This is a genomic window from Halioxenophilus sp. WMMB6 (assembly GCF_033283405.1).
Taxonomy (GTDB): domain Bacteria; phylum Pseudomonadota; class Gammaproteobacteria; order Pseudomonadales; family Cellvibrionaceae; genus Halioxenophilus.
In genome coordinates, this window is the sequence record NZ_JAWMQR010000005.1 from 115,220 (window position 1) to 172,444 (window position 57,225).

The following is a 57,225-nucleotide window of genomic DNA, read 5'->3' on the forward strand; positions in this document are numbered from 1 at the left end:
GTTACGGGAGCAGGAAATTGTAACGTCAAAACAGATTGTCCTTGCAGCGGATATTCCGTCTCCCTGCCGGTTGAGCTAGCTGGCTGATACCGGGAACAGGGCGCTTTAGTGTGTGATTGGGCACTCGGCCACTGGCCGCCGATAACCCGGCATAATCACAGCCGGGATAATAGTATAATCACGCCAGCATAATGTGAAATTACTGTTTTAGGAAACATCTCTTTGGAAGATTTGCCAATCGATTTTGCCAAGACACTGGGCAAAGATCGTCCACAATTAGCGCGCCTGCGTCAGGATATCGAACACCGCCAGCGTACCAATAAGCCGTTTGATCGACTGCTGGCTAAGATGAGTGAGCTGGTGGCGCAATCAACGCTGGCGGTTGAACAAAAGCGTGAGCGGCTGCCGGAAATCCAATTTCCGCCGGAGCTGCCCATCAGCGAAAAGCGGGAGTTGATTGCCGAGGCCATTGCTGAACACCAGGTAGTGGTATTGGCTGGAGAGACCGGTTCCGGCAAAACCACACAGCTGCCGAAAATATGTCTCTCCCTGGGACGCGGCATAACGGGAATGATCGGCCATACCCAGCCGCGCCGTTTGGCGGCCAGTACTGTGGCCGCGCGCATTGCCGAAGAACTGCAGGTGGAGCTTGGCCAGGGGGTGGGTTATCAGGTGCGCTTTGCTGATCTGAGCACGCAGTTGAGTTACATAAAATTGATGACCGATGGCATTCTGCTGGCTGAAATTCAACAGGATCCGTTACTCAATAAATACGACACGCTGATAATCGATGAGGCCCACGAGCGCAGTCTCAATATTGATTTCCTGTTGGGTTATTTAAAAACCCTATTGCCCAAGCGCCCTGATCTGAAACTGATTATCACCTCGGCCACCATCGACCTGGAACGATTTTCCCAACACTTCAATGGGGCGCCGATCATTGAGGTCTCGGGGCGAACCTACCCCGTCGAGGTGCGCTACCGCCCGCCTGTCAGTGATTTGGATGAGAGTAATCAGGCCATTCTCAATGCTATTGATGAGTTACTGCTGGAGGAGAGAAGCAGCGGTAACCGGGGTGGGGATTTTCTGGTTTTTTTAAGTGGCGAACGGGAAATTCGCGAGTGCGCGCAATTTCTTCGGCGGGCGGAGCTGGCCCATGTTGAGGTGTTGCCGCTCTATGCCCGGCTCAGCCTAAAGGAGCAGACGCGGGTATTCGGCAGCCATAAGGGGCGGCGTATTGTACTGGCGACCAATGTGGCGGAGACCTCGGTGACGGTACCCGGCATTCGCTACGTGATCGACCCGGGCCAGGCGCGCATCAGCCGCTACAGTTATCGCACTAAAATTCAACGTCTGCCCATCGAGGCTATCTCGCAAGCGAGTGCCAACCAACGCAAGGGTCGCTGTGGTCGGGTGAGTGCCGGTGTCTGTATTCGTCTTTACGACGAAGCCGATTTTTTAGCGCGCCCGGAGTTTACCGATGCCGAAATCCTGCGCACCAATTTAGCCTCGGTTATTTTGCAGATGTTGCAGCTGCGCCTGGGGGATATTCGCCGCTTTCCATTTATTGATGCGCCCGACAACCGTTTGATTAACGACGGCTTTAATCTGTTGAAGCAGTTGCGGGCGGTGGATGAACGGGGCCACCTCTCAGCCTTGGGGCGCAAGCTGGCGACCTTGCCACTGGATCCGCGTCTGGGCGCTATTTTGCTGGCGGCCGCTGAGCAGCGATCACTGGCGGAGGTATTGTTGATTGTCAGTGCGCTGTCGGTACAGGATCCGCGCGAGCGGCCGGCCGACAAACAACAGGCTGCCGATGAAAAACATCGCCGTTTTTGGCATGAGCAATCCGACCTATTGGCTTATCTTTCGCTTTGGCAACATTTTGAATCTCTGCGCCAGGAGTTATCGCAAAACCAGTTGCGCAAACAGTGCCAGAAGGAGTTTATCTCCTATCAGCGCATGCGCGAGTGGCGGGATGTGCATCATCAATTGCTGCTGGCCTGCCAACAGTTGGCTATAAAACCCAACCGGGAGGCGGCCGAGTACGAGGCCATTCATAAACCCATGTTGGTCGGCCTGCTCGATAACGTTGGCCAAAAAACCAATGATGGCGATTACCTGGGTACCCGCAATCGCAAGTTCAATATTTTTCCTGGCTCCTCGCAATTTAAAAAACGACCGGCTTGGCTGGTAGCGGCCGAGTTGCTGGAGACCAGTAAACTCTACGCCCACAGTGTGGCCAAGGTTGAACCGGAGTGGGTGCTGGCGGCAGCGGGCCATTTAGTAAAGCGCAACTATTTTGAACCCCATTATGACAGCCGGCGCGGGCAGGTCTTTGCCTATGAAAGAGTCACTCTGTTTGGCCTAACCCTGGTGGAAAAACAGCGTATTAACTACTCCACCATCAATGCCAAAGAGAGTCGTGAAGTATTTATTCGCCGGGCACTGGTTGAAGGAGCTTACTCAACCATCGATAAAAGCCGGCGGCAAAAAGGCAGTGGTAACCGTAAACCCGTGGGTGAGTTTTTTCTCCACAACCAAAAGTTAATTCACGATATTCTGGAGTGCGAAGCGAAATTTCGTCGGCGCGATTTGCTGGTGGAGGATGAGGTGTTATTCACCTTTTACAATGAGCGTGTCGGTGATGAGGTGGTTAATCTGGCCAGTTTTGAAGCCTGGCGGGAAGAGGCGGAAAAGAGCCAGCCCAGGCTTCTGTTTATTGAGCGTGAGCTACTGTTAGCCAACAGTGATGTGATGGGGGGGCAGGCGCAGTTTCCCGATAGCCTGGAGTGGGCGGGTATGGAGTTTCCGCTCAGTTATCACTTTGAGCCTGGCAGTGCTGAAGACGGCGTTAGTGTGCATGTTCCGGTCGGCCTGTTGCATCAGGTTCCCGAAAATCTACTGCAGTGGCTGGTGCCTGGCTTATTAAAAGAGAAGTGTGCGGCCCTGATAAAAAGTCTGCCTAAACAGTGGCGCAAGCAGTTTGTACCGGTGCCCACTTTTGTGGATAAAGCCGTGGTGGCCATGAGTGTCGGCAACACCCCACTTATCGAAGCGTTAAGCCAGCAGCTGTTCCGGCAAACCAGCGTAAAAGTTCCCGAGGATGTTTGGCAGCCGGAAAACCTGGATGCCTACTATCGAATGAATATTAAGGTCGATGACGAGCGTGGTCGCTTGATTGAACAGAGTCGCGACCTGGTCGAGTTGAGAGAAAAATATCGCGATAATATTCAGCAGACAATTCAGGCGGCAGGCGAAGAGCTGGAGCAGCAACAACTGGTGGCGTGGTCTTTTGGTGATCTGCCCGAATCTAGGCAGTTACAGCGTCGCGGCGTAAAGATAAAAGCCTTTCCCGCACTGGTCGACCAGGGTGATAGTGTTGCACTGAAGATGCACGACAACCCCTTGGAGGCCGAAGCCTTCAGCCTACGGGCCCAGGTGCGTTTGGCCATGTTGGCGGAGAAGAGCCGGGTCAAATATCTACAAAAGGAACTGCTCAAGGGTAAGGATATTGGTTTATCCGTTACTAATATGGGCGGTCGGGCAGAGGTGACTGAGGATATCATCGCGGCTGCGTTTAAACAGATGGTTTTTTCCGGCCAGATAGTCAGGCAACAGGCGGATTTTGAGCAGTTGCTCAACCAGCACGGCAGCGAGGTGGTTGCCCGGGCGCAGGCACTTGAAGAGTTGTTGGCAAAGGTGTTGGTGCAGGTGGTGGCTATCAGGAAGAGTATCAAAAGCAACAAAAACCCACTGGCGTTAACCTGGGCGGCACAGGATATTCAACAGCAATTGGACAACCTCCTGTACACCGGGTTTTTATTCGATACTGACTATGATCAGTTCCAACAGTACCCCCGCTATCTGCAGGCAATTGTTCTGCGATTAGACAAAGTGGCACAAAATGTTCAACGGGATCGACAGAACCTGTCGCTGGTGCAGGAGCATTGGCAGCGCTATCAGGATCTGCTTGAACAGCGCGGGCGTTTTTGGGGTTACGCTAATGAGGCGCTGCAAAGTTATCGTTGGTTGATTGAGGAGCTGCGTGTATCCCTTTTTGCGCAAACCTTGAAAACTCGACAGCCGGTCTCGGCCAAGCGACTGGATAAACTGTGGGAAGAGATTAAACAGTCGTTGTGATCGACTATTTTGAGCTATAACTACTAGGCTGGACGATAATGAACCAGTGCCTATTTTTTAGGGTGGAGTTGGCGGGTGGACAATGACGGCGTCCACAATCTTTATTCAGCCAAGTTCACGAAGGTTAGTCCGGGTAGTAGAATGCCGGCGGCAGTTGGGGTGGAGTATTACCACTTGGCTATTACAACTGTGATAGAAATTTGACATTTGACCTATGTGGTTGCCGAAACTATTCAAGTACCCTTCAGTCTTAACGTCGGTAAATAGATTACAACTCAACAATAATTGGTTCTTTAAGGAGAAATTCCATGGCGAAATCGAAATCACTTCCTTTGGCGGCGGCAGTTGGTGCAGCAGTATTGGCCACAGCAGCACTTGCCCCTGTGGCCAGTGCTTCAGAAAATCCTTTTGCAGCGACTGAACTGAGCCAAGGTTACAACCTCGCCGCCATCAATTTGGAAGGTAAGTGTGGTGAAGGTAAGTGTGGTGAAGAAAAAGCCGACGACGAAGGCAAATGTGGTGAAGAGAAGGCCGACGATGAAGGCAAATGCGGTGAAGAGAAAGCTGACGACGAAGGTAAGTGCGGTGAAGAGAAAGCCGACGAAGAAGGCAAATGTGGCGAAGGTAAGTGCGGTAACTAATTACCTTGCTGCGTAGTACAAAGCCCAGTTAGCTGGGCTTTGTTTTTTCAATCAACCGATTGGAAGCAAAATGACCAAACCATCAATCGCTGGCGCCGGATTAGGCTTACGACGCAGTTTGTTGAACTCATTACAGCAACAGACGGTGGACGATATTCAGTTTATGGAGGTCGCCCCAGAGAACTGGATAGGCCTTGGCGGTCGGCTTGGTAAAAAATTGAGAGCCTACACTGAGCGCTTCCCATTTGTTGCCCATGGATTGTCGCTTTCCATCGGTTCGCCGGCGCCTCTGGACATGGAGCTGCTGGCCAACATCAAACAGTTTCTGAAATGTCACAACATGGCGCTCTACAGCGAGCATCTCACCTACTGCAGTGATGAAGGCCATATCTACGACTTAATGCCCATCCCCTTTACCGAAGAGGCGGTTATTTACACGGCTGATCGTATTGCCCAGGTTCAGGATTTTTTAGGGGAGCGCATTGCCATTGAGAACGCCTCCTACTACTGCGCTCCGCAACAGGAGATGCCAGAGATTGAATTTATCAACGCGGTGATCGAAAGGGCGGATTGCGACCTGCTGCTCGACGTGAATAATATCTACGTGAACAGCATTAATCATCGCTACGACGCCAGTGAGTTTCTCAGCCGCTTACCCGGCCACCGGGCCCGGTATATCCACGTGGCTGGTCACTATGATGAGGCGCCTGATCTAAAAGTCGACACCCATGGGTCCAAGGTGATTGATCCCGTCTGGCAGTTGTTGGACCAAGCCTATGAGTTGTTTGGTGTGATACCCACTTTGTTGGAGCGGGATTTCAACATTCCTCCCGTTGCTGATCTACTGGCCGAACTTGAGGTTATCAAAAGCCTGCAAGCCAAGCACGCGCAGGCCCGTTCCAAGGTGCCTGGTACCAGTGCCCCAGAACCTGCTCTGGTCAGAAGCTAACCACCCCGAATCCGTCCTGTGGACAGTACAGTCGCCTGGAAAATCGTATAGACAACAGTACAGGGCCTGGCCCTGTGAGAGCCACCAGCTATGAGTTCGTTTCAACAGACCCAACGACAGCTAATCCAACATCTGCGAGCCCCGGGTGTGAATAGTGCGCCGGGGGGCATTGAAGATCGGCGCCTGCAGATCTATCGCGATCTCATCTACAACAATATTCAGAACTTTATCGCGGGCGGTTTTCCCATTCTCAGGAAGATCACCGACGAACAACGTTGGCATGAGCTGGTACGCAGCTTCATTGTTAACCACCAGGCAACCAGTCCCTACTTTCTGGATATTGGCCGGGAGTTCCTAACCTACCTGCAAGAGGGGCAAGCCGTAGAGAGCCGCGATCCTCCCTTTCTGTTGGAGCTGGTTCACTATGAATGGGTGGAGTTGGCGTTGGATATTGCTGAGGAGGAGTTGCCGGATGCCATCCCCGGGCTGGATTTGTTGGCGGGCAAGCCCCAGGTTAGCCCATTGGTATGGTGCCTCTCTTATCAGTACCCTGTGCATCAAATAGGCCCCGGCTTTCAACCGGAATCCCCGCCAGAGCAGCCCACCTTCCTGATTGTCTATCGCAATCGCGACGACAAGGTGAAGTTTATGGAGTCCAACGCCGTTACTCACCGTCTGTTGCAGCTGCTGCAAACCCCCGAGATCACCAGTGGCCGGCAGGCATTGTTAGAGATAGCGGAAGAGCTGCAGGCCCCGGAACCGGAGGCGATTGTCACAATGGGTGCCGACCTACTTGAGCAACTGCGTCGACAAGAGATTCTCTGTTAGCCTCCCGCTTTTGGGTAGCGGCTACGTTCACCGTATCGGCATAAAGGTTTCGACAGATACCCCTTCGGACACTAGAATGTGCGCCCAATTGATTTCCGCTTAGCCTTAAACAGGCAATGATGTCTGGTTTTGGTGACACTCATCGCGAGAGCCCTTACACAGATCCGCGAGAGCCATTAAACAGATCCAAGAATATTTATGAGACTCATCCTTCTCCTAACACTCTCTATTCTGGTAACCGCCTGTGCTACGTCGCCGACGGCCGTCGACCAGAGCGCGCCTGAAAACAACACTGAGGCCCCTGTCAAAGTGGTAAACAGCGACCCTTGGGAGGGTTTTAACCGGCAGGTGTACCGCTTTAATGATGCTCTTGACCGCGCTTTCCTCAAACCGGTGGCCAAGGGCTATAAGTGGATTACTCCAGATCCGGTTGAGAAGGGGGTTAGCAACGTGTTCGATAACCTCGGTGAGATAAGAACCGTGGTTAACAGCATCCTGCAGTGGAAGTGGGCGTCTGCGGGTAACAGTACTGGTCGTTTTGTGGTCAACTCCACGGTTGGTTTGGTCGGTATCTTCGATGTCGCCAAGGTGTGGGGCATGGATAAGCCAGACGGCGAGGACTTTGGCCAGACCTTGGCTACTTGGGGCGTGGGTAGTGGCCCCTTCCTGGTGTTGCCACTGTTTGGCCCATCCACTCTGCGCGATGGCGTGGCCAGGCCGGTGGATTGGTACACAGATCCTATCAATTACATTAAAGACTCTGATGCCCAACTGGGTTTGAACGCTGTCAGCGTTATCGATACCCGGGCGCAATTGCTGGAAGCCGAAGAGCTGGTCTCTGGAGATCGCTACTCCTTTATCCGCGATGCCTACCTGCAACGGCGCAATTATCTGATCAAAGATGGCCAGATCGAGGATGATTTTGGCGCCGACGACGACGCCTATGAAGATTTCGACGATATCGATTTCTAACGGCTGTCAGCGCTGCTGAGGGCACCCTGAAAAGGGTATGACTCTTTGGCCAGGTAAGTGGCTGGCACAGGCGGCCGTGCCGGCTATAGGATCCGGTTAATGGTAACGCCAATCAGGTGTCTGTTTGGGGTGTCATCGACCGGTTCGCTGCGCATTACCGTACACTCCGCCTCGATAGAGGGGCTATGGCCGTGATCGGAAGAGACGAAAACGACCAAGATAGAGCCGATGGCGTGGGGTTGTTCCACTTCCAGTAGCATGCCGTTACCACTCAGATTGAGACAGGTGCCGCGGGCTTGCTGGCCATCGGCGCTGATGATGATCTCGGCCGGAGTATTGACCTGCATTCGAATAAAGCCGCGTTTTTCGGCATGGGCGTTGCTGGGCTCTGTCATCGCTTGCACCTGTGCAGTAATAGAGTCGAGTTTTTGTCGTTATGTAAGATTGGTGCCCATTCTTAGCCATATATGCACCAAAAGCTCCCTTTTAAAGGTAATCCATAAATTCAAAATTGCACAGGAGCGTCTGTTCCCCGTCAAGCTTACCGGTTTGTTATGGGGAGCGTGGCCTGCTGCGGCCTCTGAGTAGTATGATTGTCGAACCGAGCGACTGATTTGGTAAATGCATGGCTATCGGAAAACGGAAACTGCTGCTGATTGATGACGACCGCTTGGTTCGTGAAAGCATCAGTGCCTATCTGGAAGACAGTGGTTTTGAAGTCATTGAGTGTGATGAGGGGCCACGGGGTTTGCAGCTGTTTCGGGAGCACACCCCGGATTTGGTGCTTTCGGACCTGCGCATGCCGGGTATGGATGGCCTCAATGTCCTCAAAGAGATCCACAAGATCGATGTTGATGCCCCAGTTATTGTGATCTCCGGCGCCGGGGTGATGGGCGACGTGGTAGAGGCGTTGCGGCTGGGTGCCAGCGACTTTCTGATCAAGCCAGTGGCCGATATGGAGGTTTTGGTGCATTCCATCACCAAAACCTTGGAGCGTCAGGATCTGTTGCTGGAAAACCGCCGTTACCGCGACAAGCTGGAGGCCGCCAACCGCGAGTTGCGTGAAAATCTACTGGTATTGGAACGGGATCAGCGGGCCGGGCGCTTGGTTCAGGAGCGTTTGTTGCCAATCTCGCCATTTTCCCGCAATGGCTACACGGTTGCCCATAAAATTATCCCCTCCTTGTATTTGAGTGGTGATTTTATCGACTACGCTTATTTAGGTGACCGTTATTTAGCCTTTTATCTAACCGATGTCTCCGGCCACGGGGCTTCATCGGCATTTGTAACCGTTTGGCTGAAACACCAGGTCACACGTATGGTAAGGGATAACAATTTCTTTACCGATGTCAGCACCTTTGAAGAGGGCCCCAATTGGTTGTTGAAGGAGATCAATGGCGGCCTGAAAGGGGGGCGATTTGAGAATCACCTCACCTGCCTGATTGGTGTAATCGATACGCATGAACATGAGCTTAGGTATGCGGTGGCCGGACACCTGCCGCTGCCAATTCTGAAAGTTGGCAACCAGGCTCATTATCTGGAAGGGAAGGGAAAACCCGTGGGTATATTCAGTGAAGTGGAATGGCAGGTATTCCGGCACTCATTTGCCGCTGGTACCAGCCTCATAGCCTTATCCGATGGTGTATTTGAGGTGATGGGCGAAGTATCCGTTATTGAGAAAGAAGCGCGATTACTAGAGTTGGTAGCGAGTTCTGATGGTAGTTTGGAGAGCATCACCGCGAACTTGGGTGTACAAGAGAGCCGTGAGCTTCCAGACGACATTTCTGTATTGACCATTACTCGAGGTCAGTGATCATGCAGCCTGGGCATATTTATGTCGCGGAGCAAGAGGGCGTCAACGTCATTAAGATGGTTGGTGATGTGCGACTCACTTTGTGTATCTCATTCGATAAATTCATCAAACACATGTTTGCAGAGGATGATTTTGCCTCGGTGGTATTTGACCTGCGCCAGGCGGAAGCAATCGACAGCACCACCCTCGGCCTAATGGCCAAAATCTCCATCATCTGTCAGGATCAATTTCATATCATCCCCGTGGTCATCTCCCCCGATGAAGGCATCAACCGGTTGCTGGAGAGTATGGGTTTTGACGATATATTCGAGATTGTGCGCTCGGCCAACCCCAACCTGGACTGTTCCGATGAGCTACCCCTCGAGACGTTGGAGGAGCATGCCACCAAGGCCAAGGTGCTGGAGGCCCATAAAATCCTTATGAGCCTGAACGAGAACAATCGTCGGGAATTTCGCGATTTGGTGGAGTGCTTAGAGCAAAACTAAACGGTTTTACCTCTTATTGCCCTTCCCGCGCCCAGTGTTTGGCCCGAATAAAATCGCTGTGTGCAACGTACAGCAACTCACTTACCCGCCGAATTATATACTCCTCATACTTATCCAACTCGCCATCGGCATAGGCGACCTGCCACATATTGGCCACCAGCTCGATCTTCTCCTGGTCGGAAAAGTGCTCGTTCAGTACACGGGTGTATTCGTGCAGTGAGCTGGCTGTGGCCTGGGCCTGGCGCGCCTGGCTCTCGAGATCGCTGACCTCGGTTTCGCTGAGTTGGAATTTCCCGGCCAATATCTGCATCAATGCGGTGGTTTCGGCGGGCTGAAAGTTCTGGTCTATGGCGGCAACCTCCACCAGCAACACCGCCGCCGCCAGTTGGCAGCGGTGGTGGGTGTCGGTCTGAGTGCCGGTTGGGGTTTCAAACAGTTTTTTGAATAACTCAATCATGGCGTTTTCGGGATGGTTCTCGGCCAGCGCGGTTACTGGCCTGAATTGTTTCTGGCCTGAATTGTTACTGACAGAGCGGCTTGAGTTGTTCCTCCAACTTGACCTGGTCGGCGATGAAGTTGCGAATCCCCTCAGCCAGCTTCTCGGTAGCCATGGCGTCATCGTTCAGCATCAATCGGAACTCTGCTTCAGAGAGGCTCAGTTTCTCGAGCTTTGAGCTTGCGGTTTCCGGGCTCAGCATCTGGCTTAAGGTGCTGGTGTCGGATTCCAGTTCCTCCAGCAGCTGCGGGCTGATGGTCAAACGATCACAACCGGCCAGGGCTTCAATTTCGCCGGTGTTACGGAAGCTGGCGCCCATGACGATGGTCTCGTAGCCGTGACTCTTGTAATAGTTGTAGATGGCGGTAACCGAAACCACGCCTGGATCTTTGCTGCCGGTAAAATCGGCGTCTGGCTGTTTGGCTTTGTGCCAATCCAGAATTCGCCCAACAAACGGTGAAATCAGGAATACACCGGCTTCGGCACAGGCCACTGCCTGGCAGAAGCTGAACAGCAGTGTCAGGTTACAGCGAATGCCCTCGGCTTCGAGAATCTCGGCGGCGCGAATCCCCTCCCAGGTGGCGGCAATTTTAATCAGTACCCGCTCGCGGGTGATATCTTCAGCCTCGTAAAGGGCGATAATCTGGCGCGCCTTGATCAGGGTTTTGGCGGTATCGAACGAGAAGCGGGCATCAACCTCGGTGGAGACCTTGCCCGGCACAAACTTTAAGATCTCGCAGCCAATGGCCACAGCCAGCTTGGTGGTGGCCAGGGCGACAATCTTATCGCTGCTGCTGGCGTTGGCTTTGGCCCAGGCCACCGACTCTTCGATCAATGGCTGGTACTGGGGTAGTTGCGCCGCTTTCAGCAGCAGCGATGGATTGGTGGTGGCGTCCAGCGGGCGGTACTTGGCGATTGCCTGAATATCGCCAGTGTCGGCCACAACGTCGGTGATCTCCTTTAATTGGGCTAACTTCGTGCTCATAGGTATTGGATCCTTGGGGTGCGTCGGGTCAATGCGGCTTGGCCGCTTCTAATTTATGGTTATCGGCCGCCGAGGCTTGCGATAGGGGTGGCACTGGGTGTTACCAGCGCCAGCGCTGCCCACAATGCCTCCACGCCAGCATCGGCTTGGTGAATGTGTTCTGAAAGATAGCGTCGATACTGCCGGGCTCCGGGTTGGCCGTGAAACAGCCCCAGCAGGTGTTTGGCCATATGGCCCAGTTTTTCGCCCTGCTCGAGCTGCTGCTGGCAGTAACGGGCATACTGCTCGTATACCTCCGATAGAGGGTTAGCGGCGCTAGTGGTTCCGTAGAGCGCTTGGTCTACCTCGGCGACAATACCGATGTTGTGGTAGGCCTCCCGCCCAAGCATGACGCCATCGACCTGCTGCAGGTGGTGCTGACACTCCGCCAAGGTAGTGATACCACCGTTGATGATCACCTCCAGGTCGGGCCGGTCGCGCTTTAATTGGTAGACCAACTCGTAGCGTAGTGGTGGCACCTCCCGGTTCTGCTTGGGGCTTAGCCCCTGCAGCCAGGCTTTGCGGGCATGGACGATAAACGTTTGGCAGCCTGCCTGGGTGACGGTATCAACAAAGTTGAGCAGGCCGGCGTAGTCCTCCATGTCGTCAATGCCGATGCGGTGTTTGACGGTAACGGGAATAGCCACCTCCGCCTGCATGGCGGCCACACAGTCTGCCACCCGCTCGGGGTGCTGCATTAAAACAGCACCGATCATGCCATTTTGCACCCGATCACTGGGGCAGCCGCAGTTGAGATTGACCTCATCGTAACCCCACTGCTCGGCAATGCGGGTGCATTCGGCCAGCGCCTGTGGATCGCTGCCTCCCAGCTGTAGGGCGACAGGGTGCTCTTCGCTATTAAATTTCAGAAACCGCTCCCTGTCGCCGTGCAATATGGCGCCGGTGGTCACCATCTCGGTGTAGAGCCAGCTGTGGCGGGTTAGCAGCCGCCACAGGTAACGGCAGTGGCGATCGGAATAGTCCATCATGGGCGCCACACAAAAGGTTCGGGGAGGGAGGTTGCCTGTCATGCCTATTAAATTGAGGGGGTTGATCGGTTTCGGTTGCAGAGCATCGGCGGATTTTAGCCTGTTTTAGCCGATATTACTTCACCATTTGCTGCTCTTTACCTGCAGCTGGCGCTTAATTTCCAGCCCGATTCGCAGCGGGTGTTTTGCCCTGGGTGGTTATAAAACGCTACCATGCGGGCCGCGGGGCAGCACCCCAGGCGGTAGGGCAGGAGCGGTGCTGGCGCAGTGAGGAATAGATGTTGGAGGTGGCCATTGGCCGAATATCAGGTGCCCGAGGCTGAACAGATCAGCGAAATAGAGATCAAGCGCAGCCGTTTTATCTGTTACCTGGCCCGGGCCGAGAACCGGGAGCAGGCGCAGACCTATATCAGTCAGGTGCGCGCGCAGCATCCCCAGGCACGGCACGTCTGCTGGGCCTATATTGCTGGGCCGCCGGGTACCACAGTGCTCTCCATGAGCGATGACGGTGAACCGAGCGGCACCGCCGGCCGGCCAATGCTGGCGGCGTTGCAGTATAGTGGTGTGGTTGAGGTGGTGGCGGCGGTGGTGCGCTATTTTGGCGGCATCAAGCTGGGTACCGGGGGCTTGCAGCGGGCCTACAGTGACTCTGTGGTAGCCGCCCTACAGGCTTGCCCGATGGTGGCCTGTCAACCGATGGAGCTGTGCCGCATTGAGTTCCCCTTTGCCGATGAGGCCGCCGTACGGCGCCTGCTGGAGGAGCTGGCGGTAAGCCTGGTGGCGGTGGAATATGGCCAGAGTGTGGCCATGAAAGTGGCGGTGCCGGCGGTTGATAGCACGCTGTTTGGTGAGCGGTTAACCACCATTACCGCCGGACGCGCACAGCTAAAGGCCCTGGAATAGGCTGCAGTTAGTGTTAGTCAGTGCCGTATCCGGCCCAGCTTTGCATTGCATTCAACTTAAAGAAGTAGCCGCGAAAACTAAGAATGGCGTAGTCCGGGGCCACCTTTTCCAGATAGAGCTCTGGCGCCAGCCGGTCGCCAGGTGACAACTTCATATCATTCATCACTACAAACCCCTGCAGTTGGCTGTCGGCATAGACGTGGGCGATGTAGCGAATGGGGATAATTTCACTTTTGATGGTATCGGGCAGCGCCTGAACCTCGATAAAACCCTCTTCATCACTATTACGGCGGCGGATTGGCGCGGCCTCAGGTTCCATGGCAACGGGCGCGGCAGTTACTGCTGCCGGCGGGGTCAGGGTAACAGGCGCGGCCGGCTCACCGGTGGGCGCAGGCGGGGTTTCCGCCGCGGGCGATGCCTGCCAAACCGTTTCGTTGGCTTGGCTGTTCTGGTAGAGCTGCTCGATACGTGGATCACTGGTACGCGGCGCGGCTTTAGTGGCCGGAGGGTTGCTGGAGTCGGCAACCGGCGCGATGGTTGGCGCAGCCTCCACTGGAGGCGCTGTGGCGGGTGGTTGGCTGGGGGCGGGTTTAGCTGCCGGCTCTACGCTTGTCGGCCCTGGTTCCGGTTGGGTGATGGTTGCGGGCGAAGCCTGTGGTGGGGGTGCTGCTGAAGAGCTGGATTGCCAAAGCCAGACTAACAGCACCAGCAAGACCACACCCAGCAGCGCCACTAACCACCAGCCCTGGTGGTTGCGTTTGGGCAGGGCCAGTGGTTGCGCGTCGTATTGATTGCCCAGGGTGGGGGTGTCCTGTTGCTGACGATCCTGCTCCGACTTCTGCAGTGCTTCCAAAATGTAGGACATGTTACTGACCTCCGTCGGCGGGCGCGACCAGTGAAAAGTCCGCCGCCAGGGCATCATTCATTTTTAAAACGGTGCGTATCCCGACTATGCCATCGGCGGTCAGTTGGTTTTCCGCCTGGAACAGTGTGACACGCTGCTCCAGTTCCCGGTTGTAGTGGAACTCCGCCAGCGGCTTGGGCTGGTTATCGAGAGTGGCAAAACTGCCTGCTACCCAGCGCACAAAGGGGGAGCGCTCGCCCGGTTTTAACGCGGGTTGGTAGCTGCTGGGTGGTTGCCAGAGTATTTGGCTGTCGCCTGTCCAATACTGGCCCAAGACAAACTTGGGCCAGCTTTGCGGTTCGCCACTGTGTGCCAGCAGGCGCAGCTGCCGTTTCTCATCCAGGGCGATGACCGCAGCGTAGCGTCGCTCACCAGCTACTTCCAGTGTCAGCACTGCCGGCCGGTTGTAGTCGATCAGCTGCTCCCAACTGCGCAATGTCTCGGCCAAACACTGAATGCCAAAGCTCTCCAACTGTTTACAGGGGCTGTCGAGGGCGCCGGGAAAGACATCCAGCGCCTGCTGCAGGGCGTTGGTGGCCTCCTCTTGGCTGGCGTAGGAGGCAAACAGGATCTGCTCCTCGGAGTACTCCGTGTTCGCCTTGCTAATCGGTGCACTGGGCAGCAATACCGGTTTGGGGGTGGGGGCGGCGGAACGATCGATCACGCCCGATTCCACCACCGCCGGAGGCTCGCTAGTGGCAGTAGGGGCCAGCCAGCCAAGTTGTCGGCTAACTATCCAGGCAATGACCGCGACTATCGCCAGGGATAGCAGCGTGGTCAGGATCATGGGCAGGCGGTTGGCATGGTTTTGGCCCGCTTTGGCGGCCTCGTTGACCGCCGCCTTGGCGATTTCCGGGTCGACCTGGGGGCTGTTGTGGGTGTAGGCGCCGAGCAGCGCCCGGTCGCAGGCGACATTGATCAGCCGGGGAATGCCACCGCAGGCGGTAAAGATGATCTTAATGGCGGCTTTGGTAAAGAGCATCTGGCTGGGCGGCATACCGGCCACCATCAGCCGGTGGCGGATATAGGCTTGGGTTTCGGTCAGCGTCAATGGGTCGATATGAAAGCGGGCGGTGATGCGCTGGGCCAGCTGCCGCAGCTCAGGCTTGGCCAGCAGCTCGTTCAGCTCTGGCTGGCCGATAAAGACAATCTGCAGCAGTTTTTTCTCGTCGGTCTCCAGGTTGGTGAGCAGGCGAATCTGCTCCATCACCTTGTAACCCAGGTGCTGTGCCTCATCGATAATCAGTACTGTGTTGCGGCCGCGGGCGTGGTTTTCCAGCAGAAACTTGTGCAGACCGTCGGAGAGATCCTTAAGGCTGGTGTGGTCGCGGATCTCGCTCACCTTCAGCTCATCGCAGATGCTGGCGAGCAGCTCGACACTGCTTAGGGTGGGGTTGAGGATGTAGGCGATGTCGGTGTTTTGCGGCAGTTGCTTGAGCAGGGCCCGGCTGACCGTTGTTTTGCCGGTGCCCACTTCGCCGGTCAGCAGCACAAAGCCGCCGCCGTGGTTGACCCCATAAAGCAGATGCGCCAACGCCTCTTTATGGCGGCGGCTCATGAAGAGGTAGCGGGGATTGGGCGCGATGGAGAAGGGAGCTTCCTTAAGGCCGAAGTACTTGTGGTACATAAATTGGGTTAACGTCCTAAATTATTTTAGCCCGGCGCGCTGTTGGCGCGTTTGGGCCACCATCCAACACTAACATCCTTTGCCCCAGCCGCTACCGGTCTGGTTGCACTCCCGCCGACCAACCATTCCGGATTGTGCTGGCCACCGGATGGTTTGCCACATAGGAAAAATCTGGTGTCGCTGCGGGCCGTGAACTTGGCGACGAATTGTAGCGGTATCCTGCTGGCACGTCACACCTTGCGCGATGGCGTTGGTCTCGAGCCAAGACCCAGGCTACACTGATTGGTTCCACCGGCATTGTGAGGTGAACGTGGCCGATATTCTCCCCTTTAAGCGACCTAAGCCCGCCGAGAAGCACAAAGGCAAAACGCTCTGTCGCAGCGGTTTTCACAAATGGAAAATCGTTACCGAAAAACAGTTCGATGTAAAACAGGGGCGCCTGGTAACGGTATCACGCTGTGAACGTTGTGGCGCTGAAAAGGTGGAACGCCTGTAACCACTGCCGCCGATTACACCTGGCCCCGGTGTTGACCAGCTGTGCCGCGCTTAGAGCTGCGGCATTCTGCCACCGGCAGAGTGGTGGCAGCTTGCCACAATTCTGGTTGTCAGCTGGCACCTGTGGTCGACAGTGGCGCCCCGTCCAGTTCGGCCCGGTCGCCGTTAAGCCGCAAGCGCCCCTCGGCAAACCACTGCACCACCTGAGCGTAGATGATGTGCTCCTGGGTCAATACCCTGGCCGCTAAAGAGTCTTCCGTATCACCACTTTCCACCGGCACCCGGGCCTGCAAAATCACTGGGCCGCCGTCCAGTTCGGCTGTGACAAAGTGGACGCTGGCGCCGTGTTCACTGTCGCCCGCCTCGAGTGCCCTCTGGTGGGTGTGCAGGCCGGGATATTTGGGCAGCAGGGAGGGGTGAATGTTGAGGGTGCGGCCCAGGTAGTGCTGGGTAAAGGTGGGGGTAAGAATGCGCATAAAACCCGCCAACACCAGCAGTTGTGGCTCGAACTCGTCGATGCAGGTGATCAGCGCCTGATCGTAGCTGTCGCGATCGGCAAAATCGCGGTGGTTGAGCACCCGCGTGGCAATGCCGGCCGTTTCCGCCCGGATCAGGCCGTAGGCATCGGCCTTATTGCTGAGCACGGCAACGATGTCGATATCGAGCAGCCCTTGCTGCTGGCCATCAATAAGCGCCTGCAGATTGCTGCCGCTGCCGGAGATAAGCACCACTACCCGCAGTGGCGCACGGTTGACGTGACTATTCTGTGAAGGTGACATCGGCGCTTAAATCAGCTCTACCGCTTCTTCGTTGTTGGCGCGTTGGGCAATTTCACCCAGGAGCCAGGCACTTTCGCCGTTGTGGCGTAGGCTGGCCAGAGCTTGGTCGGCCTGGTCGGCGGCTACCGCAATGACCATCCCCACACCACAGTTAAAGGTGCGCACCATCTCCCGCTCGGCTACGCCTCCCTGGGTTTGTAGCCATTGGAATATGGGAGGGAACTGCCAGCTGCTGCGGTTGATGACCGCTTTGCAGGCGTCGGGCAGAACACGGGGGATATTCTCCAACAAGCCGCCACCAGTGATGTGTGACAGGGCGTGGACATCGACCTCTTCCAGCAGTTGCAGCAGAGGTTTGACATAGATACGGGTCGGTTCTAACAGCAGGCTGGATAGGGGTTTGCCCTCTAGCTCGCTGTTGAGGTCGGCATTGCTGACTTCAATAATTTTGCGGATCAGCGAATAGCCGTTGGAGTGGGGGCCGCTGGAGGCGAGGGCAATCAGGGCGTCGCCGGGGCTGACCTTACTGCCATCGAGAATTTTGCTCTTCTCCACCACACCGACACAAAAGCCGGCCAGGTCGTAATCTTCACCTTCGTACATGCCGGGCATTTCGGCGGTTTCTCCGCCCACCAGCGCGCAGCCGGCCAGCAGACAGCCGGCACCAATACCGGAGACCACATCGGCAGCGACATCGACGTTGAGGTGGCCGGTGGCGTAGTAGTCCAGGAAGAAAAGCGGTTCGGCACCGGCCACTACCAGGTCGTTAACGCACATGGCCACCAGATCGATACCGATGGTTTCATGCTGGCGCAGATCCATCGCCAGGCGCAATTTGGTGCCTACACCATCGGTCCCGGAAACCAACACTGGTTGTTGGTACTTGCTTGGAATTTCGCACAGGGCGCCAAATCCGCCCAGGCCGCCCATCACTTCTGGTCGGGTAGTCTTTTTGGCGACGGACTTAATACGGTCGACCAGGGCGTTACCGGCGTCAATGTCGACACCGGCGTCTTTGTAGCTCAGCGATGGCGGAGTTTTTTCTGTCATGGTGGTGGTTGCTAATCCAGTGAAATTCGGTGAAGAACCCGCCGGGGGGCAGGCGAGGGTCGCATAGTCTACCAGTAGTGGGGGTGGCTCGGTAGGTGGCGGGCCAATGGCGAATAAAATTGTGGCCCAGAACCGGATTCCTGGGGCGTGGTCTTCTATTTGCCGGGAGGCTAGTGTAGTGTTGCCGGCGTTCGCCGTTGGTACCGGCATTATTGATTCCAGGTGCCATAATAAGAACTTAATTTGATTGAATTTTTGGACAATTGCATGCAGCAGATGCGTTTGCGTAGTTGGCTTTGCTTGGCGCTACTGGCCGCAGCCCTGGTGGCACCGCTGGCTAAAGCCGTACCGGTGGACAACCTCTATCAGGCCGATGTGCCGGTAGAAGATCGCAGTTCCGCCACTCGTAACAAAATGATGGACGCGGCACTGGCCCAGGTGTTGGTGAAGATCACCGGCAACCCCACTTACCTGAACGATGCCACCCTCAGCCGGGCAATTCGGCAATCCAGCAAGTATGTGCAGGCCTACAGCTACTCCTCCGACGCCAGCAATAACACCTTTCTGAATGCCCGTTTCTCCAGTACGTCGATCAATAATCTGCTGAAGCAGGCCGGTGTACCCCTGTGGCCGGAGAACCGCCCCCGGGTGCTGGTTTGGCTGGCGCGCCGCGACTACCAAACCGGCACTGAAATCCTGACACCCAATACCATACTGGGCGGTGACCCCAGCCAGACTATCTATCAGCGGGTGGCCGTTGACGCCAACATGAAAGGCCTGCCCGTTGTTCAGCCGCTGATGGACCTGGAAGATCAGATGCAGATCGCCGCCGATCAGCTGTGGGCGCTCGATAGCGCCGTCATTACCGCCGCCAGCCAGCGCTACAAGCCCGACAGTATCCTGGTGGGGCGGATTACGGCTACCTCCGGAGGCCAGTGGCGCATCAGCTGGTGGTATCTGCAGGACACACAGTTTGAGGTGTTCGACAGCACCGCCGAAGCCATTGATCCGGCTCTGGAGCAAGGGCTGGGTGCCTTGACGGCCTATCTGGCCTCCATCTACGCCGTGCCGATTACCGGCAGCTACGGAGTGGCGCTAAATGTTGAAATTGGCGGTATCGATGGCTTTGCCGACTACGCCGGCGTGGTGCGCTACCTGAGTGGGCTGGCTGCGGTGCAGGGCTATCAGTTGCGGCAGGTGACACCCCATAGGCTGGCACTCACCCTATATCTGAGTGGCGACAGCAATCAGCTGCGCGACGCTCTGGCGCTGGATAAAAAGTTGGAGCCGGTTACCGGGCTCGGCGTCGATACCACCGCCGCAATGCAGCTGCGCTGGCGCTCGGATGCGGCTCTGTAAATGGCGTGCTGCCTAACACTCCATGGCCAATAACAGTCAACAACTTCCGCTGGCGGTAAGCCTGGATGTCGAAGCGAGCTTCGACAACTACTATCTGCCAGAACACTCCCCCAATCTGACCGCATTGCAAACCCTGTTCTTGATGGTTCAGGGGCAGGGGGAGCTGGTCAGTTACCTGTGGGGGGAGCGGGATGTTGGCCTGTCGCACCTGCTGCAGGCCTGCAGCCAGTTGGCGCCGAGCTTTAACCTGCAAGCTTGTTATCTCTCCCTCGCCCCCGGCAACCCGCCGCTAACCGGTGATCTGCTCGACGAGCTGGCAGCGGCCGACCTGGTCTGCCTGGATGATGTCGATCAGGTGGCGGGTGATGATGCGCTGGAGCAGGAAATCTTCGCCTTGTTTAATTGTCTGCGCGACCGCGCTGCCCGGGTGATCTTCGCCGGTCATCGCTCACCGGCACAACTCGCGTTTAAACTGGCTGATCTGCAGAGTCGTATTCTGTGGGGGCCGGTGTTCCAAGTTCACGCCTTGAGCGACGAGGACAAGGCCAAAGCTCTGCAACTGCAAGCTCATCGCTTGGGGTTGAAACTGCCGGAGGAGGCGGCCGGTTACATTGTTAACCACTCGGCCCGTAATCTGGGAAGCTTGTTTGAATTTCTAAAGTTGCTGGATCGGGAATCGTTAGCCCAACAGCGGCGACTAACCATTCCCTTTATCAAGCAGTGTTTGCAGGCTTAGCTCTGCGCCTGGCCTAGGGCGCCAGGCAGACCAGGCACATGGCGTAGCTGGCCCGTGGGTCATTCATGGCGTCCAGCATCTGCCAGGGTGCCAGCAGTGACTGCAGGTGTGTTACCAGGCTTGGTGGCAGGCCACTGCTGGCCTGATGTTTGCCCATCACGGTGCGCACCTCCTGCACCACTTCAGCACGATTCAACTCCGATAAAAACTGCTCCATGGGGCTCAGCGGCTTGATGATGTGCTGCACCTCGTAGTGGTCGAGTTCGGCCAGTTCCGCCGCCCGGGCAATAACGTCTTCCAGGTTGCCCAGGCGATCGACCAGCCCCAACTCCAGTGCCGTGTTACCACTCCAGACCCGCCCCTGGGCAATCTTGTCGATCTCCTCCGGGCTGCTGTTGCGGGCATCGGCCACCAGCCCTAAAAAGACGCTGTACATGTGGTTGATGCCCTGTTGCAGCAGGTCTTCCGCCATGGGCGAGAGCTCCCGGTCGGCGCGCACGGCACCGGCCAGGGCGGTGGTGCTGAGGCCATCGGTGCTGACTCCGATCTTATCGAGGCTCTTCTCGAAGGTGGCGAAGGCGCCAAATACCCCAATAGAGCCGGTAATGGTGGTGGGTGTCGCCCAGATCTCGTCACCGGCGGTAGCGATCCAGTAGGCGCCGGAGGCGGCGATACTGCCCATGGAGATAACGATGGGGATTGGACGCTCGTTGGCCAGTTGCACCAGCCCCAGACGGATATTTTCCGAGGCCTGTACGCCGCCACCACCGCTGTCTAAACGAATCACCAGCGCTTTGATGGAGGTGTCTTCCTGCACCTGCTGCAGCAGCGCCAGAAAGCTCTCATCACCGGTTTCACCACTGGGTTGCTCTCCCTGGGAGATGAGACCGCGGGCGGTGATCACCGCCACCCTGTCGCGGTGCAGGGGCACATAGGTGGAGTGGTGCATGGCCAGGTACTGCTGGAAGGTGAGACCGTCGTCGGGCTTGGTGCCGAGCTTCACTGCCAGCTGCTGCTGGAACTGGCTGCGGGTACTCAGCTGGTCGACCAGGCCAGCGTCAAGGGCCAGTTTGGCGGAGTCACCCTGATGCTCGGCCAGGGATTTGTCCATGGTGTTGATAAAGTCGTTCAGTGCGCCCTTGGGCAGGTTGCGCTGCTCCTCCACCCGTGAGCTGTAGACCCCCCACAGCTCATCCAACCAGAGCTGGTTGTTCTCTTTGGAGGCCTGAGACATGTCATTGCGCATGAAGGGCTCCATGGCATCTTTGTACTCCCCGGCCCGGAAGATGTGCATGCTGACCGCCAGTTTATCGAGGGTCTCTTTGAAGTAGTTACGATAGGTGGCGAAACCGGTCACCAACACCGCTCCCAGGGGGTTGAGGTGGATCTCGTCGGCGTAGCTGGCCAGGTAATACTGCTGCTGGGTGAGGTTGGAGCCGTAGGCGTAGATCGGCTTGCCGGCGGCTTTAAAACGCTCCAGCGCAACGCCTACCTCCTCCATTTTGCTGATACCTGCGCCGAGCAGACTGTCGAGATCCATGGCCATGGCGGTGATGCGTTTATCCTCGGTGGCCAAATCGATGGCGGTGACCAGGTCAGAGACCAGGGTCTCTACCTGATCAGGGGTGGTCTCTTCCAGCAGTTGGGTAAGTGGGTCGATATAGGTGTACTCGTCCACCAGCAGACCAGAGGGGGCGAGCACCAGCAGGTTGTCTTCGCCCAGTTGCGGGGCTTTCGCCGGCCACAGGGAGGCGATGAAAATTATCAACAGCAGCAGAAAGATCAGGTTCAGCAGTGCGACCCGCAGCCAGGTGATGAGATTCCAAAACCCACCGAAGAGTCGGCGCAGGATGCCGGGTGATCGTTGGCTCATAATGTTTTCCTTAAACGCATGCTATTGAGCGGAATTGCAGGCTAAGACGGTTTATCAATCCTGGACGTTTACAACTGGCTGGCAAAAAGTGCCGTTTAACCGGCGGGCCTGTCTACACCCATTGCACTCCAATGAGTGTAGAGGCCCTGGCACTATTTTTCATTGTTGGCTTCGGTGGGACTCTCTTCGATGTGACCGGCAGCCACGGCGGCGTAATATTGCCAGCGCTGGGTGTAGCGGCTGCTGAGCAGTGCGCTGCAAAACAGAATAGACACCAGCACCAAATTGACGGCGTCGGTCCACACCCGCAATGGCGAACCCAGTTCAACGACAAACGCGGTGAAATAGGCCAGTAGCACAAAGCACATCCAGCTGTAGGTGCGGTAGGCGATGCGCACTTTCAAGCCCGGGATAAAAATCAGCAGCGGCAGCCACTCCACCAACAACAATTTAAATGAGAAACCATTGATCAGCCGGGCTACCAGTAGCATGGCTATCAGTGCCAGGTAGGTGCTGAGGGTAATGCGATAGGCGCTGTTGGCTTTGCGTTGCCAATAGCTGGCATCCGAGGGAGAGGTCATAGGTAGTTACAACAGTTTAAGGGCGGTTTGAGCCAGTCGCTTGCCCTGGGCTCGGCTGAGTTGGAGTTCGTCTTCACTCAAATGCTCATGGGCACCGTGGTGGCTGACACCATAGGGAGTGCCACCGGTGCTGGTGCGGTTCAGGGCGGTTTCACTGTAGGGTAGGCCTTGGATCAGCATACCGTGGTGCAAGAGCGGGTTCATCATACTGAGCAGGGTGCTTTCATGGCCGCCGTGCAGGCTGGCGGCCGAAGTGAACAGCGAGGCCGGCTTGCCAATCAGAGCACCCGACAACCACAGGTCGCTGGTGCCGTCGAGAAAATATTTCATGGCCGCGGCCATATTGCCAAACCGGGTGGGGCTGCCAAGCGCCAGGCCGGCGCAACCGGTCAGATCCGCTTTCTCGCAGTAGATGGCGCCTTCAGCCGGGATATCCGGCTCACTGGCCTCGCAGTTGGGGGAGACAGCCGGCACTGTGCGTATCCGGCTGCTGATGCCAGGCACCTGGTCGACTCCTTCGGCGATGGCGGTGGCCAGATCGCGGGTGGCCCCATTACGGCTGTAATAGAGGACAAGAATGTAGGGTTCTTCAACGGAACTCATTGCAACAACTCGGGCGGGTTCAATTAGAGCAGGGCTTTGACGTTTTCGGGGGGGCGGCCCAGTACGGCGCTATCCCCTTTAACCACAATGGGGCGCTCGATCAGTTTGGGGTGCTGCACCATAAAGTCGATCAGCTGGGCGTCGGTTAATTCCGGGTTTTTCAGGTTGTTCTCTTTATAGGCATCTTCGCCTTTTCGCAGCAGGTCGCGGGCCCCGATACCCAGCTTGCTGAGCAGTGTTTGCAGGGTTTTGGCGTCGGGCGGGGTCTCCAGGTAGAGGACCACTTCCGGCTCAATGCCGGCGGCTTCAATCAGGGCGAGCGTATCGCGCGATTTGGAACAGCGCGGGTTGTGATAAATGGTCAGCATGCAAAATCCTTAGTGTTATTGAACGCTCAATGTCGCCAGGGGGTAGCCGCCAAGCGGCGGCAAGCCCAGCCCCACTGAGTTGGCCTCAGTTGACATTGGCGGTTTTATTGATACCTTTCAGCCTACTTTCAATCTCGCAGACCAGCAGGAAGCGACCGTTTTGGGCCATTTCCAACGGTGAATCTCTGTCAATTCGGGCAAGGCCGCATGGTAACAAATAAATTTTATTTGTGGATAACACAAGTTGCCCGCTACAGCTTCAAATTGCTGCTGGAGATCTACCGCCATTTCACCTCCAGCAATTGTCAGCAGAGCGCCGCCGCGCTCACCTACGTCTCCCTCTTTGCCTTGGTGCCGGTGCTGACCCTGGTCTATTCCATGCTCTCTCTGCTGCCGGCCTCGTCCACTTCTCAGGGGCTGGAGGCACAGCTGCAAGGCCTGATCTTTGATAACCTGGTGCCCGCCACGGGTCAGGCGGTACAGAGCTACCTGGCTGAATTTACCGCGCGCGCCCGCAAGCTGACCCTGCCCGGTGTGGCCATGCTGGTGGTGACGGCCTATCTGATGTTGAAAACCATCGAGCGCACCTTCAACAACATTTGGGAGGTAGAGAACAATCGCAGTGGTGTCTCCAACTTTCTCATCTATTGGGCCATCCTGACCCTGGGCCCCCTGTTATTGGGGGCCGGCTTGGTGATCAGCACCTATGTGCTGTCGCTGGAGCTGATGGTGGGCGAGGACGGTGCCGTTAACCTGGCACCGGCTCTGTTCAATTATCTGCCGATGTTGCTGTCGGCGCTGGCCTTTACCCTCTTTTTTCTATTGGTACCCAACTGCCCGGTGCTGCTGCGCGATGCCGTGGTGGGCGGCGTGCTTACCGCCATGCTGTTTGAACTGGCCAAAGGCACCTTTGCCGACCTGGTGGCCAAAAGCAGTTACCAACTGATCTACGGCGCCTTTGCCATCGTGCCCCTGTTCCTGCTCTGGATCTATGTGCTGTGGGTGCTGGTGCTGGGCGGCGCGGTACTGGTGCGCACCCTGGCGCACCTGCGCATTGAAGCGCGCAGTCTCAACTATTCCGACCTAATAGCCGCGTTGGTGTTTATTGCTGCGGTAGTGAAGGGGATGGATGCCGGTCGCAGCGTGCGTGGTGTAGATGTCTTCAAACTGGGCGTGCACTCTCAGCAGTTCAATCGCATCAGCGCCAAGCTCTTAAAAGCGGGTGTGGTGATGGAGACCCGCTCCGGGCGTTTTGTGCTTGGCCGTACCCTGGAGAGCCTGACACTGATTCAGTTGGCCAAACTGCTCCACAGCAGTGCCTACCAACTCTCCCATTTTCAGGCCGAGGCCGGCCAGCCGTGGCAGCAAAAGCTGAAGGAGCGGCTGGCCCAATGCGATCACCTCCAGCAGGAGGCGTTGGATATCGACCTACATGTGCTGTTAAAAGAGTAGCCGGCGCGTAAACGCCTTCGGGGCACCGGTCGCCGGGCCATCTTCGACGCCTGTCTGGCGCATCCTTCAACGAAAAAGATCCCTTCTATACTTAGTCAGGTGGTGCCGAATTACCTGGCTACCCCAGTTTGGCGCCTTACCGCGGCTGATCTGAGATGACTCCAATCGGGCGTGGGTGGACAGGCCATTAACGCGGGCAGGGTGGGTGCCCTTTCTCGATCTGTTTACAGGGGGGGCTGGTTAACAGGTGTTGGAGGTGATCACGGTAGAGCAGCGCAACCATGTGGTGATGCCTGCCGCCGGTGATATTTGGCCGGCTGCCCGCGCGGGTGGGTAAGCGTTCATTAAACGCCCATTAATCAGCTAAAGAGTGGTAGCGGCGCTACGGATAGCTCTGATTCCCAGAACTCAGTGCGGTACCCAGAGCAGCAGCAATGTAAGGAGACGGATGTGACTGTTGGTTTAGACGAAGAGCAGAAAAATGCACTACAGGAAGTGTGCAACGTCGCCATGGGGGCGGCGGGTGAATCCTTGGCGGCCTTTACCGGTGCTTTGGTCGAGTTATCAATCCCGCAAATCCAGACAATCGAGCCGCGTGAGCTGACTGTATCGTTAACGGAGCTGGGTGTCGGCGAAAATGTCTCGGCCATGGCGCAATCCTTTCACTTTGCCGAGGTAGAGTGTTTTGCCCTGGTGGTGGCCACGGAACACAGTATCGCCGAGCTGTGCAACCAGAAAATTGTCGAGACCGACGCCCAGTGCAGCCAGCTTTTAATTGATTTTTGCCGCGCCATTACCGATGTCTGTCTGACCCGACTGGGCGAGCTGATGTCGACTGAAATAGATAAAGCCGCCGCATACACCGTGGTGAAAGATATTCCGGTGGCGGATTTGGTCTTCAATGAGATCCTCTCCTGGCATCGTCTGTGGGCCATCGAAATTAACTATCACCTGGAGAATCACCCGTTCAGCTGTGACCTGGTGATTTTGATTCCCGATATCCTGCATGACCACTTTATCGCCGTATTGGAACGGCTGTTGATCGAGTAATCCATCTCCAGCCGCTGACAGCCATTCCGGAGGGTTTGGCGTGGCGGATAGTGTGGGTATGGCTTCGGGTCGCGTGTTACAGTAACAACCTGTTGTGACGCCATTGACTGTTAGCCATGAACTATAAACTCTCCAAATTTGGCGAGCGCTTCTGCGCCCCCTCCGGCACCTTCACTCTGATGGATGATCTGGGCAAGGCCCTGACCACCAACCCGGATATGCTCTTTCTGGGGGGCGGTAATCCAGCGCAAATCCCGGCCGTTGAGGCGGAGATCGTGGCCGCTATCGAGGCGCTCCTGGCGAGCCCCGGCGGTGTGCAGCGGCTGTGCGGAAACTACCAGTCGCCACAGGGCGACCCGGCCTTTTTGGAGGCGATGGCCGCCTACCTGCAACGCAATTGTGGCTGGCCGGTAACGGCGGAAAATATTGCCCTGGCCAATGGCAGCCAAGCCGCCTTTTTTGTGCTGTTTAATATGTTGGCCGGGGAGTTCGACGACGACAACCTGAGCCAGATTTTGCTGCCCATGGCACCGGAGTACATTGGTTACGCCAGCTCTGGATTGTCCGATAACTTTTTTGTCTCCCAGAAACCTCTGATTGAGCCGTTGGCCGATGGGCAGTTCAAATACCACATCGATTTTGACAATCTGCCGTTGAATGACGCAGCCTCGGCGCAGGGTATCGGCGCCATCTGCCTCTCCCGGCCCACCAACCCGACCGGCAATGTGATCGGCGATGATGAGCTGGAGCATCTGCGGCAGTTGGCCAAAGCACGCAATATTCCGATTATTATCGACGCCGCCTACGGCTTGCCGTTCCCGGGTATTCTCTTCACCCAGGCCGACTGCCCCTGGGATGACGGCATTATCTACCTGATGAGCCTGTCGAAGCTGGGGCTGCCTGGGGTGCGCACCGGTATCGTGGTGGCCAGCCGTGAGATCATAGCCGCCTATACGCGCGCCAATACGGCGCTCAATCTGGCCTGCTCCAGCGCCGGCCCAGCTCTGACCCGGCCCTGGTTTGAGGATGATCGGGTCAATCTGATCGGTCGCACCATGGTGCAGCCCTTCTATGAACAGGCCTGCCAAACCGCACTTAGGCTGGTGCGGGATAAGTGTGCCGACCTGCCGGTGCGGGTACACGCACCGCAGGGGGCGATCTTCCTCTGGCTCTGGTGTGAAAATCTGCCGATTAGCAGTGAAGAGCTCTATCAGCGTCTGAAGGCCCGCGGCGTACTGGTGTTATCTGGCCACCACTTCTTTATTGGTATCGACACCGACTGGCCCCATGCCCACGAGTGCCTGCGCATCACCTATTGCCAATCCGAGACGGTGTTGGAGCAGGCGATCACCCTGCTGGCCGAAGAGCTGCGCTCACTCTACCAGGCCGATTGAGGGATTCGCTTAGGCAAACCTTCGATTGGCCGGAGCCTGTGGCATAATGGCCGCCTTTTAACCTGCCCCCACACGACTGTTGTTTGCTATGAGTCTGCCAATTTACCTAGATTACGCCGCCACCACCCCGGTCGACCCCACTGTGGCCGAAGCCATGACCGGCTGTTTGACCATGGCCGGCAACTTCGCTAATCCGGCCTCGCGCTCCCATCGCTACGGCTGGTTGGCGGAAGAGGCGGTGGAGACGGCCCGCCGCCAGGTGGCGGACCTGCTCCATGCCGATCCGCGTGCCATCGTTTGGACCAGTGGCGCCACTGAGGCCAATAATCTGGCAATCAAGGGTGTGGCCGAGGCGCTGGCCGCACCCGGCAGCCACTTTGTCACCTCCGCCATTGAGCACAAAGCGGTGCTCGACTGCTACCAATACCTGGAGGGCAAGGGGTTTCAGGTCACCTACTTGCCGCCCAATAACCTGGGTGAGATCAGTCTGGAGCAGGTAGAGGCGGCACTGCGGCCGGAGACCGTGATGGTTTCACTCATGCACGTCAACAACGAAATCGGGGTGATCAACGATATTGCCGCGCTGGGCCAGCTGTGCCGGGAGCGCGGAGTGTTGCTGCACGTCGATGCCGCCCAGAGTGCCGGCAAGCTGGCCATTGATGTCAATGCCATGCAGGTGGACCTGATGTCGGTTTGTGGCCACAAAATTTATGGCCCCAAGGGGGTTGGCGCGCTGTATGTACGCCGTACCCCGCCATTGACTATCGCCGCCCAAATTCACGGTGGCGGCCACGAGCGGGGCATGCGCTCCGGAACCCTGCCCACCCATCAGTGTGTCGGTATGGGTGCCGCCTTCGCCCTGGCGGCCACCCAGCTGGAGGCCGATGGTGACCACTACCAGCAGCTGCTGGCTCGCTTTTTGGCCGGCATTCAGGCCATTGGCGGCATCACCGTCAATGGTGACTCAGACCGGCGGGTGGCCAACATCATTAACCTGGCGTTTGCCGATGTCGATGGCGAAAAACTGATGCTGGTTTTGCGGGAGCTGGCCATCTCTTCGGGCTCTGCCTGCACCTCGGCCAGTATTGAGCCCTCCTATGTGCTGCGCGCTCTGGGGCTGCCCCATGAGCTGGCGCTGTCGTCCCTGCGCTTCAGCTTTGGCCGTTACACCCAACTGGATGATATTGACCGGGCGGTGGCGGTGGTGCGTGAAGGCGTTGGCAAACTGCGTGGCCTGTCAGCACGTACCGGTGGCTGACTTGTGCAAACCATAGGCAGAAGCCTATAAAGCGCGTATAATCCGCGCTCGATTTTTTGCCCTAACTGCATTTGCCAAGCGAAGCGGTTAGGCGCCCGATGCCGGTTGCGGTTCGGCGAATGCCCGAGCTCTGAAGAGTGTGCGGGCTTTGCAGGAATTGGAGCCAGGAGCGTAACGGCAGTTGTTACCCAAAAATGCACGCAACTCATCAACGTGCTTGCTGCAGATTCATACGAACACACAGATATTCATCTAATTTCAATGGAGAAACACATGGCAGTCGAGAAGACTCTGTCGATCATCAAACCCGATGCAGTAGCCAAAAATGTTATTGGCGAAATCAACGCCCGTTTTGAGAAAGCTGGTTTGCAAATTGTCGCCATGAAAATGCTGCAACTGGACGACACCAAAGCTGGTGGTTTTTACGCCGAACACAAAGAGCGTCCGTTCTATGCCGACCTGGTTGCCTTCATGACCTCTGGCCCGGTTGTGGTGCAGGTGCTGGAAGGTGAAAATGCCGTGCTGGCCAACCGCGAGCTGATGGGTGCAACCAACCCGAAAGAGGCCGCCGCCGGTACCATTCGCGCCGACTTCGCCAGCTCTATCGATGCCAATGCGGTACACGGTTCCGATTCATTGGCTTCTGCCGAGCGCGAAATCGCCTACTTCTTCAGCGACGCGGAGATCTGTTCTCGCTAGTTGGCGTTACCGGTGACCACGCCAATCCCTACCGGGTGTGGTGCGGTCCCGGTTCTGCTTGAGGGCCGGCAGCCTAACCTCCGGCCTTTAAAAGCCAAAGCTCAATCACTATCGTTAGCTGCTATCATCCCCAATCTGTTATCAACCCAAAGGCGTAGCTTCCCGCTCGCTGACCCATTTCTGGCCATTGACCATGTTAGAACCCGTTAACCACAGCGCAGAACCGGCACCGGAGAAGATCAATCTTCTCGAGCTTGCCCCCGCGAAGCTGATTGATTGGTTTGTCAGTATTGGCGAGAAGCCATTTCGCGCGACGCAAATATTGAAGTGGATCCACCAATTGGGGGTGACCGATTTTGAGCAGATGTCCAATATCAGTAAGGATTTGCGCGCTAAGCTGGCATCGTTGGCTTATGTAGAGCCGCCCAAGGTGTTGAAGCAGTGGGACTCCGCCGATGGCACCCGCAAGTTTCTGTTTGAGGTGGCCGGCGGCAGTGCGGTTGAGACGGTGTTTATCCCCGACGGTGAGCGGGGCACCCTGTGTGTTTCATCCCAGGTGGGCTGCTCGTTGGATTGTAGTTTTTGTGCGACAGGTAAACAGGGGTTCAACCGCGATTTGACTGTGGCCGAGATCATCGGCCAAGTGTTTGTTGCGGCGCAGTCGTTTGGCCAGCTGCAACCCAAAGGGCCGCGTAAAGTTACCAATGTGGTCTTTATGGGCATGGGCGAGCCGCTGCTCAACTTCGATAACGTGGTCGATGCCATCAACTTGATGATGGACGACAACTGTTACGGGATCTCCAAGCGCCGGGTGACGGTGAGTACCTCCGGTGTCGTGCCGGCCCTGGATCGCCTCGGCCAGTTCACCGATGCCTGCCTGGCTATCTCCCTGCACGCGCCCAACGATGAGTTACGCAACACGCTGGTGCCGATCAATCGCAAATACCCCATTGCTGAACTGCTGGCCAGTGCCAAGCGCTATATCGAGGGGCTGCCCGACACCCATCGCAAGATGACCATTGAGTACACCCTCATTGATCATGTTAACGACCGTCCCGAGCACGCGCATCAGTTGGTAGAACTGCTGCGCGATGTACCGGTAAAAATAAATCTCATTCCCTTCAATCCCTTTAAACTTTCCAACTATAAAAGGGTCAGCAATAACGCTTTGCACCGATTCAAGAACATTTTGATGGAGGCGGGCTACACCACGACTGTGCGCACCACCCGCGGTGACGACATTGATGCCGCCTGTGGTCAGCTGGCCGGCAGTGTTAACGATCGTACCCGCCGTGCCCAACGCCATCGTGCGAAAGTGGATACCGAGGCTGTCAAAATCCTTCCGCTTGATTCGCTTTCCTAGCGCAGATACGCAACAATTGGCGGCGCGTGGACGCCGGGGGTCTGGTTGATCTGAACGGGCCTGGCCAGATGTGCGCTGACCAAATGTGCGCTGACCAAATGTGCACTGAGTAGTGGCTTGCCGACAGGTTGATGGGCGGAGACCAAAACCGCCAGAGCACCGGCCAAATCTGTCTAGGGTGCTAAAATTAAAATCTTTTAAGATGGTTTGCTTACCACATGATGAGTTGGATAGATAACTACAAAAAAGGATTACTGGCGGCAACGGTGTTGCTACAGCTGTTTTTAGGTGGTTGTGTTACCACCCGCACCGGGGGCACGGAGTCCAATATGGATACCGAAAAGGCTCTCGAAAAACGGGTACAGCTGGTGTTGAACTACGTTCGCCAGGGCAATCGGGATCTAGCTCGCAGCAGTCTCAACAAGGCCCGTGCTATCGATGCCGATGACCCTCGGGTACTGAACGCCACCGCCATGCTCTACCAACTGGAAGGTGAGCCGCTACTGGCTGAAAAAGAGTTTAAAAAGGCGATTGGCCGCAATCCCGAGTTCTCAACCGCCCGCAATAACTATGGTGTACTGCTCTCCAGCCAGGAGCGCTACCAGGAGGCTCTGGAACAGTTTGAGGGTGCCGGCCGCGACCTGGAGTACGACCGGCGCGATGTGGCGCTTACCAATCTCGGCCAGACCGCCCAGCTGCTGGGTATGCACGAAAAGGCCAAGGCCAGTTTCGAACACGCTGTCCGGCTCAATCCCAAATCGCTGACGCCCATTATCGAGTTGGCCAAAATTGAATTTTCCGAGCGCAATTATGCCCAAGCCAAGGGCTATCTGGATCGTGCCGATACGCTCGGCAGCCCCACCCCGCAATCGCTGTGGTTAGGTATCCGCCTGGAGCGGATATTTGGCAATCGCGATAAAGAGGCCAGCCTGGCTCTGGCACTTAAAAATATGTACCCTTACTCCGCCGAATACCTGGAATACAAGCGACTGCTTGATGACTGATACCGCTATGAACCCGTCGCCCCCGGCCGACACTGATCCATCCGAGAGCAACGCCACGCCGACCATCACGCCCGGCCAGATGTTGCAGGACGCCCGCCAAAAAATGGGCTTCGAATTGGCCGATGTCGCCCGTGAAATTAACCTGCCGGTGAAAAAGCTTACGGCGCTGGAGCAAAACCAGTTTGACCGGCTCTCGTCCCCCACCTTTATCAAAGGCTACCTGCGCTCCTACTGCCGCTATTTGCAGATTGATGCCGATGCGGTGATCGCCTGCTACGACAACTACGTCTCCGAACTGAGCCAGGCCGGAGTCACGGTCACCCGGCCGACCCAGCGTATGAAACCTCTGGAGAAGCCGTTTCCGGAGTGGAACTGGGCTATTTTGGTGGGGGCAGTACTCTTTGTTGCCCTGGCCGGATTCTTTTTGTGGGGTGGTGGTAAAGATGCCGAATCGCCTGCGGTTGCGCGCCAGACGGTCGAGACTGCTCCTGCTGAGCCGGCCTTGGATACCAGCCCGGCGACCAATGAACTGCCCGGTGCGGTGGCTGCCTCAGACGAGTCGGTGAGCTCAGCGGTGGCTACCGAACCGCCGCAAACCGAACTTACCGCTGCACAATTGATTGCCCCGGCCGTGGCAGAGCAAGCCCCGGAGGTCGCAGCCGAGCCCACCAGTGACACGCTCGAGTTCAGTTTTAGTGAAGAGTGCTGGGTAGAGGTGAAAGACGCCACTGGGATGCCCCTGCATCAGGGAGTAAGCCAGGCGGGGGATAAATTATCCATTGTCGGCACGGCTCCATTCTCTATAATGCTCGGCAATGTTCGAGCCGCCACCCTGGAACTCAATGGCGAGCCTGTCAAAATTCAACCGGTTCCCGGCCGTAACACCCTGCGTTTCGAAGTCGGTGAAGAACCCTGATACTGTCTAACTTTCCCTGATTCAACTATGCATTTCCAATCGCCGATAAAACGACGTCACTCGCGTCAGATCATGGTGGGTGATGTGCCTGTGGGTGGCGACGCCCCCATCAGCGTTCAAAGCATGACCAACACAGAGACCACCGACGTGGCCGCCACTGTCGCGCAGATCAAACGCATTCAGGAGGCCGGTGCCGATATCGTACGGGTCTCCGTGCCTTCGCTCGACGCCGCCGAAGCCTTTGGTGAGATTCGCAAGCAGGTCGATATCCCGCTGGTGGCAGATATCCACTTCGACTACCGCATCGCCCTGCGGGTGGCTGACCTGGGAGTCGACTGTCTGCGCATTAATCCGGGCAATATCGGCCGCGAAAAACGCATTCAGGCGGTGGTGGAGAAGGCCAAGGATCTCAATATCCCCATCCGCATCGGCGTCAACGCCGGCTCTCTTGAGAAGGATCTTCAGAAAAAGTATGGCGAGCCCACCCCCGAGGCGTTGGTGGAGTCGGCTTTGCGCCACGTCGAGTTTCTCGACCGCTACGATTTTCAAAATTTCAAAGTGTCGGTAAAGGCCTCGGATGTCTTTATGGCCGTGGCCGCCTACCGCCAGCTGGCCAGCCAAATTGAGCAACCTCTGCACCTGGGTATTACCGAAGCCGGAGGCCTGCGCGGCGGTACGGTGAAATCGGCGGTGGGGCTGGGTGCTCTGCTGATGGAGGGCATTGGCGATACTCTGCGCATCTCTTTGGCGGCCGATCCGGTGGAAGAGGTGAAAGTGGGCTGGGAGCTGCTGAAAAGCCTGAAACTGCGCTCCAAAGGTATCAATTTCATCGCCTGTCCCAGCTGTTCACGGCAGAATTTTGACGTGATTAAAACGATGAACGAGCTGGAGTTGCGCCTGGACGATATCACCACGCCCATGGATGTGGCGGTGATCGGTTGTGTGGTCAATGGCCCCGGTGAGGCGCGCGAGGCTGATATCGGCTTGGCCGGCGGGCAGCCCAACCTGATCTACATCGGCGGTCAACCCGACAGCAAACTGGGCAATGACGACCTGGTGGATAATCTCGAACGGTTAATCCGGGCGCGGGCGGCTGAAAAAGAGGCCGATCTGCAGAACCTGATCGCCAAAGCCTGACCACTGTTACTCAGGCACTATCAGCAACCCCTATCTGGAAACTACTTTGAGCAAGATTCAAGCAATTCGCGGCATGAACGACCTCCTGCCGGAGGAGACTGCGGTTTGGCAATTTGTGGAAGCGACCGTGGCGTCGCTGTTTGGCAGCTACGGTTATCAGAATATTCGCTTCCCCATCCTCGAACAGACCGAGCTGTTCAAGCGCTCCATCGGTGAAGTGACCGATATCGTTGAAAAAGAGATGTATACCTTTAACGACCGCAATGGCGACAGCCTCACCTTGCGGCCGGAGGGGACGGCGGTCTGTGTTCGCGCCTGTGAGCAGAACGGCCTGCTGCACAACCAGACGCAAAAGCTCTGGTATCTGGGTCCCATGTTCCGCCACGAAAAACCTCAGAAGGGGCGCCTGCGCCAGTTCCATCAGTTTGGGGTCGAGGCCTTTGGTTTCGAGGGCCCGGATATCGATGCCGAAATTTTGGTGATGACTGCCCGCCTCTGGCAGGTGTTGGGTTTGTCCGATGCCGTGACTCTGCAGCTCAACAGTATCGGCTCAGCCGCCGACCGGGCCAAATATAAACAGGCTCTGGTTACCTATTTAAGCGCCCAGCAGGAGTCGCTGGACGAAGACAGCCAGCGCCGACTGCACACCAACCCCTTGCGTATTCTCGACAGCAAAGATGCCAAAACCCAGGCCCTGCTGGCCGGAGCACCCAGCTTGGGTGATTATCTGGACGACGACAGCAAAGCCCACTTTGCCGGTCTCTGTCAGCTGCTGGATGGCATGGGTATCAACTACACCATAAACCCCCGTCTGGTGCGCGGCCTCGATTACTACAACAAAACCGTGTTCGAGTGGGTGACCACCCATCTGGGCGCCCAAGGCACGGTCTGTGCCGGTGGCCGCTACGATGGCCTCACTGCACAACTGGGCGGTCGCCAGGTGCCGGCAGTGGGTTTCGGTATGGGCGTGGAGCGGTTGGTGCTGCTGTTACAGGAGCTCAATCTGGTGCCCGCAGGCCTGGAGCGCAGTGCTGATGTTTACCTGGCAGCAGTAGGCGATGTGCAACTTAAAGCACTGCAGCTGGCGGAGCAGGTGCGGGCTGAACTGCCTGGCGTGCGTATCGTTACCCACTGTGGTGGCGGCAGTTTCAAGAGCCAACTGAAAAAGGCCGATAAGAGCGGGGCGAGTATCGCGCTGATTCTGGGCGAGAACGAAGCTCTGAGCGGTCAGATAGCGGTGAAGCCGTTGCGTACCGATGCCGAGCAGGAGACCATTGCCCAGTCGGAACTATGTGGCAAACTTGCGGCCCTACTCAAGGCCTGATGGCCTGACTTTGGCCCACCAGTTAACTGGCAGCAATCAAATTTTTAAAGGGTTTAGGGCGTTTGTGTTAGGCAAGCAGGCCTGCCCAACAATAAGGAGCGGATTGAGTGAGTGCACACCTGACTGAAGAAGAACAGATTGAAGCCTTCAAACGGTGGTGGAAGGAGAATGGCAAAAATACCCTGACGGCGATTGTTTTGGCGTTAGCGGTCTATTTTGGTTGGCAGGGTTGGCAGAACAACCAACAGGCCAAACGCGAAAATGCCTCGGTGCTGTTTCAACAGATGAGTGAAATTGCCGCAATTGAGCCGGGTATCGAGCTGAGTCAACAGCAGCTGATAGAGGTTGCCTCCCTGGGCGAACAGCTTAAAGATGGCTACGCCAAGAGCTTCTATGCCGTGAGTGCCGCCATGCTGATGGCAAAATATGCGGTTGATCAAGGTAACCTGGACGAAGCCAAAACCCAGCTTGGTTGGGCCAAGGAGCACAACCGCGATGCGGCGCTAACACCGGTGATCGACCTTCGTCTGGCCCGTTTGCATCTGGCGGCTGGCGAACTCGATCAGGCATTGGCGCTGGTAAAGGTTGCCCCGGCCACCGAGTTTGGCAGCAGTTACGCCGAGGTTCGCGGTGACGTTCTGGCGGCTCAAGGTGACACCGACGGCGCGCGGGAAGCCTACCAACTCGCCCTGGATACCCTGCCAGACGATCAATCCAGCCGTCGTCGCTTCCTCTTGATGAAGCGTGATCAGTACGCCACCGAAGTGGTAGCCGAGGCAGAATAGTTATGCGTTTGTTGTTAATGTTCGCGGCTCTGCTTGCCCTGGCGGGCTGTTCCAGCTCCGGAGAGTTGAAGCCTTCACCGCTGGTGGATGTCGATAATCAGATTGTCTTTAAAAAGGTTTGGTCGCGGGATACCGGTGGCGGCCAGGATCAGCGCTACACGCTGCTGAAGCCAGCCTTTGCCAATGGCCAGGTTTACGCCATGGACATCGACGGGCGGGTCAGCGCCTATGCCGCGGAAACCGGTAAACGTCTGTGGCGCTCCAAGCTGAAGCTGGAAACCTCTGGCGGCGTCGGCGCCTATGAGAAGTACCTGGCGGTGGGGACCTACGACGGTGAAGTAGTGCTGCTAAGTGCTGAAACCGGGGAGGAAGTCTGGCGCCAGCAAGTCTCCACCGAGGTGCTGTCGGCACCGCAGCTCAACAGCGAGCTGGTGGTGGTGCATACCATTGATGGCAAGCTACACGGTATCTCGATTGCCACCGGTGAAAAGCTCTGGCAGTACGACAACACCCATCCAGCCTTAACCAGCCGTGGCTCCTCCACACCCATTGTTACCGAAACCCTGGTGGTGGCGGCGTTTGACAATGGCAAACTGATTGCGCTCAACCCCGATAACGGCATTGGCCAATGGGACCAGCGGGTGGCGATCCCCAGTGGTCGCACCGAGCTCGAGCGCATGGTCGATATCGACGGCTCACCGTTGATGGTGGGTGACCTGATCTTTGCTGCCAGCCTGCAAGGGCGCCTGGTGGCGATTAGTCGGGCTACCGGCAGGGGCCTTTGGGCACGCGATACCTCCACCTATCAAAACCTGGCCAGCAATGGACTGGCGGTATTTCTGACTACCGCCGACGATACTATCCAGGCCTACAACGTCGGCAATGGTGAAGATGTCTGGACTAACGAGCAGATGTTGCGGCGGCAGCTAACCGGCCCGGCCTATGTTCAGGGGCTGGTGATGACTGCCGATAGCGAAGGCTACCTGCATGTTTTGGATGCCAGTAGCGGCGAGTACCTGGGCCGTAAGAAGATCAATGGCAGTGGTATCCGCTCTCCGCTGGTGGTAATGGGGGATAAGGTTCTGATCTTCAGTAATGACGGCGATCTGTACCTCTACTCTGTAACCAGAAAAAGCGAGTCATAAATCACTTCAAGGCGCCCCGGCCGATATTCGGCCGGCGTTGCTCTCCCAACCGGTTCAGCTCGCCTTTGTGCGCCTGAATCTCTACAATCTGCAGTTTTGTTTGTCGCCGTCCCGGCGCTAGCAGCTATATCGCCAATATCCAATACCCATACGAGAGTGCCATGCTACCGGTAATTGCCCTTGTCGGCCGACCCAATGTGGGAAAGTCTACGCTTTTCAATCAGCTGACGCGCAGTCGTGATGCCCTGGTGGCGGACTTCCCCGGCCTTACCCGCGACCGTAAATATGGCGAGGCCAACGTCCAGGGGCGCCGGCTGATGGTGGTGGATACCGGCGGTTTGAGCGGTGATGAGACGGGAATCGATTCGGTGATGGCCGGCCAGTCACTGGCGGCGATCAACGAGGCCGATGCCGTCCTGTTTGTGGTGGACTGTCGCGCCGGTCTGACCAGTGCCGACAGCATGATCGCCGAACACCTGCGTAAATCGGGCAAGCGGGTGTTTGTGGTGGCCAACAAAATTGACGGCAGTAATCACGATGTTGCCGTCGCCCCCTTTTATGAATTGGCCCTGGGTGAGCTCTACCCAACCACCGCCAGCCATGGTCGTGGTATCCGTTCGCTGATGGAGGCTGTGTTGGCGGCGCTGCCGGAACCCGAGGAGAGTGATGAAACACTGCCTGACGGTGTCAAAATCGCCATTGTCGGCCGCCCTAACGTTGGTAAATCGACCCTGGTTAATCGGCTGTTGGGAGAGGATAGGGTAGTGGTTTACGACCACCCCGGCACCACCCGCGACAGTATCTACATCAACTATGAGCGCAATGACAAAAACTACACCCTGATTGATACCGCCGGTATTCGGCGACGTAAAAATGTTTCTCAGGCGGTGGAGAAGTTCTCCATCGTCAAAACGCTGCAGGCTATTAGTGACGCCAATGTGGTGGTGCTGCTGATGGACGCCCAGGAGGGGTTGGTGGATCAGGATCTGCACCTGATGGGGCAGGTGATCGAGCAGGGGCGGGGGCTGGTATTGGCGCTCAATAAGTGGGATGGTCTTGACAGCGACCACAAGGATTTTATCAAGAAGGAGCTGGAGCGCCGTTTACAGTTTGTTGATTTTGCCGATCTGCACTTTATCTCTGCCAAACACGGTACCAACGTTGGCCATCTGTATGAGTCGATCGAGCGCGCTTACCAGTCGGCCACCGACAAGTTGTCGACCAACCAACTGACACGCATTCTGGAAGATGCCATCAAGGTTCACCAGCCGCCGTTAGTCAATGGCCGGCGTATCAAGCTGCGCTATGCGCACGCCGGTGGCCACAACCCGCCGATTATTGTCATTCACGGCAACCAGACCGAAGCGGTACCCAGCCACTACAAACGCTACCTGGAGAAGACCTTCCGGCGGGTATTGGACTTGCACGGCACGCCCTTGCGGATAGAGTTCAAAACCACAGACAACCCCTTCGCCAGTAAGGCGCAACCCAACAAGGCAGGTAAAAAGCGACCGGCGCGGGCGCCCCTGCGCAACAAACCCGGGCCGACGCCCCCGGGAGGCCGTCGCTAAGCCAGGTTATTGCTTATCAGGCGTTGCAGGTGGCGGCGGTACTGTTCTCCCGATAAGACCAGCGGATCATATCCATCAGGTCCTCATCGGCGAAGTTCTCCACCCGGGTAATCGTCAACCAGTAGCCATCCCCCTTCTCCACTTGGCGAATTTTGGGTGGGCTGTACAGGTCATTAAATAGCGCTTCGGTAACCTGCAGGGAGAACTGCCACTGGATTGGTGCGCCCGTTTCAAAGTAGGCGAAGGGGCGTTTGCCGATGGTGAAGGCCATGGAGGTACCTTCGCTGTTGAGTAGCTGCTGTTCGCTGTCCGGTAGAGACAGGCAGTATTTGATGACTTCTGCGCATTTCATGGGGATTTGCTACCTTGCTGTTATTGCCAGAATGCCAACATTTGCACGGGGCGTTTGTGGCAGAAAGTTAACCAAAGGGCGGCGTTTTGGCGAAAAGCCGCCAAAAAAGCAGGCCCTAAGCCCTGGGAATGGCCCTTTTTGGCTACTGGAGTTGAGGTATATCAAATTCTGTTCCCAACTGATGCTGGCCAGCAGGCTGACGATTTGGCCTCGTAGAGGGTGGAGGGCAGCGGTTCATGTTCTATGATTTATGGGGTAGTGGCTAAACAGTGGCTGCGCAGAAGTGACGTTAGGCGAGGGACAATGAATCTTTTCACTGGAATGAGCGGCTACAAAAAAGGCTATGGTGGCCTGCTGATCGGTTTGTTGGCGGGGTTTGCCGGTCTGGTTCAGGCCGAGGAGCGGTCGCTGATGGAGCTCGGGCTGGGCCTGGGGGCCATGCACCAGTCGTACTACACCGGTACCAAGCAGCAACGGGATCTGGTCTACCCGGTGCCTGTTCCGATCTACCGGGGCAAGATTTTACGGGCCGACAGCCGCGGTGTTCGGGCCGAGGTGCTGGAAGAAGACCGCTACAAGCTGGATATCAGCTTTGACTTCCACTTCGCCGTCGACAGCGACGATGTCGACCTGCGCCGCGGTATGAACGATATCGACAACCAGCTGCAAACCGGCCCTTCACTGGAAATTAACCTGTTTCAGGATGAGCGCAACCGCTGGCAATTAAAACTGCCGGTACGCTTTGGCATTGGAATTAGTGGTGAGGGGATGAGTGACCACGGGATAAGCTTTGCCCCCCAACTGCGCTACCGCTACCGGCTGCCGGTGGAGAGCGCCCCCTGGTATGCGTATATTGGCGCCGGGCCTAAGTTTGGTAACGATCAGTCCAACGACGTCTACTACGGTGTGGCAACACCCTACGCCACCGCTGAACGGCCAGCCTACGAGGCGGAGGCCGGTTATGCCGGCTATCGGGTTTCACTATCGCTGCGTTCGTGGAATCCGGATCGGTTGTGGGTATTGTTTGCCCGCTACGACAATATCGGCGGTGCTGTGTTTAACGATTCACCACTGGTGGAAACAGACGACAATTGGTCGGTGGGTATTCTCTACAGCCACATCATCTATCGCTCCAAAAGGAAGGTGGAGCGATAGCGGGCTGGGACAGCAGTTAGTGGGCGGTCAGCAGGCGATCGTATTTGCGGCTTAACAGGTCGTAGAAGTTCTCGCGCAGGCTGTTGATCTCGCCCTTGAACTTGGTGATCTCCTCCTGGCTGATATCCTGCCGCCCAACATAAACCTCTTTACGGAAGATGGCGATTTTCGCACCGTAGACCCGCAAGGTTTTCTCCATCCCTTTTTCACCCAGCATCAGCAGGGTGGCTTCCGCTTCGGCCAGTTTCTTAAACTCGGTGACCAGCTCTTTGTTGATCTCGGCCAGCTCTTCACGCCGGGCGCTTGGCCAACGCTCGCCGTAGCGAATCGACTCCACCAGCAGGGCCGAGTATTTGGCGAAGGCATGGCTGACGGCGCCGACATCGGCCGAAATCTGCTCGAGCAACTGCACTTTGCGATTGTGGGCGGGATCTTCCACCGGCTGTTGTCGGCGCCAGAGCAGCAGCCAAAACAGCATACCGGTAATAATCGCCCCAAGAATGACTTTGACGCTAGTGTCAATGAGTTGCCAGATTATGCCGTGGTCCATAGTTAACCTACCCGTGAGTGCCAATATTTCGTCAGCGAAGCCTTGGGCCAGCAGCCACAGTGGTTGTCTACTGCGGCGGTGGTTATCGTTAAAAGATATGCTAACTCTATGATTATTAAGAGTTTATATTTTATACGGGCTAAGCCTTCGATGGTTTTCGTACGTTTACAAACGCTAGCTTTTCAGCGGTTGCAATGCTGTTAGCAGGAGTAGAGCAAAGACCGTTCCCGATTAGTGGGTAGCGATTGGTGAGATTAACCGCCGGCCAGTTTGACCTGGTGGCCAAGGGTTTCCAGGGTGAGCTTTATTTTTTCTCGGTCGTCCGATTGAATTTCGATAACGCCCTCTTTCACCGCGCCACCCACGCCCAGTTTCTGTTTCAATACCTTGGCAGTCTCTTTCAGTTTTTGCGGTTCGATACCAGTGACCAGACTGACACCCTTGCCTTTGCGGCCCTTGGTTTCCCGGCTGACGCGTACAATGCCATCGGTGACGCTGCTTTTGACCGCCGCCGGCGCTTGCTCTTTAATGCGACCCTGGTCGGTTGAGTAGACCAGCCGGCTGTTTTTGTTCGAAGAGCTCATTGTTGGTCTCCCAGTGTGCGCAGTCGGAATTATTGCGGATTTTTGGCTTTGACTAGTTTTTGGCTCCACAAGCCAAACAACATCAATGCCGAGCCTAGGGTAAATACGTAGAGGGGATTAATCCCCGATAATTGCCAAAAATGGAATAGGGGTGCCAAAATAACGGCCACAAACAGGCCTATCGACGTTAAATTTTCCGCCCCTTCCGGTAGTTGAATCTCTGCCTGGCAGTGCGGGCAGGGAAACGGTTGGCGATTGATAAAGGGTCTTAGCAGGTTGCTTCGTTTCAAAAGTGCTTTGTCCATCGGCTTCTGGCAGTGTGGACAACGTAGAATTTTGATGAGGGGTACCAAGAGTGCCTGCCTTATAGAGAATGCTAATTTTTGCCGGCGCTGATTTTAGCAACAATTTTTCATAGCCTCCAAGCCGATGGCAATGACTGCTAGCGATGGGTGTGTTGGTAACAGGACCAGAGTGGAATGACGCCAGAGAGAGAGACCGTTAAAGAGTATCTAAATAGAGTCATTTTTGGCACAGATACACCGGCAGGCAAGGCCTTCGATCTCGTACTTATCTACTCGATCTTTGTCAGTGTTGCGGTAGTGATGCTCGATTCGCTGCAGGTCTTTGCCGTGGAGTTCAAACTCTACCTGAATGCGGCCGAGTGGTTTTTTACTGTGCTGTTCAGTGTCGAGTATGCCTTGCGCATCTACTGCACACCAAAGCGCTGGCGCTATGTGCGCAGCTTCTACGGTATTATCGATCTGCTGGCGATACTGCCGACTTATCTCGCCCTCTTTATCGGCAATATCAACTACCTGGTGGTCATTCGTCTGCTTAGGGTATTGCGTATATTCCGAGTGCTAAAGCTGATGCGCTACCTGGAGGAGGCCAATTTACTAACCCGGGCAATTCTCGCCTCGCAGCGCAAGATTCTGGTCTTTTTCGGCACAGTGCTGGTGTTGGCCACCGTCTTTGGGGCGTTGATGTTTGTTGTCGAAGGGGGGGGGCATGGTTTCACCAGTATTCCCAACAGCATCTATTGGACCATCGTTACCATCACCACCGTCGGCTATGGTGATATCACACCCCAAACTTCGTTGGGTAAGATCATCGCCTCCCTGGCCATGCTTACCGGCTACTCCATTATTGCCGTTCCCACCGGAATATTAACGGCGGAGCTGAATCAGGAGCTGATGCGTGAGCGGGTTAAGCACGCCTGCCCGGCCTGTCATGGTGTGGGCCATGAACGCGATGCCACCTACTGCAAATTTTGTGGCGAGGAGTTGCCCAAACGTACCCATCTATAGACGAGCAGGCTGAACCAAACTCAGCTTTGGCTAGCCTGTAAGTAATCAGTGGGGGATGTGAAGCGGATGGATAAACCACCCGCTGTGGCATTAGGACCAGTTGCCAGCCGAAACGCTGATGGGGGCGATCTCTTCCACTATCAGCTCTTCCTGTTCGTGGGTTACCTGAGGCAGCTTGTGGTTTTTCCAATCCATGATCGAAAACTTACCGTTCATATCCTCGATGAGAGCCGTGCAGGATTCCACCCAGTCGCCAGTATTGTAGTAGCTGATATCGTTGAGTTCCTTTATAGACGCATGGTGAATGTGGCCGCAGATAATACCGTCGAACCCCTGCTTTTGTGCGTAATGGGAGGCAGCATCTTCGAAATCGTTGATATAGGTCTGCGCCCGTTTGATGTGGCTTTTCAAAAAGCCGGCAAACGACCAGTAGCCATAACCATAACGCGCGCGCAGCCGGTTGAAGTGGCGATTGAGAAACATCAGTAGGTCATAGCCCCAGTCACCAATCCATTTCAGGACAGTGTGCGCGCGGGTGACTCCATCAAACTGATCACCGTGCATGACCAACAATTTTTTATCGTCTGCGGTGGTATGCACCTTTTTGTTGATCAGGTGAATGTTGTCAAAACGGTTGTTGGCAAATTTGCGCAGGAACTCGTCGTGGTTGCCGGTGATGTAATAGATATTGACCCCACGTTTGGATAGCTTCAGGATGCGGCGAATTATACGGGTGTAACTTTTGCGCCAGTGCACCTTTTTACGCATGCGCCAGCCATCGATAAAATCGCCAACAATATAGAGTGATTGGCAGTGATTGGCTTTCAGAAATTCGTTCAGCTGGCTGGCTTGGCAATCTTTTGTGCCGAGGTGAACATCAGAGATAAAGATAGCGCGGTTGCGGGCTACATTGTCTGTCGATGTGGCTTTCATTAATGTGGGCTTTGAGTGTGGGGAGTGATTTGCTTGCTCGTAAGGCTATTAACCCTGCTTTAAGCTGTCATCATGCGGTGTCTATATGTCAGAAATATGATGGATATTTGACCATCTTATGAAGGCCGCTGGCCGCCAGTTGCGGCTGGCCGATAAATTTATTGGTGGCAGTTTGTTGCTGCCGCAAGCAAACAGAGTGAGGACGTTTGATGAATACCGAGCAGGTGATAGTGGAACTTCGGGAGCAGGTGGCCGAGTTGCAGACTCGGGTGAGCTTCCAGGAGGATACCCTGGCCGCCCTCGACCAGGTGATCAGTCGCCAGGATCGGGAGCTGACTATGCTGACGGCACAGTTTGCCAGCTTGGCAGAGCGCATGCGGGATATGCAGTTTACACTGGACGAGCGCGATGCGGGTGATGAACGCCCGCCCCACTATTAAGCGCCCTCCCTACTATTAAAGGGGGTTGCCGTTAAACTGGATGGTTCACTGTTGGCTATCGATTCGGCCGTTGTCTCCCGCCTAAAAGTCGTTCTCATCCATCATCTCATCGATATCCCGTTTGCGCTGTTCCAGCAGGGCGATGGTGTAGTCGGATTTGGCCAACTTAAGGGCGTTGTCGATCTGCTTGCGGGCTTTGTCATAGACGCCATTGAGGATGAAGTATTCGGCGCGGGCCTGGTGTAGGCCCAGAATATTGCCGGACAGCCCGCGCACCTCTGCCAGCAGATACCAGAGGTATTCATCATTGGGCCGGCGCTTGGTGTGCTCAGTCAGTACCAGCTCCGATTGGCTGTAGCGCCCGGCGTCCATGAGCACTTCGGCCAGGGCGGTATTGAGTGGGTGGTTGTCGGGGCTCAGTTTAAGTGCCTGTTGCAGCCGATATTGGGCGGCGTCGTAATCGCCCATTTTCGCCTCCAATTTGGCGGTGGCAATAGTGAACAGGTTCTCCTCGGGTGCCATTTCAGTCAGGTAGGCCAGTTGCGCTTTGGCCTCATCGAAGCGCCCGGCTTCGGTCAGTGCCAGGGCCAGGCCATAGCGACTGGCCATATCATTGGGGCTTTCGCCCTCCAGCTCTGAGGTAAAGATCTGAACTGCGATGTTGGCATTCTCTGCGTGCAGCAGTTTGGCTCTGGCCTGCATAAAGTAGAAGTAGTTGTGCTCGGCGGGTGGGGCCTCAGCCAAACGGTTGGCACGGTTGCGGGCATCGGCAATACGGCTTTCGGTTACCGGGTGGGTGAGCAGGAACTCCGGTGGCCGTGAGGAGTAGCGAGTTTCGCGTAACATTCGCTCAAACATCTCGGCCGGGGCGCTTGGGTTGCGACCGGCCGCAATCAGAGTTTGCAGGCCGATGCGGTCGGCCTCCTGCTCGTTTTGCCGGCTGAAGCGCAATTGTTGATCAAGTGCAGCCGCCTGTGTCGCTGAAATAGCCGCCATACCGGCATCGGCACCGGCGGTTGCCGCCAAGATAAAGCCCGCCAGGATACCGGCCATGGTGGGAATGCTGGCATTGCTGCTAGCCTCCAGGCTGCGGGCGTAGTGCCGTTGCGAAAGGTGCGCGAGTTCGTGGGAGAGCACGGAGGCCATCTGGTCTTCGTCTTCAGCGTAGAGAAAGAGGCCGGTGTTGACCCCTACAACCCCGCCGGGCACCGCAAAAGCGTTGATGGTTGGGTTGGGGATAATAATCAGATCCAGCTGTTGGTTCTTCAGCTGGCTGTGAGTAGCCAGGTCGGCGAGCAGTTGCTCTGTGTATTCGTAAAGCAGCGGGTCAGAGGAGGTTTTTACCTGGCTGCGGAACATACGCAACCAGGCTTGGCCCAGTTTGTACTCCCGAGCCGGTGAAATAAGCCCCGAACTGGTATCGCCCAAATCTGGCAGTTGAATGTTGTTGCTGTTGCCGAGGCTACTTAATGGCAGGCTGGCTAAAGAGCCCAGTAGCAGGCAGGCCGGAAGGAGGCGTGTGCACCGTTTGATGGTCTGCTTGGTTACTTGGCTGGTGGGTATGTAAAACACAATAACTTGGTCTCTGACTGGTACTAACCTGGCTTCCTGGGCTATGCGGCGCCGGTGCGAATGCGACTTTTAGGAGCGCAGCTGTCGATTGCGGGGAACTGAATGATGGACTGGAAACCCTAAGGCTACCAGCTAAGCATAGCCGTTACACAGAAATTTCAAAAGCTTGGATAACAATAGGCGGATAGGGTTCAAATTGGCTCGATGGCAGTGGACTAACGGTGCTGGCAGCGGGCGAAGAGTGGTGAGATAGAAACCGGTGGTGGAATTGAATAGTGACCGTCAAGACGCGTATAGTGCTCCCCGATTTGAGACAGCTCGGGCAGCTGCCCGCCAGCCGGAGAATTGGGGCCAATGAGCCAAACCACGCACAATGAAACCGATGTCTTGCAGGTGGACGCTAGCGACTGCCTCTGCCCAATGCCGTTACTGAAGTTGAAAATGGCCCTAAAGTCGCTTGCTGCAGAGGCGGTTGTGGAGCTCTTGGCCTCGGATCCAACCTCTCAGCAGGATATTCCAGCCTATTGCCGCATCAGCGGTAACCCATTGCTCGGCTTCAGCCAGCGCGATGGCTTATATATTTATCGAGTTCAAAAGAAGGCCTAGGGCCTGTTAACACTAATTTAGCACCACTGCTGGAGGTCAGTTTTTTGTCCAGCTAGGCGCCAGACGTGCCATGTAGTGGGCCTACATAAGCGGCGGGCAACAACGCTGGGCAAAAAACTGGCCCCAGCCCGAAGGGTTGAGCCTGAAATGAGCTCGCTCGTTGTTGCTCACCGCTGATTTGGGCCCACCAAACTACGCGGCTCGCGCCTAGATCGAGCTCATTTCAAGCTCAACAGAGGCGCTAAATTAGTGTTAACAGGCCCTAGCCATCCGTACAATCGCACAGCTCTGCCAATAGAAGGATCATCAAGCGTGTTACGAATTTTGAGCAATTGGATACACCGTTACCTATCCGATGAAGAGGCGGTGCTCCTAGTCATTTTTCTTATTGTGGCACTGGTGGTTACCTTCACCATGGGTACCATACTGGCGCCAATGCTGGCCGGAATGGTGATCGCCTTTCTGCTGCAGGGGCTGGTTCTGCGTTTGCGCGGCTTTGGCCTGCCGCACGTGGTGGCGGTGACCATCACCTTTCTCATCTTTGTCGGTTTTATTGGTGTTTCGCTGTTTTGGATTATGCCTGTCATTTGGGAGCAGATGCGGGGCTTGTTTGCCGAACTGCCGCGTATGCTGACCAAAGCCCAGCAGTTGTTGCTGTTGCTGCCGGAAAAATACCCCAGCCTGATCAGCCAGGTGCAGGTTCAGGAAGTGCTCGACATGACCCGCAAGGAACTCGGCAATGTCGGCCAATCCCTGCTGACGCTCTCCCTGGCCAATGTCCCTATCCTTATGGGGGTGTTGATCTACCTGGTGTTGGTGCCTTTGCTGGTCTTCTTCTTCCTGAAAGACAGCGTGCAGATACAGGCCTGGCTCTCCTCATTTCTGCCACACCACCGGCCGGTGATGACCCGCATCTGGCTGGAGATGAACCAGCAGATTGCCAACTATGTGCGCGGTAAGGTGATGGAGATCTTCATCGTTGGTATTGTCTCCTATATCTGTTTCTCATTGCTGGGGGTCAACTACGCGCTCTTGTTAGGGGTGATGGTGGGGCTGTCGGTGATTGTTCCCTACATCGGTGCTGCGGCGGTGACTGTACCGGTGGCGCTGGTGGGTTATTTCCAGTGGGGGTGGTCCGGGGAGTTTTTCTACCTGGTGGCTGCCTATACTGTGATTCAGGCTCTGGATGGCAATGTCCTGGTGCCGCTGTTGTTTTCCGAGGCGGTCAATCTTCACCCCTTAGCGATCATTCTCGCGGTATTGGTGTTTGGTGGCCTGTGGGGATTTTGGGGGGTCTTTTTTGCCATCCCATTGGCCACACTGATTAAAGCGACGGTCAACGCCTGGCCGCTGGCGCAGGCGGAACTGGCGGAATCAATGGCGGCCGGGGCGCTGGCGCCGCCGGCAGAACTGAATCCGGAAACTGTAGAACAAGAAGAAGCAAAACCAGAGTAGCTGTTGCTAAAGACGTTTGTAGCGCTGCACAACTAAATAAATGGATATGACTTTATGAGAGCTTTTTTGCGGCTGATTTGGCCATTGGGAATGATCGTTTGTCTGTGGTTGCCAACCGCCAGTTGGGCGGCTGACATCTACACCAGTGATGTGGACGACCGCCAGTATCGTTATTTTGAGTTGCAAAATGGCCTCAAGGCGTTGGTTATTCAGGATGCCAATGCTGATAAAGCTGCCGCTGCCCTGGATGTCTTTGCCGGCAGTGCCGAAAACCCCGAGGGGCGGGCCGGTTTAGCCCACTTTCTGGAGCATATGCTCTTCCTCGGGACGGAGAAGTACCCCAACTCCGATGAATACCAGGCGTTTATCAACGCCAATGGTGGCAGCCACAATGCCTACACAGCCCTTGAACACACCAATTACTTTTTCGATATACGGGCTGATGCCTTGGCGCCAGCCCTGGACCGTTTCGCTCAGTTTTTTGTCGCTCCGCTATTTACCCCGGAATATGTCAGCCGCGAGCGCAATGCGGTTAACTCCGAGTACAGTGCGCGTATAAAAGATGATATGCGCCGCAACCTGGATGCCATGCGCGAGGTGGTCAACCCTAAACACCCGGCGGCGATGTTCGCGGTCGGTAGCCTGGATACCCTGGCTGATCGCGATGGCGACCCGGTACGCGAAGACCTGATCGAGTTTTATAAACGCTACTACTCCTCCGATAAAATGGCGCTGGTGGTCTCTGGCCGGGAATCACTCGACGAGTTACAGGCTATGGTCGAGAAGCTGTTCAGCGCGGTACCCAAAAATGATTCCATCACCAGCCGTAAGTCTCAGCCGCTGTTTGTGAAGGGTGCGCTGCCTATGGAACAGGATATTGTTCCAGAGCAGGAGTTGCGAAGCCTGTCGCTGATCTTTCCGGTACCCTTGGTAAAACCCTATTACCGTAAAAAGCCGTTGGATTACATTGGTAATCTGGTTGGCCACGAAGGGCCAGGCAGCATCATCGATATCTTAAAACAGCAGGGCTGGGCAGAGGCCCTGAGCGCTGGTGGCGGCTACGATGATCGCTTTAACAGCAGCTTCCAGGTCAATATTCGGCTGACGGAAGCCGGGTGGCAGCATCGTGACGAAGTGGTGGCGCTGGTCTTTGCCGGTATTCGCAAGATTCAAAAGTCGGGCGTTGATGCCTGGCGCTATCAGGAGCAGGGGCAGCTGGCCAAGCTCGATTTCCTCTACCAGGAGAAGCACGATCCGCAACAGACTGTCAGCTTTCTGGCCACCCAACTGCAGGAGTACCCGGCCGAGGAGGCCTACCGCTCGCTCTACCTCTATGAAGATTACGATCGCAAGTTGATTCGTAACTATCTTGCCGACATGAAGCCGGACAATCTTTATCTGCAGGCGACAGCGCCGGAGGTTAATGCCGATAAAGAGAGCGAGTACTATCAAACCCCCTATAGTGTCGCTTCGCTGAATGGTAAACAGTGGCAGGCGCCGAAAGCGTTGGTGAAAGCGTTAAAGTTGCCTGAGCCTAACCCCTTTGTGCCGGATGATTTAACGCTCTTAACCGGCACCGAAGATCAGGCCATTGCCAAGCAGACCATGGATGAAACCGAGCTGTGGTTTAAAACCGATACCAGTTACGGTGTACCGCGGGGCATGGTTATGATTCGTACCATACTGCCCAGCGCAGGCCGCTCCATGAAAGAAGCGGTGATGCTTTCACTTTATGAGCGCATGATTGAAGAGAGCCTCAACTCCTACACCTACCCGGCGACCCTGGCCGGACTGAATTTCGGTGTTAATGCCAACACCCGTGGTATTGATATTCAACTGGGGGGTTACAGCGACAAACAGGCCGAGCTGCTGCAGAAAATAATTGCCTCCCTGCACGACACCAAGAGCATGGCGCCGGTGTTTGAACGGGTGAAGCAACAGCTGATTCGCGATTGGCGCAATGCTGATAAGAAGCCACCCTACGGCCAGCTATTTGCTGAGTTGGCCTCCACCGTGTTCTCGCCCCAGTGGTCGAGTGCAGAGAAGTTGACCGTGGTGGATGCCGTCACCTTTGACGATGTTGACGCTTTCGCCAAGCATCTGTTTGATGGGGGGCGGGCTAGAGTGCTGGTGTACGGTAACTTCTCAGCGGAAGATGCCGCCGGGTTTGCCACATCGATCCATCAATTGCTCAATAAACCCTCTGATACCACAGCACCTCCCGCCGAGGTGGTGAAACTGGATACAAAGGATGATTGGTTGTGGTTGACGGTCGCTCACCCGGATCAGGCTTTGGTGGGTTACCTGCAGGGCCACGAGGATACCCTGGCTGAGCAGGCTCGCATGTTGTTGCTACAGCAGGTAGTGAGTTCCGACTTCTTTAACGATCTGCGCACAGAGCAGCAGCTGGGCTACGTTGTTTTCGCCACCAATGCCTCCTATAAGCAGGTGCCTGGGTTGTTGTTGGTGGTGCAGTCGCCGGTAGCCTCGGTAGAGGCGATCCACTCGGCCATGACTCACTTCCTGAACCAGTTCGCGTTAACTTCCGAGCAGCAATTGGATCAGCATAAGCAGGCACTGGTGGTCGATTTGTTGCAGGCCCCTAAAAACCTGGGCGAGCAGGCGGGGTTCTATTGGGACAACATCATCCAGGAGCAGTGGAGTTTTGATCGTCGGCAACAGTTGGCCGATGAGGTCAATAAGGTGACCCTGGCCAGTTTTCGGGAATTTTATCAGTCGCGGGTAACGGAAGGCGCGCGCTGGCTCTGGTTGGCAGCCGGTGAGGGGCAGGATAAGCCCACTGCAAAAAATTGGATCGAGAATCGAAATAAATACAAGGCAAATTCCCCCGTCTATGTTTATCCTTAACGGAATTTGCCGACACCGCTATCGATTTGTAGTTTTGCTACAAAATTTTAGCGATTGTTTTATTTAGCCCAAGGCCGGCTGAGTTTGCCTGAAAAATAGCCTGAGGCCGCCGGGAATCGGCCTTTCAGCTACTATGTTGCCAATTATTGGCGGCCTAGACTAAAGTCACCCTGCGTTTGGTGCGCTTAGGTTCTAGAAAATTCAGGGCTGATATGTAAAAATACTACAAAATTTTTTCACAGCACGCTGGTCCCCACTGTTGGGGTAGATATTTCGCAGGATTGACTGGCATAAACAAGGTTGAAATCGGCCGCGCCGATGTGAAGGCGGCCGGAACTCATAAAAATAACAGGGATGTCATTGACCCGATCCGGGTGTGGGTTGTTAGGGGCAACTGACGTTAATCAGCTTGGTGATTCCTCAATCATTATTCCGATCTATCGAGTGTTCAATACGCATTGAGCATGCCGGCAGCATACTAATTTGCACAACATTTTATGGTTTGCTTTAAGCCCTGATCACAATGGGGCTGAATTCAGTTTGAGGAGACGTTGAATGCAAGAGGATATTGATTCTCTGGAAACGAAAGAGTGGGTTGACGCACTTCATTCGTTAATACGCCACGCAGGGCCCGATAGAGCAGCCAAGCTGCTGCGTGATCTAGCCAAAAGAGCATCCGCCGTTGGCGTCAATCTCCCCCCCGCGATAACCACCCCCTATATAAACACCATCCCCACCGCAAAAGAGAAGCGCATGCCCGGCGACATGTTCATGGAACGCCGAATTCGCTCTCTTATACGCTGGAATGCTATGGCCATGGTGATGAGGGCCAATGACAATGCCGAGGGGCTGGGCGGCCATATCGCCACCTTCGCCTCTGCAGCCACCCTCTACGACGTTGGCTTTAACTACTTTTTCCGCGGTAACGAAGGCGACCAGCCCGGTGACCTGATCTACTTCCAGGGCCACGCATCGCCGGGTATGTACGCGCGCTCCTACCTGGAGGGCCGCTTCGATGAGGAGCACCTGGAGAACTTCCGCCGGGAGGTGGATGGCAAGGGTCTCTCTTCCTATCCACACCCCTGGTTAATGCCCAACTACTGGCAGTTCCCAACCGTTTCCATGGGGCTCGGGCCGATCAATGCCATCTACCAAGCGCACGTGATGCGTTATATGTCAGCCCGTGATCTGGTGAAACGGGGTGATCGCAAGGTGTGGTGCTTCATCGGTGACGGTGAATGTGATGAACCGGAAACTCTGGGCGCTATCTCTTTGGCGGGCCGGGAAGAGTTGGAAAATCTTATCTTTGTGGTCAACTGCAACCTGCAGCGTCTGGATGGCCCGGTTCGTGGCAACGGCAAAATCGTCCAGGAGCTGGAAGGGGTTTTCCGCGGTGCCGGCTGGAACGTTATTAAAGTCTTGTGGGGTCGCCACTGGGATCCACTTCTGGAGAATGATAGCCAAGGCCTGCTGCAGAAGCGCATGGACGAAGTGTGCGACGGTGAATTGCAGAACTTCAAAGCCAACGGCGGTGCCTACACCCGAGAGCACTTCTTCGGTAAATACCCGGAATTGCTGGAGATGGTTAAAGACCTCAGCGATGAGGACATCATGTACCTCAACCGGGGTGGCCACGATCCATTCAAAGTCTACGCCGCCTACGCCGAAGCCGTTGCCCACAAAGGCCAGCCGACCGTCATTCTGGCGCAAACCGTAAAAGGCTATGGTATGGGCGCTTCCGGTGAAGCGGTTAACGAAACCCACTCGGTGAAAAAGCTCGGCAAGGAAGACCTGAAGCGTTTCCGTGACCGGTTTGGTATTCCGCTGACCGATGACCAATTGGAGAAGGTTCCCTACTACCGTCCCTCGCCCGACAGCCCGGAAATGGTCTACATGCGCAAGCGTCGGGAGACGCTCAATGGGCCGATCCCTGCACGTTTAACCACGTATAAACCATTGACCGCGCCGCCACTGTCGGATTTCAACGCCCAGTTGAAAGGCACCGGCGACCGCGAAGTCTCCTCCACCATGGCTTTCGTCCGTATTCTTTCTACCCTGGTAAAAGATCCCAATATTGGGGAGCGCATTGTGCCTATCGTGCCGGATGAGGCGCGTACCTTTGGTATGGAAGGTATGTTCCGGCAACTGGGTATCTACTCTTCCGCCGGCCAAAAATACACGCCGCACGATTCCGGCCAGATCATGTACTACAAGGAAGACAAGCGCGGCCAGATTTTGGAAGAGGGTATTAACGAATCGGGCGCTATGTCGGCCTGGGTGGCTGCGGCCACAGCTTATGCCAACTACGACTGCCCAATGGTGCCGTTCTATATCTTCTATTCCATGTTCGGTTTCCAGCGTATTGGCGATCTCTGCTGGCTGGCGGGTGATATTCAGGCGAAGGGCTTCCTGATTGGTGCTACCGCTGGTCGCACCACCCTCAATGGCGAGGGGTTGCAACACCAGGATGGCCACTCTTTGATTATGGCCAACACCATCCCCAACTGTCGCAGCTACGACCCCTGCTACGCCCATGAACTGGCGGTAATCATCCAGGATGGCATCAAACATATGTTTGAGCTGCAGGAGAACTGTTACTACTACATCACCGCCATGAATGAAAACTACCCTCACCCAGAGATGCCCAAGGGTGTTGAGGAAGAGATCATCAAGGGGATGTACCGCTTGAAGGCCGGTAAGAAGAAAACCGGTAAAAAAGTTCAGCTTTTAGGTGGCGGTACCATTTTGCGTGAAGTGGAAGCGGCGGCGGAGATTCTGCGCAACGATTATGACGTCGACGCCGACGTTTGGAGCTTAACCAGTGTTAACGAACTGACCCGCGAGGGACACAAGGTGAATCGCTGGAATCTGCTGCACCCCGAGGCTGAAGCAAAAACGCCATTTGTTACCCAACAGTTGGCGGATACCAAAGGGCCGATCATTGCGGCTACCGATTACATAAAAGTATATGCGGAACAGTTACGACCCTTTATGCCCAGGGATTACACCGTGCTGGGTACCGATGGTTTCGGTCGCAGCGACACGCGTACCAAGCTGCGCCGTTTCTTTGAGGTGGACCGAGGCTTTGTCGTGGTGGCGGCGCTGAGTGCTCTGGCTAAAGAGGGTAAGGTGAAACCGGCTGAGGTGACTCAAGCCATTCGAGACTTTGGCATTGATCCAGAAAAACCGGATCCAATGGCCAGCTAATTATTCGCTTGCATTTAGGAGCCCGGCAGCCGTATTGCCTGCCGGTCGACTCCAAAAAGTACTTTCGTTTGCGGTGTGAATTTATTTAAAGGAGACGCAGTGTCCAGTCAATTAATCACTGTTCCCGATATCGGCGGTGCAGAGGGCGTTGAAGTCATAGAGTTGTATATTGCTGTGGGCGATGACGTGGCGCTAGAGCAGCCGTTGATAGTCCTGGAAACAGACAAAGCCACCGTCGAGGTGCCGTGTTCGGCAGCTGGCAAGGTGGTGGAATTACGAGTTGAGGTGGGTAGCAAGGTTAGCCAGGGCGATGCCATTTGTGTGGTAGAGGCAGGCGCTGCCACAGGCGAAGCGCCTGCTGCGGCTGAACCAGAAGCCAATGCCGCGCCTGCCCCCAGTGCTTCGCCAACACCACCGGCTGCCAGTATTGCGGTGGCTGCTGGCGCTAAATGTGTCGTGCCCGAGGGCGTCGAAGGCGCTGAGGTTATCGAGGTAAGTATCAAACCCGGTGACCAGTTAAACGCCGGTGATACTGTCGCGGTTTTGGAAACCGATAAGGCCACGGTAGAAGTACCGGCAACCAGTGCCGGCGTGGTACAAGTGGTGGTGATCAAAGTTGGTGACAAGATCTCCAGCGGCGATACGGTGGCCGAATTAACCGCTGGCGCAGCAGCGCCCGCGGCACCGGCAGTCGAGCCGGCCGCGGCCGCACCGACGCCGCCGTCAGCGCCGGCACCTGCCGCCACCGCAGCTGCCAAACTGGTGGCCACGGTACCCGAAGGGGCTGACAACGCCGAGGTGATTGAAGTGTTGGTGGCCGTGGGCGCGGAGATCAAAGAGGGCGACAGCTTGGCCGTGCTGGAGACCGACAAGGCCACCGTGGAGGTGCCTGCCAATGCCTCCGGTAAGGTGACGGCAGTATTGATCGCGGTTGGCCAGAAGGTCAGCTCCGGAGACAGCGTGCTGGAACTGGCTGGCGCTGCGCCGGTTGCCGCAGCAGCGGCGCCTGCTCCGGCAGTGACTACGGCGGCGGCACCCGCATCGGCGCCTACTCCGGCAGCGGCACCGGCTACAGAGTCGCTGGCTCATGGGCCGGCCAATGCTTTCAGTCGGGCGACTGAAGTCTACGCTGGCCCGGCAGTGCGTACCCATGCCCGCTTGCTGGGGGTGGATCTGCACGAGGTCAAACCCACTGGTCCCCGTGGTCGTATCCTGAAAGAGGATGTCGACAACTACGTAAAACAGATTATTGCCCAGAAAGATCGCCACAAACCCAGTGGCACCTTGGTTACGGAAGGGGCGGGTATTCCACCCATGCCGACGGTCGATTTCAGCAAGTTTGGTGAAGTTGAAACTGTGCCGATGACTAAAATCCAGAAACTTACGGCCTTCAATATGCACCGCAACTGGCTGCATATTCCCGCAGTAACCCAGTTTGATGACGCTGATATCACCGATCTGGAAGCCTTCCGGACGAGTTTAAAAGCTGAAGGGGAAAAGCGTGGCGTCAAACTTACGCCTCTGCCTTTCTTACTCAAGGCGGTAGCCTCAGCCCTGGCGCAAGAGCCTAAATTTAACTCTTCGCTCGGCCCTGATGGCGAATCACTGGTTATGAAACGCTACATAAACGTCGGTATCGCCGCGGATACGCCCGCCGGGCTTTTGGTGCCGGTACTGCGCGATGTTGATAAAAAGGGTATCTGGCAGCTGGCGGAAGAGGCCAATGCTATTATCAAGAAGGCCCGCGATGGCAAGTTGTCACCAGCGGATATGCAGGGTGGCTGTTTTACCATCTCCAGCCTGGGGGCCATGGGTGGTAAGGGCTTCACCCCAATTATCAATGCCCCGGAGGTAGGTATTCTGGCGGTTTCCAAAGCGGAGATGAAACCGGTTTGGAACGGCAAGGAGTTCATCCCCCGCAATATGCTGCCGCTTAGCCTCTCTTACGACCACCGGGTTATCAACGGTGCCGATTGCGGCCGCTTCTTCACCTACCTGATTGCCGTACTCTCTGATGTGCGGCGGTTGCTGCTCTAAAACTACCGCACTAAAAACCAAAAGCCGGGCGACTTTGCGCCCGGCCTTGGTCTCTTTGCTTAACGCTGCTCATGTTGAGCAACCTCCGCCTAGTGGTGGTGATGACCACCAATACCATGGGCATGCCCGTGCGCCAACTCTTCCGGGGTGGCAGGCCGTACATCCAGGATCTTAATCTCAAAGGTGAGGGTTTTGCCGGCGTAGGGGTGGTTGGTATCGATATCGATATTCTTCAGGCCAACTTTCACAACCACCGCTTCCATGGGTCCGTGCTCGGTGTTCACCTGCACAATCATGCCCGGCTTGATCTTGCCCTTAGTGACCAGGTGCTTGATGGGGACGCGGCGCGGCTCGGCTTCGGTGCGTTCACCGTACGCCTGCTCCGGTGGCAGGGTAATGCTGACGTCATCACCCGCAGACTTGCCACTGAGCGCCTCTTCCAGTGCGGGCATCAGGTTGTCGTGGCCGTGTAGGTAGAGCACTGGCTCATCACCGTAGGTGGACTCCAACTCGGTATCACCCTCTTTCGCGCTGTAGTGAAATTGCACCACACTGTCTTTTTCAATTGTCATAGCTGTTCAGTTCTGTTGCTCAATGGTGGGAGCCGGCGAGTATAAGAGAATTACTGGCGCCTGTTAATTGCCGGTCCGCTGAAATATTCAGCTGGCGGTTGTCGGTAGGCCTGTGTGTGATTTATCAGTAGGGGTAAAAACGGCTCAGCAGCATGGGGATGGCAACCTCCACGCGCAGAATACGAGGCCCCAGCTGCATGGGTTGGCAACCCGCTTCGGTGAATGCCGTTACCTCATGGCTGACAAAGCCCCCCTCGGGGCCTATCACCAGAACGGAGGGTTCCAGGCAGCGCTCGGGGCAGGGGGGATAGTCACCCGGGTGGGCCAGCCAGGCCTGCTTGCCGGCGATCAGTTTGGGCAGCTCGTCAGTAACGAAGGGACGAAAGCGTTGACGAAAATGGATGGTGGGCAGAATGGTGTCGACCCCTTGCTCCAAACCCAGCAGCAGGTGCTCTGTTAGCTGTTGCTCCTGCAAAACCGGGCTTGACCAAAAGCTCTTCTCTACCCGCTCGCTTTGAATCAGGTAGATCTCCTTAACACCAAGACTGGCCACCGTCTGCAGGCTGCGTTTCAACATCTGCGGCCGGGGCAGGGCCAGCACCAGTGTCAGCGGCAGGGCGGGTGGCGGTGGTTGTTGGCTTTGGAAGCGTAGCGTGGCTGCGGTGCTATCTATGCTGAGCACCACCGCCTCGCCCATCTCTCCGTTTAGAATTCCCGCTCGAACCGTGTCGCCGGGTTCGAGTCGATGGATATTGCGTAGATGGTCGGCGCGGTAATCACTCACGCAGGCGGTATCGTCGGCGGTAAAGTCTTCGCGGCGCAGGATAAGCAGATTCATAAGATGGTGGGGAATGTCACTGGAGTGGCC

General features: G+C 56.1%; 53 protein-coding genes and 1 tRNA gene (2 of these 54 only partly in view). 32 read left to right on the plus strand and 22 right to left on the minus strand.

The annotated features are described in order from the left end of the window. Positions 1-29: the start of an FAD-dependent oxidoreductase gene (locus tag SBL51_RS13750; protein ID WP_317931564.1), read on the minus strand. 1,450 nt of this gene lie to the left of the window's left edge; the window shows 29 of its 1,479 coding nt (coding positions 1-29); the start codon lies at positions 27-29; the stop codon falls past the left edge of the window. Between the two features lie 193 nt (positions 30-222). On the opposite strand from SBL51_RS13750, the gene hrpA reads away from it, so the two are divergent. From hrpA to SBL51_RS13775, 5 genes are all read left to right on the plus strand, one after another. Next, complete coding sequence (hrpA, locus tag SBL51_RS13755; RefSeq protein WP_317931566.1) at positions 223-4,143, plus strand: ATP-dependent RNA helicase HrpA; 3,921 nt, start codon at positions 223-225, stop codon at positions 4,141-4,143. A gap of 308 nt (positions 4,144-4,451) precedes the next feature. Further along, entirely contained in the window at positions 4,452-4,784 is a 333-nt protein-coding gene (locus tag SBL51_RS13760; RefSeq protein ID WP_317931567.1) for a hypothetical protein, read from the plus strand. A gap of 70 nt (positions 4,785-4,854) precedes the next feature. Next, the gene (locus tag SBL51_RS13765) at positions 4,855-5,733 is read left to right on the plus strand and encodes a DUF692 domain-containing protein (protein ID WP_317931568.1); all 879 of its coding nucleotides are present in this window, start codon (positions 4,855-4,857) and stop codon (positions 5,731-5,733) included. A gap of 90 nt (positions 5,734-5,823) precedes the next feature. Next, positions 5,824-6,561, plus strand: coding sequence for a DUF2063 domain-containing protein (locus SBL51_RS13770; protein WP_317931569.1), 738 nt, complete (start codon positions 5,824-5,826; stop codon positions 6,559-6,561). 198 nt (positions 6,562-6,759) lie between these two features. Beyond that, positions 6,760-7,533 carry a VacJ family lipoprotein gene (locus tag SBL51_RS13775; protein ID WP_317931570.1) on the plus strand — a complete coding sequence of 258 codons (774 nt, stop codon included), beginning with the start codon at positions 6,760-6,762 and terminating at the stop codon, positions 7,531-7,533. 83 nt (positions 7,534-7,616) lie between these two features. On the opposite strand, the gene SBL51_RS13780 is transcribed toward SBL51_RS13775, so the two are convergent. Beyond that, on the minus strand, positions 7,617-7,928 hold the full coding sequence (locus SBL51_RS13780; protein ID WP_317931571.1) for a PilZ domain-containing protein: 312 nt from the start codon (positions 7,926-7,928) through the stop codon (positions 7,617-7,619). Between the two features lie 230 nt (positions 7,929-8,158). Between SBL51_RS13780 and SBL51_RS13785 the strand changes: the two genes are divergently transcribed. Both SBL51_RS13785 and SBL51_RS13790 read left to right on the plus strand, forming a co-directional pair. Next, positions 8,159-9,346, plus strand: a complete 1,188-nt coding sequence (locus SBL51_RS13785) for a SpoIIE family protein phosphatase (RefSeq protein WP_317931573.1) — start codon at positions 8,159-8,161, stop codon at positions 9,344-9,346. Between the two features lie 2 nt (positions 9,347-9,348). Further along, on the plus strand, positions 9,349-9,831 hold the full coding sequence (locus tag SBL51_RS13790) for an STAS domain-containing protein (protein WP_317931574.1): 483 nt from the start codon (positions 9,349-9,351) through the stop codon (positions 9,829-9,831). A gap of 13 nt (positions 9,832-9,844) precedes the next feature. On the opposite strand, the gene SBL51_RS13795 is transcribed toward SBL51_RS13790, so the two are convergent. The 3 genes from SBL51_RS13795 to dusA all read right to left on the minus strand — a co-directional run bounded on the left by SBL51_RS13795 (position 9,845) and on the right by dusA (position 12,382). Next, positions 9,845-10,288 (minus strand): TerB family tellurite resistance protein, encoded by a 444-nt coding sequence (locus SBL51_RS13795; protein ID WP_317931575.1) that lies wholly within the window; start codon positions 10,286-10,288, stop codon positions 9,845-9,847. A 64-nt stretch (positions 10,289-10,352) separates the two neighbouring features. Further along, the gene (gene tal, locus SBL51_RS13800; RefSeq protein WP_317931576.1) at positions 10,353-11,312 is read right to left on the minus strand and encodes a transaldolase; all 960 of its coding nucleotides are present in this window, start codon (positions 11,310-11,312) and stop codon (positions 10,353-10,355) included. Positions 11,313-11,371: 59 nt separating this feature from the next. After that, positions 11,372-12,382 (minus strand): tRNA dihydrouridine(20/20a) synthase DusA, encoded by a 1,011-nt coding sequence (gene dusA / locus SBL51_RS13805; protein ID WP_317931577.1) that lies wholly within the window; start codon positions 12,380-12,382, stop codon positions 11,372-11,374. A 252-nt stretch (positions 12,383-12,634) separates the two neighbouring features. Here dusA and SBL51_RS13810 point away from each other — a divergent pair, with 252 nt between their 5' ends. Next, positions 12,635-13,243, plus strand: coding sequence for a YigZ family protein (locus tag SBL51_RS13810; protein ID WP_317931578.1), 609 nt, complete (start codon positions 12,635-12,637; stop codon positions 13,241-13,243). A 13-nt stretch (positions 13,244-13,256) separates the two neighbouring features. Here the strand turns inward: SBL51_RS13810 and SBL51_RS13815 are convergent, their stop codons facing one another. Together SBL51_RS13815 and SBL51_RS13820 are read right to left on the minus strand one after the other, a co-directional pair. Then, positions 13,257-14,108 carry a general secretion pathway protein GspB gene (locus SBL51_RS13815; RefSeq protein ID WP_317931579.1) on the minus strand — a complete coding sequence of 284 codons (852 nt, stop codon included), beginning with the start codon at positions 14,106-14,108 and terminating at the stop codon, positions 13,257-13,259. Position 14,109: 1 nt separating this feature from the next. Then, positions 14,110-15,774: an ExeA family protein gene (locus SBL51_RS13820; protein WP_317931580.1), complete on the minus strand. Its 1,665-nt coding sequence runs from the start codon at positions 15,772-15,774 to the stop codon at positions 14,110-14,112. Between the two features lie 310 nt (positions 15,775-16,084). On the opposite strand from SBL51_RS13820, the gene SBL51_RS13825 reads away from it, so the two are divergent. Beyond that, complete coding sequence (locus tag SBL51_RS13825) at positions 16,085-16,270, plus strand: hypothetical protein (protein ID WP_317931581.1); 186 nt, start codon at positions 16,085-16,087, stop codon at positions 16,268-16,270. 109 nt (positions 16,271-16,379) lie between these two features. On the opposite strand, the gene purN is transcribed toward SBL51_RS13825, so the two are convergent. Further along, a complete protein-coding gene (gene purN, locus SBL51_RS13830; RefSeq protein WP_317931582.1) occupies positions 16,380-17,048 on the minus strand; it encodes a phosphoribosylglycinamide formyltransferase in 669 nt (222 codons plus the stop codon). Between the two features lie 6 nt (positions 17,049-17,054). Beyond that, complete coding sequence (gene purM, locus SBL51_RS13835; protein WP_317931583.1) at positions 17,055-18,098, minus strand: phosphoribosylformylglycinamidine cyclo-ligase; 1,044 nt, start codon at positions 18,096-18,098, stop codon at positions 17,055-17,057. 282 nt (positions 18,099-18,380) lie between these two features. Here purM and SBL51_RS13840 point away from each other — a divergent pair, with 282 nt between their 5' ends. Together SBL51_RS13840 and hda are read left to right on the plus strand one after the other, a co-directional pair. After that, entirely contained in the window at positions 18,381-19,457 is a 1,077-nt protein-coding gene (locus SBL51_RS13840; RefSeq protein WP_317931584.1) for a DUF2066 domain-containing protein, read from the plus strand. Positions 19,458-19,479: 22 nt separating this feature from the next. Beyond that, positions 19,480-20,193, plus strand: a complete 714-nt coding sequence (gene hda, locus SBL51_RS13845) for a DnaA regulatory inactivator Hda (RefSeq protein WP_317931586.1) — start codon at positions 19,480-19,482, stop codon at positions 20,191-20,193. A 13-nt stretch (positions 20,194-20,206) separates the two neighbouring features. Here hda and sppA read toward each other — a convergent pair whose 3' ends face one another. From sppA to arsC, 4 genes are all read right to left on the minus strand, one after another. Continuing rightward, complete coding sequence (gene sppA / locus SBL51_RS13850; RefSeq protein ID WP_317931587.1) at positions 20,207-22,066, minus strand: signal peptide peptidase SppA; 1,860 nt, start codon at positions 22,064-22,066, stop codon at positions 20,207-20,209. 152 nt (positions 22,067-22,218) lie between these two features. Continuing rightward, on the minus strand, positions 22,219-22,647 hold the full coding sequence (locus SBL51_RS13855) for a DUF2069 domain-containing protein (RefSeq protein WP_317931588.1): 429 nt from the start codon (positions 22,645-22,647) through the stop codon (positions 22,219-22,221). A 6-nt stretch (positions 22,648-22,653) separates the two neighbouring features. After that, positions 22,654-23,250: an NAD(P)H:quinone oxidoreductase gene (gene wrbA / locus SBL51_RS13860; RefSeq protein WP_317931589.1), complete on the minus strand. Its 597-nt coding sequence runs from the start codon at positions 23,248-23,250 to the stop codon at positions 22,654-22,656. 23 nt (positions 23,251-23,273) lie between these two features. Beyond that, the gene (gene arsC / locus SBL51_RS13865; protein ID WP_317931590.1) at positions 23,274-23,618 is read right to left on the minus strand and encodes an arsenate reductase (glutaredoxin); all 345 of its coding nucleotides are present in this window, start codon (positions 23,616-23,618) and stop codon (positions 23,274-23,276) included. A gap of 207 nt (positions 23,619-23,825) precedes the next feature. Between arsC and SBL51_RS13870 the strand changes: the two genes are divergently transcribed. From SBL51_RS13870 to der, 13 genes are all read left to right on the plus strand, one after another. Next, positions 23,826-25,070, plus strand: coding sequence for a YihY family inner membrane protein (locus SBL51_RS13870; RefSeq protein ID WP_317931591.1), 1,245 nt, complete (start codon positions 23,826-23,828; stop codon positions 25,068-25,070). 450 nt (positions 25,071-25,520) lie between these two features. Then, positions 25,521-26,120, plus strand: a complete 600-nt coding sequence (locus tag SBL51_RS13875; protein ID WP_317931592.1) for a hypothetical protein — start codon at positions 25,521-25,523, stop codon at positions 26,118-26,120. Between the two features lie 116 nt (positions 26,121-26,236). After that, entirely contained in the window at positions 26,237-27,514 is a 1,278-nt protein-coding gene (locus SBL51_RS13880) for a valine--pyruvate transaminase (RefSeq protein ID WP_317931593.1), read from the plus strand. Positions 27,515-27,602: 88 nt separating this feature from the next. Then, entirely contained in the window at positions 27,603-28,772 is a 1,170-nt protein-coding gene (locus tag SBL51_RS13885) for an IscS subfamily cysteine desulfurase (RefSeq protein ID WP_317931594.1), read from the plus strand. 273 nt (positions 28,773-29,045) lie between these two features. After that, a complete protein-coding gene (gene ndk, locus SBL51_RS13890; RefSeq protein ID WP_317931595.1) occupies positions 29,046-29,471 on the plus strand; it encodes a nucleoside-diphosphate kinase in 426 nt (141 codons plus the stop codon). Between the two features lie 193 nt (positions 29,472-29,664). Next, on the plus strand, positions 29,665-30,834 hold the full coding sequence (gene rlmN, locus SBL51_RS13895) for a 23S rRNA (adenine(2503)-C(2))-methyltransferase RlmN (RefSeq protein WP_317931596.1): 1,170 nt from the start codon (positions 29,665-29,667) through the stop codon (positions 30,832-30,834). 218 nt (positions 30,835-31,052) lie between these two features. Further along, positions 31,053-31,838, plus strand: a complete 786-nt coding sequence (pilW, locus tag SBL51_RS13900) for a type IV pilus biogenesis/stability protein PilW (protein ID WP_317931597.1) — start codon at positions 31,053-31,055, stop codon at positions 31,836-31,838. After that, on the plus strand, positions 31,831-32,754 hold the full coding sequence (locus SBL51_RS13905; RefSeq protein ID WP_317931598.1) for a RodZ domain-containing protein: 924 nt from the start codon (positions 31,831-31,833) through the stop codon (positions 32,752-32,754). Before pilW ends, SBL51_RS13905 begins: the two co-directional genes overlap by 8 nt. Positions 32,755-32,781: 27 nt before the next feature. Next, positions 32,782-33,891, plus strand: coding sequence for a flavodoxin-dependent (E)-4-hydroxy-3-methylbut-2-enyl-diphosphate synthase (gene ispG / locus SBL51_RS13910; RefSeq protein ID WP_317931599.1), 1,110 nt, complete (start codon positions 32,782-32,784; stop codon positions 33,889-33,891). 46 nt (positions 33,892-33,937) lie between these two features. Beyond that, positions 33,938-35,215 carry a histidine--tRNA ligase gene (hisS, locus tag SBL51_RS13915; protein WP_317931600.1) on the plus strand — a complete coding sequence of 426 codons (1,278 nt, stop codon included), beginning with the start codon at positions 33,938-33,940 and terminating at the stop codon, positions 35,213-35,215. 107 nt (positions 35,216-35,322) lie between these two features. Continuing rightward, on the plus strand, positions 35,323-36,000 hold the full coding sequence (locus SBL51_RS13920) for a tetratricopeptide repeat protein (RefSeq protein WP_317931602.1): 678 nt from the start codon (positions 35,323-35,325) through the stop codon (positions 35,998-36,000). 2 nt (positions 36,001-36,002) lie between these two features. After that, positions 36,003-37,145: an outer membrane protein assembly factor BamB gene (bamB, locus tag SBL51_RS13925; RefSeq protein ID WP_317931603.1), complete on the plus strand. Its 1,143-nt coding sequence runs from the start codon at positions 36,003-36,005 to the stop codon at positions 37,143-37,145. Between the two features lie 161 nt (positions 37,146-37,306). After that, the gene (gene der, locus SBL51_RS13930) at positions 37,307-38,716 is read left to right on the plus strand and encodes a ribosome biogenesis GTPase Der (RefSeq protein ID WP_411860484.1); all 1,410 of its coding nucleotides are present in this window, start codon (positions 37,307-37,309) and stop codon (positions 38,714-38,716) included. A 16-nt stretch (positions 38,717-38,732) separates the two neighbouring features. Here der and SBL51_RS13935 read toward each other — a convergent pair whose 3' ends face one another. Further along, a complete protein-coding gene (locus SBL51_RS13935) occupies positions 38,733-39,068 on the minus strand; it encodes a hypothetical protein (RefSeq protein WP_317931604.1) in 336 nt (111 codons plus the stop codon). Between the two features lie 303 nt (positions 39,069-39,371). On the opposite strand from SBL51_RS13935, the gene SBL51_RS13940 reads away from it, so the two are divergent. Next, on the plus strand, positions 39,372-40,223 hold the full coding sequence (locus SBL51_RS13940) for a MipA/OmpV family protein (protein ID WP_317931605.1): 852 nt from the start codon (positions 39,372-39,374) through the stop codon (positions 40,221-40,223). 16 nt (positions 40,224-40,239) lie between these two features. Here SBL51_RS13940 and SBL51_RS13945 read toward each other — a convergent pair whose 3' ends face one another. The 3 genes from SBL51_RS13945 to SBL51_RS13955 all read right to left on the minus strand — a co-directional run bounded on the left by SBL51_RS13945 (position 40,240) and on the right by SBL51_RS13955 (position 41,647). Further along, positions 40,240-40,773, minus strand: a complete 534-nt coding sequence (locus SBL51_RS13945) for a hypothetical protein (RefSeq protein ID WP_317931606.1) — start codon at positions 40,771-40,773, stop codon at positions 40,240-40,242. Positions 40,774-41,027: 254 nt separating this feature from the next. Then, complete coding sequence (locus SBL51_RS13950) at positions 41,028-41,357, minus strand: stress response translation initiation inhibitor YciH (RefSeq protein WP_317931607.1); 330 nt, start codon at positions 41,355-41,357, stop codon at positions 41,028-41,030. A 29-nt stretch (positions 41,358-41,386) separates the two neighbouring features. Then, positions 41,387-41,647, minus strand: coding sequence for a hypothetical protein (locus SBL51_RS13955; protein WP_317931608.1), 261 nt, complete (start codon positions 41,645-41,647; stop codon positions 41,387-41,389). A 189-nt stretch (positions 41,648-41,836) separates the two neighbouring features. Between SBL51_RS13955 and SBL51_RS13960 the strand changes: the two genes are divergently transcribed. Beyond that, positions 41,837-42,667 carry an ion transporter gene (locus SBL51_RS13960; protein ID WP_317931609.1) on the plus strand — a complete coding sequence of 277 codons (831 nt, stop codon included), beginning with the start codon at positions 41,837-41,839 and terminating at the stop codon, positions 42,665-42,667. Between the two features lie 90 nt (positions 42,668-42,757). Here the strand turns inward: SBL51_RS13960 and SBL51_RS13965 are convergent, their stop codons facing one another. After that, positions 42,758-43,600: a UDP-2,3-diacylglucosamine diphosphatase gene (locus SBL51_RS13965; RefSeq protein WP_317931610.1), complete on the minus strand. Its 843-nt coding sequence runs from the start codon at positions 43,598-43,600 to the stop codon at positions 42,758-42,760. Positions 43,601-43,809: 209 nt separating this feature from the next. Between SBL51_RS13965 and SBL51_RS13970 the strand changes: the two genes are divergently transcribed. Then, complete coding sequence (locus SBL51_RS13970) at positions 43,810-44,040, plus strand: SlyX family protein (protein ID WP_317931611.1); 231 nt, start codon at positions 43,810-43,812, stop codon at positions 44,038-44,040. Positions 44,041-44,121: 81 nt separating this feature from the next. Here SBL51_RS13970 and SBL51_RS13975 read toward each other — a convergent pair whose 3' ends face one another. Beyond that, the gene (locus SBL51_RS13975) at positions 44,122-45,612 is read right to left on the minus strand and encodes a M48 family metalloprotease (protein ID WP_317931612.1); all 1,491 of its coding nucleotides are present in this window, start codon (positions 45,610-45,612) and stop codon (positions 44,122-44,124) included. Positions 45,613-45,966: 354 nt separating this feature from the next. Here SBL51_RS13975 and SBL51_RS13980 point away from each other — a divergent pair, with 354 nt between their 5' ends. From SBL51_RS13980 to aceF, 5 genes are all read left to right on the plus strand, one after another. Further along, entirely contained in the window at positions 45,967-46,218 is a 252-nt protein-coding gene (locus tag SBL51_RS13980; protein WP_317931613.1) for a sulfurtransferase TusA family protein, read from the plus strand. 312 nt (positions 46,219-46,530) lie between these two features. After that, positions 46,531-47,673, plus strand: a complete 1,143-nt coding sequence (locus SBL51_RS13985) for an AI-2E family transporter (RefSeq protein WP_317931614.1) — start codon at positions 46,531-46,533, stop codon at positions 47,671-47,673. A gap of 54 nt (positions 47,674-47,727) precedes the next feature. Further along, complete coding sequence (locus tag SBL51_RS13990; protein WP_317931615.1) at positions 47,728-50,541, plus strand: insulinase family protein; 2,814 nt, start codon at positions 47,728-47,730, stop codon at positions 50,539-50,541. Positions 50,542-51,096: 555 nt separating this feature from the next. Beyond that, positions 51,097-53,748 carry a pyruvate dehydrogenase (acetyl-transferring), homodimeric type gene (gene aceE, locus SBL51_RS13995; RefSeq protein WP_317931616.1) on the plus strand — a complete coding sequence of 884 codons (2,652 nt, stop codon included), beginning with the start codon at positions 51,097-51,099 and terminating at the stop codon, positions 53,746-53,748. 99 nt (positions 53,749-53,847) lie between these two features. Further along, positions 53,848-55,785, plus strand: a complete 1,938-nt coding sequence (aceF, locus tag SBL51_RS14000) for a dihydrolipoyllysine-residue acetyltransferase (RefSeq protein ID WP_317931617.1) — start codon at positions 53,848-53,850, stop codon at positions 55,783-55,785. Positions 55,786-55,874: 89 nt separating this feature from the next. Here aceF and SBL51_RS14005 read toward each other — a convergent pair whose 3' ends face one another. The 3 genes from SBL51_RS14005 to SBL51_RS14015 form a co-directional block, all read right to left on the minus strand. After that, positions 55,875-56,357, minus strand: a complete 483-nt coding sequence (locus tag SBL51_RS14005; protein ID WP_317931618.1) for a peptidylprolyl isomerase — start codon at positions 56,355-56,357, stop codon at positions 55,875-55,877. 124 nt (positions 56,358-56,481) lie between these two features. Beyond that, positions 56,482-57,195 carry a 16S rRNA (uracil(1498)-N(3))-methyltransferase gene (locus SBL51_RS14010; RefSeq protein ID WP_317931619.1) on the minus strand — a complete coding sequence of 238 codons (714 nt, stop codon included), beginning with the start codon at positions 57,193-57,195 and terminating at the stop codon, positions 56,482-56,484. 25 nt (positions 57,196-57,220) lie between these two features. Beyond that, positions 57,221-57,225, minus strand: a tRNA-Arg gene (locus SBL51_RS14015); it runs 71 nt beyond the window's last position.

What these genes read in the sequence shown, in the direction of transcription:
- SBL51_RS13960 (WP_317931609.1), top strand. Translation starts at nt 41,837, where the DNA reads ATGACGCCAGAGAGAGAGACCGTTAAAGAGTATCTAAATAGAGTCATT.
- SBL51_RS13780 (WP_317931571.1), bottom strand. Translation starts at nt 7,928, where the DNA reads ATGACAGAGCCCAGCAACGCCCATGCCGAAAAACGCGGCTTTATTCGA.
- tal (WP_317931576.1), bottom strand. Translation starts at nt 11,312, where the DNA reads ATGAGCACGAAGTTAGCCCAATTAAAGGAGATCACCGACGTTGTGGCC.
- SBL51_RS13870 (WP_317931591.1), top strand. Translation starts at nt 23,826, where the DNA reads ATGGTAACAAATAAATTTTATTTGTGGATAACACAAGTTGCCCGCTAC.
- SBL51_RS13945 (WP_317931606.1), bottom strand. Translation starts at nt 40,773, where the DNA reads ATGGACCACGGCATAATCTGGCAACTCATTGACACTAGCGTCAAAGTC.
- purN (WP_317931582.1), bottom strand. Translation starts at nt 17,048, where the DNA reads ATGTCACCTTCACAGAATAGTCACGTCAACCGTGCGCCACTGCGGGTA.
- pilW (WP_317931597.1), top strand. Translation starts at nt 31,053, where the DNA reads ATGATGAGTTGGATAGATAACTACAAAAAAGGATTACTGGCGGCAACG.
- aceE (WP_317931616.1), top strand. Translation starts at nt 51,097, where the DNA reads ATGCAAGAGGATATTGATTCTCTGGAAACGAAAGAGTGGGTTGACGCA.
- rlmN (WP_317931596.1), top strand. Translation starts at nt 29,665, where the DNA reads ATGTTAGAACCCGTTAACCACAGCGCAGAACCGGCACCGGAGAAGATC.
- dusA (WP_317931577.1), bottom strand. Translation starts at nt 12,382, where the DNA reads ATGACAGGCAACCTCCCTCCCCGAACCTTTTGTGTGGCGCCCATGATG.
- SBL51_RS13950 (WP_317931607.1), bottom strand. Translation starts at nt 41,357, where the DNA reads ATGAGCTCTTCGAACAAAAACAGCCGGCTGGTCTACTCAACCGACCAG.
- SBL51_RS13885 (WP_317931594.1), top strand. Translation starts at nt 27,603, where the DNA reads ATGAGTCTGCCAATTTACCTAGATTACGCCGCCACCACCCCGGTCGAC.
- SBL51_RS13790 (WP_317931574.1), top strand. Translation starts at nt 9,349, where the DNA reads ATGCAGCCTGGGCATATTTATGTCGCGGAGCAAGAGGGCGTCAACGTC.
- SBL51_RS13760 (WP_317931567.1), top strand. Translation starts at nt 4,452, where the DNA reads ATGGCGAAATCGAAATCACTTCCTTTGGCGGCGGCAGTTGGTGCAGCA.
- SBL51_RS13820 (WP_317931580.1), bottom strand. Translation starts at nt 15,774, where the DNA reads ATGTACCACAAGTACTTCGGCCTTAAGGAAGCTCCCTTCTCCATCGCG.
- sppA (WP_317931587.1), bottom strand. Translation starts at nt 22,066, where the DNA reads ATGAGCCAACGATCACCCGGCATCCTGCGCCGACTCTTCGGTGGGTTT.
- SBL51_RS13765 (WP_317931568.1), top strand. Translation starts at nt 4,855, where the DNA reads ATGACCAAACCATCAATCGCTGGCGCCGGATTAGGCTTACGACGCAGT.
- SBL51_RS13905 (WP_317931598.1), top strand. Translation starts at nt 31,831, where the DNA reads ATGACTGATACCGCTATGAACCCGTCGCCCCCGGCCGACACTGATCCA.
- der (WP_411860484.1), top strand. Translation starts at nt 37,307, where the DNA reads ATGCTACCGGTAATTGCCCTTGTCGGCCGACCCAATGTGGGAAAGTCT.
- SBL51_RS14010 (WP_317931619.1), bottom strand. Translation starts at nt 57,195, where the DNA reads ATGAATCTGCTTATCCTGCGCCGCGAAGACTTTACCGCCGACGATACC.
- SBL51_RS13965 (WP_317931610.1), bottom strand. Translation starts at nt 43,600, where the DNA reads ATGAAAGCCACATCGACAGACAATGTAGCCCGCAACCGCGCTATCTTT.
- SBL51_RS13940 (WP_317931605.1), top strand. Translation starts at nt 39,372, where the DNA reads ATGAATCTTTTCACTGGAATGAGCGGCTACAAAAAAGGCTATGGTGGC.
- ndk (WP_317931595.1), top strand. Translation starts at nt 29,046, where the DNA reads ATGGCAGTCGAGAAGACTCTGTCGATCATCAAACCCGATGCAGTAGCC.
- SBL51_RS13935 (WP_317931604.1), bottom strand. Translation starts at nt 39,068, where the DNA reads ATGAAATGCGCAGAAGTCATCAAATACTGCCTGTCTCTACCGGACAGC.
- ispG (WP_317931599.1), top strand. Translation starts at nt 32,782, where the DNA reads ATGCATTTCCAATCGCCGATAAAACGACGTCACTCGCGTCAGATCATG.
- SBL51_RS13785 (WP_317931573.1), top strand. Translation starts at nt 8,159, where the DNA reads ATGGCTATCGGAAAACGGAAACTGCTGCTGATTGATGACGACCGCTTG.
- SBL51_RS13970 (WP_317931611.1), top strand. Translation starts at nt 43,810, where the DNA reads ATGAATACCGAGCAGGTGATAGTGGAACTTCGGGAGCAGGTGGCCGAG.
- SBL51_RS13815 (WP_317931579.1), bottom strand. Translation starts at nt 14,108, where the DNA reads ATGTCCTACATTTTGGAAGCACTGCAGAAGTCGGAGCAGGATCGTCAG.
- SBL51_RS13855 (WP_317931588.1), bottom strand. Translation starts at nt 22,647, where the DNA reads ATGACCTCTCCCTCGGATGCCAGCTATTGGCAACGCAAAGCCAACAGC.
- SBL51_RS13770 (WP_317931569.1), top strand. Translation starts at nt 5,824, where the DNA reads ATGAGTTCGTTTCAACAGACCCAACGACAGCTAATCCAACATCTGCGA.
- SBL51_RS13990 (WP_317931615.1), top strand. Translation starts at nt 47,728, where the DNA reads ATGAGAGCTTTTTTGCGGCTGATTTGGCCATTGGGAATGATCGTTTGT.
- wrbA (WP_317931589.1), bottom strand. Translation starts at nt 23,250, where the DNA reads ATGAGTTCCGTTGAAGAACCCTACATTCTTGTCCTCTATTACAGCCGT.
- purM (WP_317931583.1), bottom strand. Translation starts at nt 18,098, where the DNA reads ATGACAGAAAAAACTCCGCCATCGCTGAGCTACAAAGACGCCGGTGTC.
- SBL51_RS14005 (WP_317931618.1), bottom strand. Translation starts at nt 56,357, where the DNA reads ATGACAATTGAAAAAGACAGTGTGGTGCAATTTCACTACAGCGCGAAA.
- SBL51_RS13795 (WP_317931575.1), bottom strand. Translation starts at nt 10,288, where the DNA reads ATGATTGAGTTATTCAAAAAACTGTTTGAAACCCCAACCGGCACTCAG.
- hda (WP_317931586.1), top strand. Translation starts at nt 19,480, where the DNA reads ATGGCCAATAACAGTCAACAACTTCCGCTGGCGGTAAGCCTGGATGTC.
- SBL51_RS13775 (WP_317931570.1), top strand. Translation starts at nt 6,760, where the DNA reads ATGAGACTCATCCTTCTCCTAACACTCTCTATTCTGGTAACCGCCTGT.
- arsC (WP_317931590.1), bottom strand. Translation starts at nt 23,618, where the DNA reads ATGCTGACCATTTATCACAACCCGCGCTGTTCCAAATCGCGCGATACG.
- SBL51_RS13980 (WP_317931613.1), top strand. Translation starts at nt 45,967, where the DNA reads ATGAGCCAAACCACGCACAATGAAACCGATGTCTTGCAGGTGGACGCT.
- bamB (WP_317931603.1), top strand. Translation starts at nt 36,003, where the DNA reads ATGCGTTTGTTGTTAATGTTCGCGGCTCTGCTTGCCCTGGCGGGCTGT.
- SBL51_RS13880 (WP_317931593.1), top strand. Translation starts at nt 26,237, where the DNA reads ATGAACTATAAACTCTCCAAATTTGGCGAGCGCTTCTGCGCCCCCTCC.